Source organism: Streptomyces sp. NPDC002698 (assembly GCF_042888945.1).
Taxonomy (GTDB): domain Bacteria; phylum Actinomycetota; class Actinomycetes; order Streptomycetales; family Streptomycetaceae; genus Streptomyces.
Genome location: NZ_JBIAQM010000006.1, coordinates 10,695 through 67,514, shown reverse-complemented (window position 1 = coordinate 67,514; position 56,820 = coordinate 10,695). Strand labels below are relative to the sequence as shown.

Here is a 56,820-nt window from a genome sequence, read left to right as displayed (position 1 = left end):
GACGAGGCGATCGACCGCGTGGTCGCGGGCCCGCAGAAGCGGACCCGGATCATGTCGGACAAGGAGAAGAAGATCACCGCGTACCACGAGGGCGGACACGCCCTGGTCGCGGCGGCTTCCCCGAACTCCGACCCGGTGCACAAGATCACGATCCTGTCGCGCGGCCGTGCCCTCGGCTACACGATGGTCCTGCCGGACGAGGACAAGTACTCCACCACGCGCAACGAGATGCTGGACCAGCTCGCGTACATGCTGGGCGGCCGCGCGGCGGAGGAGCTCGTCTTCCACGACCCGACCACCGGTGCCGCGAACGACATCGAGAAGGCCACGGCCACCGCTCGCGCGATGGTCACGCAGTACGGCATGACCGAGCGTCTCGGCGCGATCAAGTTCGGCGGCGACAACACCGAGCCCTTCCTGGGCCGGGAGATGTCGCACCCGCGTGACTACTCGGAAGAGGTCGCCGCGCTCGTCGACGAAGAGGTCAAGAAGCTCATCGAGAACGCGCACAACGAGGCCTGGGAGATCCTGGTCGAGAACCGCGACGTCCTCGACGCGCTGGTGCTCCAGCTGCTGGAGAAGGAGACGCTGAGCAAGGAGCAGATCGCCGAGGTCTTCGCTCCCATCGTGAAGCGCCCGGCCCGCCCCGCGTGGACCGGCTCCTCCCGTCGTACCCCGTCCACCCGCCCGCCGGTGCTCTCCCCCAAGGAGCTGTCGCTGACGAACGGGGCGAACGGATCGACGGCGGCCATCGCCACCGCCACGGAGCCCGTCCCGGTCACGGAGACGGCCCCGGAGGACCGCACCGACAGCTGAGTCCGCTCGGCTCCGGGCGGCCTCACCAGGCCCGGAATGGATGCCGCTCCCCCCAGGTTCTAGCCTGGGGGGCGCGGCATTTTCGTGTGCCCGCACCTTTTGGACGCGTCGAGGCACGCGCAGGATCCCCAGGAACGAGGACCAGATGACCGACCCCGTGACGCTGGACGGCGAGGCCACGATCGGCGAGTTCGACGAGAAGCGCGCCGAGAACGCCGTACGGGAGCTTCTGCTCGCGGTCGGCGAGGACCCGGACCGCGAGGGCCTGCGAGAGACACCCGGGCGGGTCGCGCGGGCGTACAAGGAGATATTCGCGGGCCTGCTGCAGCGGCCGGAGGACGTGCTGACGACGACGTTCGACCTGGGCCACGACGAGATGGTCCTGGTGAAGGACATCGAGGTGTTCAGCACCTGTGAGCACCACCTGGTCCCGTTCCGGGGTGTCGCGCACGTCGGCTACATCCCGTCCACCAGCGGCAAGATCACCGGCCTGTCCAAGCTGGCCCGTCTCGTCGACGTCTACGCCCGCCGTCCCCAGGTCCAGGAACGGCTGACGACGCAGGTCGCCGACTCCCTGATGGAGATCCTGGAGCCGCGCGGTGTGATCGTGGTCATCGAGTGCGAGCACATGTGCATGTCCATGCGCGGCATCCGCAAGCCCGGTGCGAAGACCATCACGTCGGCGGTGCGCGGACAGCTGCGGGACGCCGCGACCCGCAACGAGGCGATGAGCCTCATCATGGCCCGCTAGACCCCGGGCAGACCCGGCAGACCCCGGTCCGCTCCGGGCGATCCACCGAACCGATCCGAACGACACCCGCGGGGACTGGGGGACTGCGCGCCCGGCGCCGGACTACGCCACCGGGGCCGTCCCACCGTGGTGCTGGTCGTCGTCCTCCGGGAGTCTGCAGACGCGTTCCAGGAAGAAGGCGGCCGCTATCACGCCGATTCCGGCGAGGACGGAGAGGCCGGCGTAGATGGCCTGGTCGCGGCGGGCGGGGTCCTCCAGCCATCCCAGGAGGAAGACGCCGGTGCCGCCGTACATGCCCGCCACCAGGGCGGCCACCAGGGCGCTCGCCTGACCGAAGACGACCGCGCGGGCGGCCATCAGCGGATCGACGCCCTTGGCGCCGGGGCGGCGCTCGCGCTGGGCCTTGAGGCGGGCGCGCAGCGACAGGGCCGTGGCGAGGAGGACGATCGCGATCAGGGCGAGGACGATGGGGGCGGCCAGCGGGACCCGGGGAAGTGTGCCCACCGCGTTCCACAGGCGGGCGCCCGCCCAGGACAGCACTCCGGCCACCACGAACACGGCAGCCAGTGTCCTGATCCGCAGCTGTTTCACGTTGCCCCTTCGGTAGCCCGCGTGCGGCCGGGGCCCGTATCGGGGCCGGCCAGTGGTCGTCTTGACCTTAACGACTACTCGGGCAGCCGGAGTTCCAGGTCGGCGCGGGCCGTGACACCGTCCCGGGTGATGGTGTCGAGGAGCCGGGCGACGGCGCCGTGGCCGGCGAGCTGCGCCTCGGGATCCACGTCGTGCCAGGGGGCGAGGACGAAGGCCCTCTCGTGGGCGCGGGGGTGAGGGAGGGTCAGCACCGGGTCGTCGGAGACGGTATCGGCGTACGCCACGATGTCCACGTCGATCGTGCGCGGGCCCCAGCGCTCGTCCCGCACGCGGTGGAAGGCCTCCTCGACCGCGTGGGCCCGCTCCAGGAGCGAGGACGGCGGGAGGGTGGTCCTGAGCACCACGACCGCGTTGAAGTACGAGGGCTGGCTGCCCGGTTCGACGCCCCACGGCTCGGTCTCGTAGACGGGGGAGACCGCTTTGACCCGGACGCCCGGGGTGTCCTCCAGGGCGTCGACGGCTCCCTGGAGGTTCTCCAGGCGGTTGCCCAGGTTCGAGCCGAGGGAGATCACCGCGAGCTTGGGGTTGCTCAGGGTCGTGTCGGCGGCGTCGACCTGCTCGACCACGGAGGCGGGCACCGGCTGGACGGTCGGGTCGCTCTGACCCTCGGTGAAGGACGTGGTCATACTCGGCTCCGGATGATCGTGACGGTCACGTCGTCGAAGGGGACCGTGATGGGCGCGTCCGGTTTGTGGACGCAGACCTCGACCTCCTGGACCCCGTCGTGCTTGAGACACGTCTGGGCGATGCGCTCGGCGAGCGTCTCGATGAGATCGACCGGCTCGCCCTCGACCACGGCGACGACCTCTTCCGCCACGATGCCGTAGTGCACGGTCTTCGCCAGGTCGTCGTCGGCCGCGGCCGGGCGGGTGTCCAGGCCCAGCGTCAGGTCCACGATGAAGGTCTGGCCCTCCTCGCGCTCCTTCTGGAAGACGCCGTGGTGCCCGCGGGCCTTGAGGCCGCGCAGCGCGACACGATCCACGCGAATCACTCCTGCAATTGTCGGGGAAGGCCGTCGTACGCCGAATGCGGTCGGCACACCGGCCCCGAACGAATCTACCTGCGGGCACTGACAACGCTCGCCCGCGAGGACGGCGCCCCGGTGAAGGACATAAGCCTTCACCGGGCGTTTCCCCCGGGGAACGCTGCGGCTCACGGGCTGGTAGCCGCCCCTACCCCGGACCGGAGATTCCAATCACCTTTTGGTCTCCCTGGCCGCATACCCACTCAACCGGCGGTGTCCTCGTCTTCTTCCTCACCGGACTCGGCCAGCACGGGGGAGGCGTGGTGGGACCAGAGTTTCCAGCCCTCGGGAGTGCGGCGGAACACGTTCGTGGCGACGACCAGCTGGCCGACGAGCGGGCCGAGCTCTTCCCCCTCGTCGGGGGCGGGACCGCCGCTGAGGATGTTCTCGGTGCAGGTCACCAGGGCCGTGTCGCCGGACACGGAGACGCGCACGTCGGTGAGGAAGAACTGGATGTACTCCGTGTTCGCCATGATCAGCGCGTACGAGCGGAGCACCTCGCCGCGGCCGTTGAGGACGGGCCAGCCGGGGTGGACGCAGGACACGACCGCGCCCTCGCCCTCGAAGTCGTCGTCGGAGGTGTCCAGCGGGGCCAGCCACAGCGAGGTCAGTTCCTCGAAGTCACCTCGTTCCATCGCCTCGTAGTACGCGGTGTTGGCGAGTTCTACCTGCTCGATGTCGGTACGGGGTGTGCTCACCGGGCGCCCTCGACGGCCGGACCGCCGGCGGCGTCGGGTGCCCCGCCGGTGCGGGCTCCCTCGACGGCGCGGGCGACCCGTACGGCGTCGGCGGTGGCCCGTACCTCGTGCACGCGGACCGCCCAGGCGCCCTGCCGGGCGGCGATCGCCGAGACGGCGGCGGTGGCGGCGTCGCGCTCGCGCGCGGGAGGCGGGGCGCCTTCGGGGCCGGCCAGGACGCGGCCGAGGAAACGCTTGCGGGAGGCGGCGACCAGCAGGGGGTGGCCGAGGCCGCGCAGGCGGTCGAGGTGGGCCAGGAGGGCCAGGTCGTGCTCGGGGTCCTTGGAGAAGCCGAGCCCGGGGTCGACGACGACGCGGTCGGGGGCGATGCCGCCCTCCAGGACGGCCTCCACGCGCGCGTGGAGTTCGTCGAGGACCTCGGAGACGACGTCCTCGTACGTCCCCTGGATGTTGCCGCCCGCCAGGAGGCCGCGCCAGTGCATGACCACGAAGGGGGCGCCCGCGGCCGCCACGGCCGGGATCATCGCGGGGTCGGCGAGGCCGCCGCTGACGTCGTTGACGAGGGCGGCGCCCGCGGCGAGCGACCGCTCGGCCACGGAGGCGCGCATCGTGTCCACGGAGACGGTGACGCCCTCGGAGGCGAGGCCGCGGACGACGGGGATGACGCGCTTGAGCTCCTCGGCCTCGTCGACGCGGGTGGCTCCGGGACGGGTGGACTCGCCGCCCACGTCCACGAGGTCGGCGCCCTCGGCGACCAGGCCGAGGCCGTGCTTGACCGCGGCCGTCGTGTCGAACCAGCGGCCGCCGTCGGAGAAGGAATCGGGGGTGACGTTCACGACCCCCATGACCGCGCAGCGGTCCCACGTCGGCAGTCCCGCGACTCGGCCGCGCCCGCGCTCAATACTCATACGTCCAGCCTAGGCCCCTTACGGGAGGCCTCATCGCCCCTTGACGGGCTCCGTGGCCTCCGCCGGTCCCGGGGGCGGGGACCGGCGGAGCCCGCCTGGCTACGCCGCCCTGATCCCTCGTTCCGTCGCCGCGTGGGCGCAGGGACGCGGGGCCGGTGCCCGGCGGCGCAGGATCCGGGGCAGGGCGAGGTTCACGAAGCCCTCGGCCTGCATGGCGGCGAGGCCGATGCGGGGGAGGTCGCGGGAGGCGGCGTAGACCACGAAGCGCGGCTCCCAGCGCGGGCGGAACTTGGCGTTGAACTTGTACAGCGACTCGATCTGGAACCAGCGGGACAGGAACACGAGCAGTCCGCGCCAGGCGCGCAGCACCGGCCCCGCGCCGATCTTCTCGCCGCGCGCGAGCGCCGAGCGGAACATCGCGAAGTTGAGCGAGATCCGGTCGATGCCGAGGCGGGGTGCGGCCTGGAGCGCCGCCACGATGAGGAGTTCGTTCATACCGGGGTCGGCGGCGCGGTCGCGGCGCATGAGGTCGAGCGACACGCCGTCCGTGCCCCACGGGACGAAGTGCAGGACGGCCTTCAGATCGCCGTACGGGCCGGGCGGATCGTCGGCCTTGTGCGCCGTGGCGATCAGACAGTCGCCGTCGGACGGGTCACCGATCCGGCCGAGCGCCATGGAGAAACCTCGCTCGGTGTCGGTGCCGCGCCAGTCCTCCGCCGCGCGCCGTATCCGCTCCAGTTCGCCTTCGCCGAGGTCACGGATGCGCCGTACCCGGGTCTCGTAGCCGGCGCGCTCGATGCGCTTGACCATCTGGCGCACGTTGCGCATCGCGCGCCCGGACAGGGAGAAATCCGCGACGTCCACCACCGCCTCGTCGCCGAGTTCGAGGGCGTCGAGGCCGGTCTCACGCGTCCACACCTCGCCGCCGGTCTCGGAGCAGCCCATGACGGCGGGTGTCCAGGAGTGTGCCCTGGCCTCGTCCATGAAGCGCTCGATCGCGCCGGGCCAGGCCTCCACGTCGCCGATGGGGTCACCGCTGGCGAGCATCACCCCGGAGACGACCCGGTAGGTGACCGCCGCCTTGCCGCTGGGCGAGAAGACGACCGCCTTGTCGCGGCGGAGCGCGAAGTGGCCGAGGGAGTCGCGGCCGCCGTGCCGGTCCAGGAGGCCGCGCAGCCGGGCCTCGTCGTCCTCCGTGAGGCGGGCGGCGGGGTGTTCGGGCCGGAAGGCGAGGTAGACGGTGGTGACGGCGGTGAGCCAGCCGAGCGCGCCCAGGGAGAAGGCGACGGTCCAGGACGTGGGCCCCGCGTAGTCGACGGGTCCCTCGAAGCCGATCAGGCCGTACAGGACGTGACTGAGGCGGTCGGCCAGGCTCGGGTCGCCGATCATGCGGTCCTCGTGGACGCTGACGATGACGAGTCCGAGGACGAGGGAACCGGCGCCCATGAGAACGAAGTTGGCGAGCGCGCGCCAGCGGCTGCGTGGATCGGGCAGCGCGGCGAACTCGTCGCGGTGGCGCAGCAGCGGCAGGAGCAGCGCGGCCGAGATGACGACGCCGATCACCGAGTGGCGGTACGCGAACTGCGCGGCGGCGCCCGCGGGCAGCAGCAGCACCGCGGCGCGCCATGCCCGGCGCTTGCGGCGCCGCAGCCCGTGGGCGAGCAGCAGCAGGAGCACGCCGGCGCTGAGCGACAGCGCCGCGGCGAAGGGCCCGAACGAGCCGGGCAGCACCTCGGCCAGGGCGTGCATACGGCTGTGACGGAAGCGCGGGAAGACGCCCGCGGCGACGTCCAGGAGACCCACGAGTGTGCAGGCCCTGGCGATCAGGGCGGGGACGGCCTCCGGGCTCGGACCGCGCAGTACGCGCCGCGTCCGGCCTGTGCGGCCTGGAACCCCACCCGACAATTCCCCATCTATCCTGACAGACATCGCATCCCGTGGTTCCGCGAGAGACCGTGAATCCGGCGCCATTCCGGCATCCGGCGACATTGCGCCCTCTAGGACGGTGTCTTGGGGAGACAGGTTCACTCCCTTCAGGAAAGCCGGTTCAAAAGGCAAGGAAAGTCCAGGGCAAGTGCTCGCCAATGGGCGGGACGGCCGGGACGGAAAGCGCAGGCGGAGCAGCCCATGGGTCTCACGAGCAACAAGGTGCTGGTACTGGTGGTCCTGCTCGCCGTGCTGCTCTTCGTCGGCACGGTGTGGTGGTGGCCGCGGCTCGCCAGGCGTACCTGGCGGTCCGTCAGCGGGCGTGTCGGGCTGCTGCTGGCGACCCAGGTGATGCTGTTCGCGTCGATCGGGCTGTCGGCCAACCAGGCGTTCGGGTTCTACGCCAGCTGGGCGGATCTTCTCGGCCGGGAGAGAGGCGAGGGCGTGGTCGTCGACCACGACGGCGCGAGCGGTCCGGGCGGCGGCCCCCTCCAGGTCGTGGACACCGAGCAGGTGGCCGTCTCGGGCGGGGCCCGGCCGCGGAGCGGCGGCCAGATCCAGAAGATCGACATCGTCGGCCGTACGACCCGCATCGCCACACCGGCGTACGTGTATCTGCCGCCGGAGTACTTCCAGCCGCGGTACCGGACCCGTACGTTCCCGGCGGTGACCGTGCTGACGGGCTATCCCGGCACGGCCCGGGCACTCATCAAGGCCCTGCATTTCCCGCAGACGGAGAATCGTTTGGTCAGGAGCGGCAGGAGCCAGCCGATGGTCCTGGTGATGCTGCGGCCGACCGTCGCTCCGCCGCGGGACACCGAGTGCGTGGACGTCCCCGGCGGCCCGCAGACGGAGTCCTTCTTCGCCAAGGACCTCCCCGACGCCGTGTCGGCCCATTACCGGGTGGGCCCGAAGCCCCGGAGCTGGGGCATCATCGGCGACTCGACGGGCGGGTACTGCGCGCTCAAACTCGCCGTCCACCACCCCGGGACGTACGCGGCCGGCGCCGGCCTGTCGCCGTACTACAAGGCGCCGGTCGACCGCACGACGGGCGACCTCTTCCGGGGCGACAAGGCCTTGCGCGACAGCGCCGATCTGCGCTGGTACCTGAGGAACAAGCCCGCCCCGGACACCTCGCTCCTCGTCACCAGCAGCAAGGTGGGCGAATCCAACTACAGGGCCACGCTCGACTTCATAGAGCTGGTGAAATCGAAGAAGCCCACCAGGATCTCGTCGATCATCCTCGACAGGGGCGGCCACAACTTCAACACCTGGCGGCGGGAGATTCCGGGTGCCCTTCAGTGGCTCAGCGGACGCCTGAGCGACCGCTGACGCGTGCCGCGCCGGGGTCGCGCGGCCCGGACGCCGTACGGTCCCGCGCGGTCCGCGGCGTGCCCCGCCGGGCCGTGTCCGCCCCGCGGACGAATTGAGCTGTCCGGTACGGAGATAAGGCGCTCCCCGGGGGAATGCCGCACCCGAAGATGACGATTCGGAAACCGTTCGGAGGCGGCGGAATTGACCGGGGAGCCGGTGCGATCGGGGGCGTGACGGGCTTTGTGGGACAAGCGGTGTGCCCTGTAGGCGCTTGGTACAGGACAAAGCCTCCGGGAAGACTGTGTTTTTACCGTGCGGGGCACCAAGATTCGCCTACGCGCGGTAAGTTTCTGGCCATGCCACGTGGACGCCACCGCCATTCCCCGCCCTTGCACAGGGTGCTGCCTTCTTCGGCGATCGCCGGCGTGTCGCTCGTCTGCGCCATAGGACCCTGGCTGTTCACGGACGCGTTCGCGCTCCGTGTCCTGGCCGCGGGTGCCGCGGCGACGGCGGTCGTCAGCGCGGTCGTCCTGCGCCAATGGGACACCGCGGCGGGCAAACGCGTCGCGGACCTCACGCGCGCGCGTGCGAGCGACGAGTGGCGTTATGAGGAACGCGTCGCCGAGCTGGAGACGGACCTCGAGGAGTCGCGCGAACTGCGCGCCAAGCTGGAGCAGAAGCTGCGCGCCAAGCGCACCGAGCTGGCCGGCCTGCGCAACGAGCACGCGGCGCTGCTGCGGCGGTACGCCACGGCCGAGACGGAGCGGGCCACCGCCCTGGAGGGGCGCCGGCAGCTCGCCATAGAGGCTTCGGTACCGGCCCGTGCCCTGCCGGCCGCGCGGACGGCTCCGGACGAGGCCGGGATCGAGGACCCCTCCGGCACGCCGGAGTCCCACGACACGGACCTCACGGACCCCATGGACTCCGTGGACTCCTTCGAAGCGCCCGAGGCGGGCGAGACGGACGAGACGCCCGGAGGACCGGACGCGTCCGAGGAGTCCGAGGAGTCCGGAGAGACCGCACGGTCCGAGGGTTCCGGGGACGGGGTGTCCGCGCCCGCGAGCGGGGTGGATGCCATCGAGGCCTTCATGGCGCCGGACGAGGACACGGTCGTCCCGGACGCGGAGGACGACGAGGACGCGAGGGCGGAGGCCGGAGGCGGGACCGGGACCGACGAGTCCCCCGAGGTCTTCTCCCCGGCCGGGTCGTCGCTCTTCCTGCGGGCCGGAGCGTCGTCGAGCCGGGTCGCGGGCGACGGCCGGGAGGCCGAGGGCGCCGAGGCCCGGACGGCCTCGACGTCCGTGGCCCTCGCGCTGCCGGACACGGACCCCGGCACCGACCCGGTCCAGGCCCCCGACGCCCGCTCGTCGACGGCCAGGTCCCTGAACGACGTGCCCGCGCCGGGCGGGTCCGCGCTGGACGCGGCCGTCAGGAGGGACGCGGCGGCCAAGCAGCGCGCGGCGCTGCGGAAGGGCGCGGCCGCCACGAAGGACCTGGTCGCGACCAGGGACCCGGCGGCCGAGCGGGACGCGGTCACGCACGGCGCGGCCGCCCCGCACAGAGCTCCGGCCACCGAGACGGGTCCGTCCGCGGATTCCGTCGCGGAGGCGGGTGGGGCGCAGGGGAAGCCCGAGGCGGCCCGCGAGCACCAGCGCGCGGCCGCCGAGGCAGGGTCTCCGACCGCCGTCACATCCGAGACGTCCCGCCGGGCCGTGACGGCACCGCCGGCGCGGGCGGCGCTTCCGCCCGCCAAGCCGGCCCAGCGCTCGGGGCACTTCACCGTGCCGACCGCGGTGGCCGTCGTCCCGCACGCCGCGCCCGTGCGGCGTCCCTCGGTCGAGGGAGGGTTCGACTTCTTCGGTACGCAGGCGGAGCAGTCCGACGCCGCCGCGATGGAGGCCGTGCAGAACGAGGACCTCGCCGACGTGGTCGGCCAGGAGGCGCTCGCCGTGCACAAGGCCGAGTCCGAGTCCGGGTTCAAGCCCGCGGGCGAGGCCACGGACGGTGCCGACCGCCAGGTCATCGACCTGACCGAGCACGACGAGACCGAGCACATCGACATGACCGGGCTGCGGAGCGCGGCTTCCTGAGCCGCACGCTCCCGCCGGGCAGGCGTGACGAAGTGAGGGCAGTGGCGTGACGCCACTGCCCTCACCCGTTTCCACTGCCCTCACCCGTGTCCCGCTCCCTCACCCGTCCCCGCTTCCTCGGCGGAGGCCCGCGTCACCCGGCCCGTCCCCACCGGACGTCCGCGGCACCCGCGCCGGCCCCGCCCCGGCGGTCCTCAGGCCATCCACCGGTCCGGCCGGGCCTCCCGCCGTCCCGTGCGGGACCGGTCCGCCTGTGCCTGGAGGAGCTCCGCCGCCTCGGCGGCATCCCGCAGCCGCGCGGTGACCGTCCTGCCGGCACCGGCGTCGATGTGGACGTCGGCGAGCCCCTTGAAGCGCTCCCAGGGCCCCTGGGTCAGCCGGACGCTCTGCGCCTTGGCGTGCGGGACGAGGAAGAGGCGGCGCCGCAACAGCCCGCGGCGCGCGGCGAACACGGTGCCGGTGACGGCGAGTCCGTACCCGCGCCACCAGAACGGCACGCACCAGCCGGCCCGCCGCGGCGGCCGGTCCAGCGACGCGGGAACGGTCACACCGGGCAGTACGGCGGCGATCACGGCCTCGGCGACCTCGCGCGGAGCGACGGGCACGAGGACCGAGTTCGAGGACCCGGCCACGTCCAGCTCGACCCGCACCCATCTGCCGCGCCACAACAGGGGTTCGACGATCCGTACGGTCTGCACGCGTCCGGGCGGCACCGTCTCGTGCGTCCGGTCCAGGAGCCCGTGATCGATGCGCAGGCCGTCGGGCGACTCGCCCACCGTCCAGTCGTACTCACCGACGAACCGCCCGACGCTGCTCGCGCCCGCCGCGCCGAGCAGGGGCAGTCCGGTCGCGAGGACCGTCCAGACGCTGTGCGTGGCGAACCACAGCAGCGTGGGCACGACGAACGCGGCGACCAGGGAGGCCCAGGTGGCACCGGTGAGCAGCAGGGAGGCGGCGAGGACGCCGGGCGGGACGTGCAGCAGCAGCCGGACCGGTGCCTCGCCGACCTCGTGGGCGGACTCGGGCGCGAACCCGGCCGCCCGGGCGAGGAGTTCGGCACGCAGCCTGCGGGCCTCGCCCTCGCCCAGATAGGCCAGCTCGTCCTTCTTGTCGGTCCCGACGACATCGAGCTTCAGTTTGGCGACGCCCGCGACGCGGGCCAGCAGCGGCTGGGTGATGTCGACGGCCTGGAGCCGTTCGAGCCGGATGTGCGCGGTGCGGCGGAACAACAGGCCGGTGCGGATGCGCAGTTCGGTGTCGGTCACCGCGAAATGCGTGAACCACCAGCTCATGAAGCCGTAGAGGGCGGCGCCCGGGACGATCACGGCGAGCCCCAGGAGCAGCACGGTCGTCGTGAGCCGGGCGAGCTGTTCCTGTGCCTGGCCCGGGTCGTGGACGGCCCAGCCCGCGAGGACGGCCACCGGCGCCCAGGCCCGCCGGAACGGGGTCACGGGGTGCAACCGCCGCTCGGACAGCGGCTTCAGCGGCTTCAGCGGATTCTCCTCCGGTACGGATCCCTCGGCGTCCGGCACGGCCGTCGCGCCGGGGAGGGCGCCGGGCGCGGGCGCGGCGGACGGGTGCCCCGAGGAGTCCGGGGAGGCCGTGCTCACAGGCCGGCCGATCGTGCCTCGCCCAGTTCGGTCAGCCGGTCCCGCAGCCGTTCGGCCTCGGCCGGGTCGAGACCCGGGATGCACGCGTCGGTGGCCGCGGCGGCCGTGTGGAGCTGCACGCTGGCGAGCCCGAAGTGACGTTCCAGCGGCCCGGAGGTCACCTCGACGAGCTGCATGCGCCCGTACGGCACCACGGTCTCCTCACGCCACAGCACCCCCCGGCTGATCAGCAGGTCGTCCGCGCGCTCCGCGTACCGCCAGGAGCGCCAGTTGCGCCCCAGCATGCGCCAGCCCCACGCGATCAGGGCGAGCGGCAGCAGGGCGAACGCCGCCCAGCCCGGACCGGCGAACAGGGCGAGGAGCAGCCCGACGGCGATCGTCAGGAGCCCCAGCCACACCACCAGCAACAGCCGTCGCATACGCAGCAGCCCCGGAGGCAGTCCGGCCCAGACCGGCTCCTCCGGGGCGCTCTCCTCGGTCCGCGCGCTCCCCGTCTCCATGCGGCAAGCGTACGTACGAGAGACTGTGGCCATGACTCCCACGACGGAGACCATGGTCGGCATCGGCGGCGCCGCCGAGAGCACCGACATGGTGCTCAACATCGGCCCCCAGCACCCCTCGACCCATGGCGTGCTGCGCCTGCGGCTCGTACTCGACGGTGAGCGGATCCAGCACGCGGAGCCGGTCATCGGCTATATGCACCGCGGCGCCGAGAAGCTCTTCGAGGCGCGCGACTACCGCCAGATCATCATGCTCGCCAACCGCCACGACTGGCTGTCGGCCTTCTCGAACGAGCTGGGCGTCGTCCTCGCCGTGGAGCGGATGCTCGGCATGGAGGTCCCCCCGCGCGCGGTGTGGACACGCACGCTGCTCGCGGAACTCAACCGGGTCCTCAACCACCTGATGTTCCTCGGCTCCTATCCCCTGGAGCTGGGCGGGATCACCCCGATCTTCTACGCCTTCACGGAGCGCGAGGAGCTCCAGCACGTCATGGAGGAGATCTCCGGCGGGCGCATGCACTACATGTTCAACCGCGTCGGCGGTCTCAAGGAGGACCTTCCGGCCGGATGGGCCGCCCGCGCGCGTGCCTGCGTCGCCGCGCTGCGCGCGCGGATGGGCGTGTACGACGACCTGGTGCTCGGCAACGAGATCTTCCGGGGGCGTACGCGCGACGTGGGCGTCCTCTCTCCGGAGGCCGTGCACGCGTACGGCGTGAGCGGTCCCATCGCGCGGGCCTCCGGCGTCGACTTCGACCTGCGCCGCGACGAGCCCTACCTCGCGTACGGGGAGCTCCAGGACACCCTGAAGATCGTCACGCGCGAGGAGGGCGACTGCCTGGCCCGCTTCGAGTGTCTCCTGGAGCAGACGCACAACTCCCTGGACCTCGCGGACGCCTGTCTCGACCGGCTGGCCGAGCTGGCGCCCGGCCCGGTCAACCAGCGTCTGCCGAAGGTCCTGAAGGCGCCCGAGGGACACACGTACGCCTGGACCGAGAACCCCCTCGGCATCAACGGCTACTACCTCGTCAGCAAGGGCGAGAAGACCCCGTACCGGCTGAAGCTGCGCTCCGCCTCCTTCAACAACATCCAGGCGCTCACCGAACTGCTGCCCGGGACGCTGGTCGCCGACATGGTGGCGATCCTGGGGTCACTGTTCTTCGTGGTCGGAGACATCGACAAGTAGCGCTTCACGCAGGACGGCGTCGGCGTCGGCTTCGGCGTCGGGGGAGTCCCGGGGCCCGTCGGGGAAGCCGACGGGCTGGAGCAGCCAGCCGAAGTCGCCCAGCCCGCCCGGCGCGGTGAGTTCCGCCGCCTGCCCGGCACCCGCGAGGGCGCGCACGTAGGCCGCCGGGTCCGTCGTCGCCAGGGCGAGCGGGGGGCGGGCGCCGCTCACGCCCAGCGCGCGCAGTGCCGCGCGCTGGGTCACCACGCGGCCCCCGGGCAGCGCGCACGCGTCGAGCGCCACATGCGCGGTGATGTCGCACGAGCCGTCCGGTACCGGCGCCGTCTCGCGTCCCTCCCGGAAGCCGGTGAGTGTCCCGAAGGGCGGCCGCCCGCCCGCGACGTGCGCGTAGTCGACGGCGACGGCGAGGCCCCGGTCGAGCGTGGCCACGGCGGAGGCCCAGGCGAGGTCCCGGGGGAGCCCGATCTCGGCACGGGCTCCCCCGACGGGCGCGAGGGGCGCTTCGGGAGAGCCGTCCGCCCCCGGTGTTCGGGGTGCTTCCTGTGCGGATCCGGGGTCCGGCCGCGCTCCCGGTGCGGGCCGGTCGCCGGCCGGCGGCCACCACCAGGTCCGCAGCCACCGGGCGTCCTCCCCGGTGACGGGCTCCCCGAGACGTTCGGTTCCGTCGCCGCGGACGAGGACCCGTCGCGGCACCCGGTCCGGGCCGGCCTCGGCGACGTCCACGGGCACGTTGTCCAGCCACTCGTTGGCGAACAGCAGCCCGGTGATCCCGCGCGGCGGCTCGGTGAGCCACGAGATCCGCCGGTCGAGGCCGGCCGGCCTCTCCGCCCGCTCGACGGCGTACCCGCGCACACGGCCGGCCACGTCGGCGGGGAGAGCGGCGAGGACCCCGGTCACCAGCTCGCCGCGGCCGGCGGCCATGTCGACGAAGGCCAGCGGATCCGGGTGGCCGAGGGCCGCGTCGAGGCGGCACAGCAGGCGCGCCACGGCCCCCGCGAACAGCGGGGAGGCGTGCACCGAGGTCCGGAAATGCCCGGCCGGTCCCTCGGGCCGGCGATAGAAGCCCCCCGGGCCGTACAGCGCCGTTTCCGTCGCCTCGCGCCACCCACGCCACTCACCCGCCGCCGCACGTTCCACGGGGCCAGGCTAAGGGCCGTCATGCCGTTCCGGGCCGGGCCGTCCGGTCCGGATCGGTGCGGAAGGCACCTTTTGAGCGTCCCGGAGGGAGGGGCATCCACCTTGGGGAGTACGAGGGGCGGCCCCGGATCGGTCCTCCGGTTGACCCGGGCACACCGCGCGCCTCCCTACTCTGGGTTACGTGCAGCGCCTCTATGACCTTCTCCGCAGGTACCCGACATGGGTCGACAGCTTCTGGGCCGTCGCCCTGCTCGGGATCTCCCTGGTGAGCATCAGCAATGGCGACGGCGCCGCGGAGGGGCCGCCGTCGACCGCCACAGTGCTCCCGATCGCCGTCGCGCTGAGCGCGGTCGTCGCGCTGCGCCGCCGCATGCCGGAGAAGATGCTGGTCCTGGCCGTGGCGGCGGGCCTCGCACAACTGGTCCTGGACGTCCCGTCGGCGCCCGAGGACTTCGCGATGCTGGTGATCATCTACACGGTCGCCGCGGACGGTGCCCGCTGGGCCTCCCGGCTCGCGCTGATCGGCGGCCTGTGCGCGGGCACGCTCGCGCAGCTCCGCTGGCCCACCGAGGCCAGCGGGCCGGGCGGTGTCTTCATAGCGATCTTCCAGACCGTCCCGTTCGCGCTCGCCTGGGTGCTCGGCGACTCGATCCGCACCCGCCGCGCCTACCTCGCGCAGCTGGAGGAGCGGGCCGCCCGTCTGGAGAAGGAGCGCGAGGCGCAGGCCAAGGTCGCGGTCGCCGCCGAGCGCGCCCGGATCGCGCGCGAGCTGCACGACGTCGTCGCGCACAACGTCTCGGTGATGGTGGTTCAGGCCGACGGCGCCGCGTACGTCATGGACACGGCCCCCGACCAGGCCAGGAAGGCGCTGGAGACCATCTCGGGGACCGGCAGGCAGGCCCTCGCCGAGATGCGCCGGCTGCTCGGCGTGCTGCGCACCGGCGAGCACCAGGAGGGCGGCGAGTACGTTCCGCAGCCCGATGTCGAGCAGCTCGACGACCTCATCGAGCAGTGCCGCACCTCGGGCCTGCCCGTCGACTTCAAGGTGGAGGGCACCCCGCGCCCGCTGCCCAGCGGCGTGGAGCTCACGGCGTACCGCATCGTCCAGGAGGCGCTGACCAACACCCGCAAGCACGGAGGCCCGAACGCGGGCGCCAGCGTCCGTCTGGTGTACTTCGACGACGGCCTCGGCCTGCTCGTCGAGGACGACGGCAAGGGCGCCCCCCACGAGCTGTACGAGGAGGGCGGCGCCGACGGGCAGGGCCACGGCCTGATCGGCATGCGGGAGCGCGTCGGCATGGTCGGCGGCACCCTGGACGCGGGGCCGCGGCCCGGCGGGGGTTTCCGCATCAGCGCCCTGCTGCCGCTCAAAGCGGCCCACTGACACCTGTACACACCGGTCCCGACGACCGGCCCCGACGAAGTGAAAGGCCCCCGATGGCGATCCGCGTGATGCTCGTCGACGACCAGGTGCTGCTGCGCACCGGCTTCCGGATGGTGCTCGCCGCCCAGCCGGACATGGAGGTCGTGGCCGAGGCGGGCGACGGCGTCGAGGCCCTGCAGGTGCTGAGCGCCACCGAGGTCGACGTGGTCCTGATGGACGTACGCATGCCGAAGCTCGACGGTGTGGAGACCACCCGCCGCATCTGCTCGGACCCGAACCCGCCGAAGGTCCTGATCCTCACCACCTTCGACCTCGACGAGTACGCGTTCTCCGGTCTGAAGGCGGGCGCCTCCGGCTTCATGCTCAAGGACGTGCCCCCGGGGGAGCTGCTCGCCGCCATCCGTTCCGTGCACAGCGGCGACGCCGTGGTCGCGCCGTCCACCACCCGGCGCCTGCTCGACCGGTTCGCGCCGCTGCTGCCCAACGCCGGCAAGGAGCCCCGGCACAAGGGTCTGGAGCGGCTCACCGAGCGCGAGCGCGAGGTCATGATCCTGGTCGCGCAGGGCCTGTCCAACGGGGAGATCGCGGCCCGTCTCGTCCTCTCGGAGGCCACCGTGAAGACCCACGTCGGGCGCATCCTCACCAAGCTCGGCCTGCGCGACCGGGTCCAGGTGGTCGTCCTCGCCTACGAGACGGGGCTCGTCCGGGCGGGCGGGCTCGGCTGACGCCGAAGGCACACCCCGCGGCCGGTGCCGTACGAGCGGCTGCCGGGGCGGGGCGCGGTTTCCCGGTGGCGCCGGCCTTCGCGTGACCGGGACGTGACCGGCGCGCACTAGGGTCGGCGCATGCTCCTGTGGATCAACGGGCCCTTCGGGGGCGGCAAGACACAGACCGCACACGAGATCCAGCGCAGGCTGCCGGGCGGCGTCATCTGCGATCCGGAACACGCCGGTTTCGGCCTGCGCCGCATGCTTCCGCCCGAACTACGCGGCGATTTCCAGGACTTGGTGTCCTGGCGGCAGGGCGTGGTCGAGGTGCTCGACCTCGCGCTCCGCGAACGGGACGGTGTGGTCATCGCCCCCATGACGGTCACGAACCCCGTGCACTTCGCGGAGACGGTCGGGCGGCTGCGTGAACTGGGCCACGACGTAAGGCACTTCACCTTGCTGGCCGAGCGCGAGACCGTCCTTCGGCGGCTGCGTGAACGCGGCTTCGGGCACTTTGTGGGCCACGTCGCCGGGAAAGACACCCCGCTGCGGCGCGAGAGCTGGGCCGTGGGGCAGCTCGACCACTGTCTGGAGCGGCTGCGCGAGCCGGAGTTCGCCGAGCATCTGTGGACCGACGAGACGTCGGTCGCCAGGACCGCCGACCGCATAGCGGTCCTCGCCGGGCTGACCCTCACGCCGAACCGCGACGGTGCCCTGCGCGGACGCCTGCGGCGGGCACGGACGAGCGCGCGCCACATCCGCTTCGACTGACCCGCCCAGGGCTTCGGCCCGAGTCGGCCGCGGATTTCCGCCCCCTCCGCCCCTACCCGTCCCACCCTGGGGCTCCGCCCCAGCCCCGCTCCTCAAACGCCGGAGGGGCTGGATCTTCCCGGCCGGAGCTGAAACTGCTGCCCCGCCGGGACTGAATCGTTCTGGACGGACACACCCGCAGCCGGGATCCGACGCGAGGGGCCGTGCCGGTACATCGATGCCCGTCGCCACCGACGCCCACCCCTCACCCAACGGCGACGGGCTGATGCACCGGCACGGCCCCGACCCACCCACCAGCCGGGCCGCTCATGGGCTCAGCGCAGGATCCCCTCCAGGAAGTCGCTGCCCAGCCGGGCCACCACGCCGACGTCGAGCTGGTGCAGCACATAGCGGCCGCGCCGCCGGGTGGTGATCAGACCCGCCTTCTTGAGCACGCTCAGGTGCCGGGATATCTCCGGCGCGGTCATCCCGTGCACCTGGGCGAGCTCGCCGGTGGTGTACGCGCTGCGTGCCAGATGGCGGCAGATGCGCATCCGGACCGGGTGGGACAGGGCGGTCATCCGCAGGGTCAGCTGCTCGACGGAGGGCGGGGCGGTGAGCTCGGGGGAGCTGACGGGGTAGTGCAGCACCGGCTGCCACCGATAGCGGTGCAGCACCATCAGGTGCGGACGGCCGAGGCTGGTGGGGACCAGCAGCAGACCGCCGTCCGCCGTGACCATCGTGCTCCCCTCGGTCAGCTTGTCGACGGTGATGATCCGAGCCGTCTCGTCCAGGGACAGGGCGGAGGAGACGGAGGCCAGCGCCTCGGGCAGGCCCTTGTGCCGGAGCAGATCCGTCTTGTGACGGGCCTCCGCGGCCAGCGGGTGGCGCAGCCGGGACCAGGTCTCGGCGAAGAAGGCCTCGTCGCAGTCCTCCAGGAACTGCCGCAGCCAGGCCCGCACCCCCGGCGGATCCACCAGCAGCCGCTCGGTGAACCGCGTCTGCTGCGGCCCGCGCGAGGCGGCCAGATCGACGGCACGCCGCTGCACCTCGGGATCGGAGAGGGCGTGCGGCCCCTCGGAGCCGTACGCGAGCGCGCAGGTGAACTCCAGGGCCGCGTCCACGAACTGCTCGTCGGTGAGCTTGTCCAGCAGGTCCAGGTCCTCGGCGAGCGTCGCGCCCGGCACCGAGGCCCCGCCCGGGATGCCCGCGCACGGCAGGAACAGGTCCGAGAACGTCGTACGCCACAGGAAGTCCGCCTCGCACATCCGGTCCGCGAGATGGGGATCGAGTCCGGCGGTCACCCCCGTCGCCCAGCCCTGGAGCCCGGGGTGGTGCCCCGGCTCCGCCAGCGCGTGCAGCGCCATCCCCAGCTCGGCCAGCGGCGACGGCACGACGGCGACCCGCTCCGGCCGCAGGCCGCGGATGTCGATGTGCACGCTCATGTCCCCATGGTGCACCTCGCCGCCGACAGCGGCCGCCGCCGATTGACGACGGCCGTCAATCGAGGCGACAGCCGCTGTGATCAGGCGCAGCCTGGGACGACCGGGGCAGTTCGCGCGGGGCCTTCGGATCCCATCCCTCGTTCCCGAGAGGCGATCGGTCATGAGCATCACCCAGCAGTACCTCCTGGACAGCTACCGGGCCTCGCAGCACGGGGAGGCGGCTCCGCCGGCACCCGGCAGCCACGACCGGGAGGTCGCGCGGGAGCTGCGCGACTACCGGCGGTTCCGGGCCGTCGTGGCCGGGCATCCGGCCCGTGGCCGTCTGCGCGGGGCCCTGGGCCGGTGGCTGCACGGCGGACCCGGCCGGCCGGCCCGCTGAGACCCGCCCCGCCCGGACCCCACGCCGTGACCGCTCGGGCCTCCGTCCCACGAGGGACCGCGCGGACTCCTGTCCCACGCGGGACCGCGCGGGCTCCTGCCTTACGCGGGACCGCGCAGGCCCCCGTCCCACGAGGGACCGTGCGCGCCCCCGGACTACGAGGCGTTCCGGTCCGGCAGCCTCTCCACGAACGCCCGGACCGCCGCCTTCACGTCGTCCGCCGTCCACTCCAGACCCGGTCCGGCCACCGTGATCTCGGTGTACGCGAGTCCCGGGCCGCCCCGGTTCCAGCCCTGGGCGAACAGGCCCGTCCCCGTCTCCTCGACCTGCCGCAGCGCCGCGTCCCCGAGGACGTCCGGTTCGTACGGCAGCCAGACCTGGAACTGGTGGGTGTGCGGCTCCTCCGGGTGGACCCGGGCCCAGGGGACCCCGGCCTCGGTGAAGCCCTCGCGCAGCGCGCCGGCCACCACGCGCGCGTGGGCGACGTACTCCGGCAGCCGGGGCAGCTCCCGCTCCAGGCCGATCAGTGCCGACAGGACGGTCGGGAACTGCTGGATGATCATGCCGCCGTACCGGTGCCGCCAGGTCTTCGCCTCGTCCACGAGCGTCTTCGGCCCCGCGACGGCGGCACCGCCGAAACCGCCGAGCGACTTGTAGAACGAGACGTACACGCTGTCCGCGAGGCCGGCGATCTCCTCCAGGGGGCGGCCGAAGTGCGGGGCGCACTCCCACAGCCGGGCCCCGTCGATGTGGACGACCGCGTCACGCTCCCGGGCCGCCTCCACGACCTCGGTGAGCTCCTCCCAGGTGGGCAGGACGAACCCGGCGTCCCGGAGCGGCAGTTCCAGCAGCAGCGCGCCGAACGGCTCGGGGAAGTCCCGCACCTCCTCGGCGGTCGGCAGCCGGGGCTCGTTCGTCACACGGACCGGGCGAAGGCCGCTGACCTGGCTGAACGCCTGCCGTTCATGGACTTCGGGGTGACTGAGCCCGTGCAGGGCCACGGTCGCGTTCCCGGTCCGGCCCGCCCAGCAGCGCAGCACGACCTGCTGGGCCATGGTCCCGGTCGGGAAGAACACCGCCGCCTCCGTGCCCAGCAGTTCGGCGACCCGCTCCTCCAGGGTCTCGACGAGGCCGCCGCCGTACATGTCGACCCGCCCGTCGAGGTCGCACACGTCACCGGCGCCCTCGTTCAGCCAGGCCAGGCGCTCGCGGAGCGACAACTGGTAGCCGGGCCGCCACAGCACCCGCCCGGCCGCCTTCCAGGCGACCGCGCGCCGCTCGAACCGCTCCTCGGGAGACAGCCCCGCCGTCCCCTCCCCTCCCCGCCCCGCGGGCTCCGTACCGACCCGCTCCGCGGGTTCCCCACCGTTTCGTGCCGCCGTATCGCTCATCCCAGGATCATGTCCCGGGCGGGCCCGGCCGGGCACCTCGAATTCCACACCCCGGTGACCTGTGGATATCCCGTTCACCCGGCCAGGGCCCTCACCGGTGTCGCGGCGCGCGGAAACCCACAGCCTGTGGACGGCCGGACTCCCGTCGGACCAATCGCGTTAACATGACGAGAAATCGTCCGGTACCCCGAGCGGACTGGAACGGAAGGCCGCCGTCGCGTGAGTACGTATCCCCAGCCAGAGCCCAAGGACCGCCCCGCGCGGCTGACCGTCGGCGTCGTCGGCGCCGGCCGGGTCGGACCCGCGCTCGCCGCCGCGCTCCAGCTCGCCGGACACCGCCCGGTGGCCGTCTCCGGCGTCTCCGACGCCTCCAGGCGGCGTGCCGCGCAGCTCCTGCCCGACGTTCCGCTGGTGTCCCCGGCCGAGGTCCTGGAGCGCGCCGACCTCGTGCTGCTGACGGTCCCCGACGACGCGCTCCCCGGGCTCGTCGAAGGACTCGCCGAGACGGGCGCCGTCCGGCCCGGACAGCTCCTGGTGCACACCTCCGGGCGGTACGGCGCGCGCGTGCTCGACCCGGCCCTCCGGGCGGGCGCCCTGCCGCTCGCCCTGCACCCCGCGATGACGTTCACGGGCACCGCCGTGGACGTCCAGCGGCTCGCCGGATGCTCCTTCGGGGTCACCGCCCCCGAGCAGCTCCGGCTGGCCGCCGAGGCCCTCGTGATCGAGATGGGCGGCGAGCCCGAGTGGATCGCCGAGGAGTCCCGGCCGCTCTACCACGCGGCCCTCGCGCTCGGAGCCAACCACCTGGTGACCCTGGTCGCCGAGTCGATGGAACTGCTGCGCACCGCCGGTGTCGCGGCCCCCGACCGCATGCTCGGCCCGCTCCTCGGCGCCGCCCTGGACAACGCGCTCAGGTCGGGCGACGCGGCCCTGACCGGACCCGTCGCGCGCGGGGACGCGGGCACGGTCGCCGCGCACGTCGCCGAACTGCGCCGGCACGCCCCGGGGACCGTCGCCGGCTATCTGGCGATGGCCCGCGCGACCGCCGACCGCGCGCTCGCCCACGGACTGCTCAAGCCGGAACTCGCCGAGGACCTCCTGGGGGTACTCGCCGCCGGGACGGACGCGACCCAGGGGACCGAGGGAGACACCCGATGACCACCGCCCTGCTGCGCACCGCCGGCGAACTGTCCGCGCGGGCCCGGACCGGCCGCAGAGCCGTCGTGATGACCATGGGCGCCCTCCACGAGGGCCACGCCACCTTGATCCGCACCGCCCGCGAGGTCGCGGGAGACGCGGGCGAGGTGGTCGTCACCGTCTTCGTCAACCCCCTCCAGTTCGGGCAGGGCGAGGACCTCGACCGCTACCCGCGCACCCTCGACGCCGACCTGAAGATCGCCGAACAGGCGGGCGCGGACGTCGTGTTCGCGCCCTCCGTCGACGAGGTCTATCCCGGTGGCGAGCCCCAGGTCCGGATCTCCGCGGGACCGATGGGCGAGCGCCTGGAGGGCTCCGTGCGGCCCGGTCACTTCGACGGCATGCTCACCGTCGTCGCCAAACTGCTGCACCTGACCCGGCCCGACGTGGCCCTGTTCGGCCAGAAGGACGCCCAGCAGCTCGCCCTGATCCGGCGCATGGCACGCGACCTGAACTTCGGCGTGGAGATCACCGGCGTCCCCACCGTGCGCGAGGAGGACGGACTCGCCCTCTCCAGCCGCAACCGCTTCCTCTCGGCCGAGGAGCGGCGCACCGCGCTCGCCCTCTCCCAGGCACTGTTCGCGGGCCGTGACCGGCACGCCGCCCAGGAGGCGCTGCGCGCGCGGGCGCTGGAGGTGCCCGCCACGCGCGAGCGTGCCGAGGCCCTCAGCGCCCTGGGCGAGTCCCGGGCCGCCGCCGACGCGCACGCCGTCGCCAAGGCCGTCCCCGGATGGCCCGGCGGGGTCCGCTCGGCCGCCCGGCTGGTCCTCGACGAGGCCGCCCGTCTGCGGCCGCCGCTGGCCCTGGACTATCTCGCACTCGTCGACCCCGACGACTTCACGGAGATCCCGGACGACTTCACCGGCGAGGCGGTCCTCGCCGTCGCCGCCCGGGTCGGCACGACCCGGCTGATCGACAACATTCCCCTCACCTTCGGAGCCGCCTCGTGACCGGCAAAGGCACAGGTTCAGACACCGCCACTGGCACCGGTATACGCCTGCACGCGCCCGCCCCGGGCTGGGCCCTGACCGCGGACGTCGTCGTCGTCGGCTCCGGCGTGGCCGGGCTCACCGCGGCCCTGCGCTGCGAGGCCGCGGGGCTGCGGACCGTCGTCGTCACCAAGGCCCGCCTGGACGACGGCTCCACGCGCTGGGCGCAGGGCGGCATAGCCGCCGCCCTCGGCGAGGGCGACACCCCCGAACAGCACCTCGACGACACCCTCGTCGCGGGCGCGGGCCTGTGCGACGAGGAGGCCGTCCGCATCCTCGTCACCGAGGGCCCCGACGCGGTGCGCCGGCTCATCGCGACCGGCGCCCACTTCGACGAGTCCTCCGAGGGCCGCCTCGAACTCACCCGCGAGGGCGGCCACCACCGCCGCCGCATCGCGCACGCCGGCGGCGACGCGACGGGCGCCGAGATCTCCCGGGCCCTCGTCGAGGCGGTCCGCGCGCGCGGCCTGCGCACGGTCGAGAACGCGCTCGTCCTGGACCTCCTGACGGACGCCGGGGGCCGCACCGCGGGCGTGACCCTGCACGTCATGGGAGAGGGCCAGCACGACGGTGTCGGCGCCGTCCACGCCCCCGCCGTGGTCCTCGCGACCGGCGGCATGGGCCAGGTCTACTCCGCGACCACCAACCCGTCCGTCTCCACGGGCGACGGCGTGGCCCTCGCCCTGCGCGCGGGCGCCGAGGTCTCCGACCTCGAGTTCGTCCAGTTCCACCCGACCGTGCTCTTCCTCGGCGCCGACGCGGAGGGCCAGCAGCCGCTGGTCTCCGAGGCGGTACGGGGCGAGGGCGCCCACCTGGTCGACGCGGACGGCGTGCGCTTCATGGTCGGCCAGCACGAGCTGGCCGAACTGGCCCCCCGGGACATCGTCGCCAAGGGCATCATGCGCCGCATGCAGGAGCAGGACGCCGAGCACATGTTCCTCGACGCCCGGCACTTCGGCGCCGCCATGTGGGAGCACCGCTTCCCCACGATCCTCGCCGCCTGCCGCGCCAACGGCATCGACCCGGTGACCGAGCCCGTCCCGGTCGCCCCGGCCGCCCACTACGCCTCCGGCGGCGTACGCACCGACGCCCGGGGCCGCACCACGGTCCCCGGTCTGTACGCGTGCGGAGAGGTCGCCTGCACGGGTGTCCACGGCGCCAACCGGCTCGCCTCCAACTCCCTGCTGGAGGGCCTCGTCTACGCGGAGCGGATCGCCGCCGACATCGCGGCGAGCCACGCCGAGGACGGTCTGCACGCGCGCGTGCCCCAGCCGGTCCCGCACCCCGAGACGCCCGCGCACCCGCTGCTCGCCCCCGAGACCCGCTTCGCGATCCAGCGGATCATGACGGGCGGCGCCGGTGTGCTGCGCTCCGCCGAGTCCCTCGCGACCGCGGCCGAGCAGCTCCAGCGCCTGCACACCGACGCGCGGGACGCCCTGGACGAGGACGGCAAGACCTCCGAGCCGGGCGTCGACACCTGGGAGGCCACCAACCTGCTGTGCGTGGCCCGTGTCCTGGTCGCCGCCGCCCTGCTGCGCGAGGAGACCCGGGGCTGCCACTGGCGGGAGGACCACGCCGACCGCGACGACGAACAGTGGCGCCGTCACATCGTCGTACGGCTGAATCCCGACCGGACGCTCGCCGTCGGCACCACCGATACCGCAGACTTCCCCCCGACATCCCGGCAGCCCCACCCGGCGCCCCCGTCCCTTCCCCAGGAGCAGTGACCGAAGTGAGCACCCACGACCTTCCCCTCGCCGAGAGCGGCGGCTGCGGCGACGGCTGCGGCTGCGGCGCAGACATGGACGAGGCGTACATGGAGTGCGGCCTCGATCCCGCTCTGGCCCAGCTCCTCGCCGACGCCGGCCTCGACCCCCTGGAGGTCGAGGACATCGCGAACGTGGCGATCCAGGAGGACCTCGACCACGGCGTGGACGTGACGACGGTCGCGACCATCCCCGAGGACGCCGTCTCCACCGCGGACTTCACCGCCCGGGACGCGGGCGTCGTCGCGGGCCTGCGCGTCGCCGAGGCCGTCCTGTCCGTGGTCTGCACGGACGAGTTCGAGGTCGAGCGGCACGTCGAGGACGGCGACAGCGTCGAGGCCGGCCAGAAGCTGCTGAGCGTCACCACGCGCACCCGCGACCTGCTGACGGCCGAACGCAGCGCCCTCAACCTCCTGTGCCGCCTGTCCGGCATCGCGACCGCCACGCGCGCGTGGGCAAACGCCCTGGAGGGCACCGAGGCGAGGGTGCGGGACACCCGCAAGACCACGCCGGGCCTGCGCTCCCTGGAGAAGTTCGCGGTGCGCTGCGGCGGCGGCGTCAACCACCGCATGTCGCTGTCCGACGCGGCACTGGTCAAGGACAACCACGTGGTCGCCGCCGGCGGCGTGGCCGAGGCCTTCAAGGCCGTACGGGAGATGTTCCCGGAGGTCCCCGTCGAGGTCGAGGTCGACACCCTGCACCAGCTCCGCGACGTCGTCGACGCGGGCGCCGACCTGATCCTGCTGGACAACTTCACGCCCGTCGAGTGCGAGGAGGCGGTCGCCCTCGTCGCGGGCCGTGCCCTGCTGGAGGCGTCCGGCCGGCTCACCCTCGCCAACGCCGGGGCCTACGCGAAGACGGGCGTCGACTTCCTCGCGGTGGGCGCGCTCACGCACTCCTCCCCGATCCTCGACATCGGCCTCGACCTGCGAGCGGCGGAGTAACCCCGGCCATGCTGCTGACCATCGACGTAGGCAACACCCATACGGTCCTCGGCCTCTTCGACGGGGAGGAGATCGTCGAGCACTGGCGGATCTCCACCGACTCGCGCCGCACCGCCGACGAACTCGCCGTGCTGCTCCAGGGCCTCATGGGCATGCACCCGCTGCTCGGCGAGGAACTCGGCGACGGCATCGACGGCATCGCGATCTGCGCGACCGTGCCGTCCGTGCTGCACGAGCTGCGCGAGGTGACGCGGCGCTACTACGGCGATGTCCCCGCCGTTCTCGTCGAACCCGGCGTCAAGACGGGCGTGCCGATCCTCACGGACAACCCCAAGGAGGTCGGCGCCGACCGGATCATCAACGCCGTGGCGGCCGTCGAGCTGTACGGGGGACCGGCGATCGTGGTCGACTTCGGCACCGCTACCACCTTCGACGCGGTCAGCGCCCGGGGCGAGTACGTCGGCGGCGTCATCGCCCCCGGCATCGAGATCTCCGTCGAGGCGCTCGGCGTCAAGGGCGCGCAGCTCCGCAAGATCGAGGTGGCCCGGCCGCGCGCGGTGATCGGCAAGAACACCGTCGAGGCGATGCAGTCCGGCATCATCTACGGGTTCGCCGGCCAGGTCGACGGGGTCGTGAACCGGATGGCGCGCGAGCTCGCCGACGACCCCGAGGACGTCACCGTCATCGCCACCGGCGGACTGGCTCCGATGGTCCTCGGAGAGTCCTCGGTGATCGACGAGCACGAGCCGTGGCTCACGCTGATCGGGCTGCGTCTGGTGTACGAGCGGAACGTCTCGCGCATGTGAACTCCGCCCGCGTGACGCGGGCAGCCGGTACCGGAGGGGCCCCGCGTTCGCGGGGCCCCTCCGGCTTTGCTTCCGGGGCGGGCCGGCGGCCGGATTCCCTTCCGGAGGGGCGGCGGCCGGCTTTTGGAGGGATGGCGGCAGGGCGCTCTTCCGGAAGCCGGGACGCGATTCCGCTCTCGCCGGGACAGGACGCGCCATATTTCTTCCGCTATGCGGATTTTGTCTGATTAGCACGTATCGTCGGCCCATGCCCACGCCCTACGGATCCCACGGCGGCATGGCGTTCGGTGCGGAGGAGCTGCGTGTGCTCCGCCGTGCCCTCGCCCTCGCCCTGCACCCCAGCCCCGTCTCGGCCGAGGACGTCCAGGACTGCCTCCGCCTCGCCGAGTCCCTCGACGAGGCGGCCCACGAGGGGGCCAGGCTCCGGGCCTTCCTGCTGGCCGACCTCGCCCGCTACCGGGCCGCCCTGCCGGGCACCGTCACCGGCTACCTCCCCCTCCTGGAGGAGGCCCTCGCCTCCGGATACCGGCCGAACCCCGACGACCTCGCCGCGCTCCGCGCGCTGCGCGGCAACCCCGCCGCCGCGGCCCTCCTGGAGCGCTGCCGGGTCCTCGCCGAGCAGGACGTGCGGACCCGGCTCTCGGGGCGCGCGCTCGCCACGGTCCCGCAGTCCCGCACCCGTCTGCTGGCCCTGCCCGGCGGCCGCGCCGCCGAGGAGCCCGACAGGAGGCCCGAGCCGGAACCGAGGCCCCGGCCGCCTGCCGGGTCGCCCCGCCCGGACCGGCCCGTCCCCACCCCGGGCGAGGTCTTCCCGCCGCGGCGCAAGCCCGGCCCGCCCCCGGCCGACCCGCCGCAGCAGCTCGCGGCGGGCTAGCTACCCTGGGGGCATGGACTATGTCTCCGCGCTCGTGCCCCCGGTAGTGATGGCCGTGTTCTTCATCGGGCTCATCGTGACGATCGTGAAGAGTCAGGGCGGGGCCAACAAGGCCAAGGAGGACGGGGCCGTCGACGCCGCCCTCGCGCGCGTGGAGGCCGCTCAGCAGGCCCCGGCCCGCAAGGACGCCGGGGCCTGAGCCCCGGGCGGCCCCGCGCGGCTCCGGGCGAGCCCTCTTCGGCGCCCGCCCGCCCCGTGCCCGGCCGCGCCGTCACCGGCGTACGACTCGGACGTTTCCCACGTCCTTCGAGTCGTACGCCCTTTTTGTTGGCCATCTCCCACTATTGTTCTGAACTGTGCCTCGCCCATTGGGAGAACTCGAAGACGCGGTCATGACGCGGGTGTGGAAGTGGAACCGCCCGGTGACCGTTCGGGAAGTCCTGGAAGACCTTCAACAGGAACGGTCCATCGCCTACACCACGGTGATGACCGTTTTGGACAATCTCCATCAGAAGGGCTGGGTCCGCCGGGAGGCGGAAGGCCGGGCCTATCGATATGAGGCGGTCTCCACACGGGCCGCGTACTCGGCGGCACTGATGAACGACGCCTGGTCGCAGAGCGACAACCCCGCGGCCGCTCTCGTCGCCTTCTTCGGGATGATGAGCGAGGAACAGCGGGTGGCCCTCAGTGATGCCGTACGCATGGTGCAAGGGCCGGAACCGCGAGCCCCCGAAGCCGTCGAAAGGCCGCCGGCGCCCGGGCCCTCGGGGGAGAACCCCGCCGCTGACGGGGACGCCTCCGGGCGATAGCGTCCGCTCATGTCAGCAGAGCATCCCGCGGAGGTTCCGGCAGGGCTTCCGGCGGAGCATCCCGAAGTCACCGCAAAAGCCGTCACCGTCCGGCGGGCCAGGACCAGCGATGTCGCGGCCGTACGAGGACTCCTCGACGCGAACGTGCGCCGCCGTATCCTGCTCGACAAAGCCACCGTCACCCTTTACGAGGACATCCAGGAGTTCTGGGTCGCGGAACGCGACGACAACGCCGAGGTGGTCGGCTGCGGCGCCCTGCACGTGATGTGGGAAGACCTCGCGGAAGTCCGCACTCTCGCGGTGAACCCCACGGTCAAGGGCCTGGGCGTCGGTCATCAGTTGCTGGAGAAGTTGCTCCAGACCGCCCGCTGGCTCGGTGTTCGACGGGTTTTCTGTCTGACCTTCGAAGTCGGCTTCTTCGCGAAGCACGGCTTCGTGGAGATCGGTGAGACACCCGTCGACACCGATGTGTACGCCGAGCTCCTGCGTTCCTATGACGAGGGCGTCGCGGAGTTCCTCGGTCTCGAACGAGTGAAACCGAACACCTTGGGCAACAGCCGGATGCTTCTGCATCTGTGATCGCGACCGGCTATTCCGGCGGAGTGCGCTGCCCACGTTCCCTATGTCCGAAACGCGCACGTTTCCGGGCGGGCGGAGTCCAGTGAGTCTCTGCCAGGGGTTTGTGTTTTTCCGGCAAAAGCGGTTTGCTTTCCGACGTACTGCAGTACTGCATATAACAAGGGACGGCGAAACGGCGGACGCCGCGGGGCCCTCCTTGCCCTGAAGTTATCGATGAAAGGAAATCCGGTGGCACAGAAGGTTCAGGTCCTTCTTGTCGACGACCTCGACGGTGGCGAGGCGGACGAGACCGTGACGTTCGCGTTGGACGGCAAGACGTACGAAATCGATCTCACGACCGCCAATGCGGACAAGCTCCGTGGCCTTCTCGACCCGTACGTGAAGGGTGGCCGTCGTACCGGAGGCCGTGCTTCGGGCGGACGCGGAAAGGCCCGCGTCGCTTCCGGCGGCAGCCAGGACACCGCGCAGGTCCGTGCCTGGGCGAAGGAGAACGGCCTGGAGGTCAACGACCGCGGCCGTGTTCCCGCGTCCATTCGCGAGGCCTACGAGAAGGCCAACGGCTGAGCGGGCGCTCGCCGCAGCCTTGCGCGGTGGCACTGTGTCGCCATCGTCTGCACCAGTCGTACGAGATCGGGGGCGCCCCCAACGCCCCCGCCGACGGTCCCGCCGCCCAGCGCCGACAGTGTCGGCAACGCCGGCTCCACGGCGCGGCCGGGCATCGGGGGCCGCAGCCAGTGGGCGGCCCCTCGTGGGCCTCTCCGCGTTTCCGGACCGGCCGGTCGCCGGTCGCCGGGACGGGCTCGCGGACCGTCGTCGGGCCGGCCTTCGGGCCGGGCCCCGAACACAGCCGGCGGAGCGAGGGGACCCGGCGACGCCGGAGCCCCGGGATCCGGTGCCACCGCGACGCCGGGATCCGGCGGCGGGGGAGCCTCGACGCTTCCGTCCGCGCCGATCGCCGTGAGATCCAGCGCGAGGGTTCCCCACTCCAGCCAGTCGAGCAGCCCCGGCAGCTCCTCCGCGCTCCCCGCGGCCACCAGCAGCCGCATCCGCTCCCCGTGCAGGGCCACCGGAGAAGCCGGGCCCAGATGCCGCAGGGCGGGGAATCCCGCCTCCGCCGGGACCTCCAGGACGTCGAAGCGCAGCCCCGTGACCAGCCGTACCGGCGACCCGGGCACTGTCGCCCAGCCCAGTTCGTTCTCGTACCACTGACGTACCGGATCGACCGGATCACCCGGATCGGACGGCCGACGGGGGACAGGGACGGTGGGAACCATGCAAGGAGCAACCGCCAAAAGACCCCCGGAGTTACGCTGGGTGTTTACGTGAACGCGCAAAGTGCCGGGAAAAGGGGCGTGCGGGAGCGTTCGTCCGGGCATGGATGTTCGCCCGTAGCGGAGGGAACCGGTGCGCGCGGCATGGACTGTCAGTGAGCACGGGTAAGACATGCCTAGTGGGAGGGGCGACACGCAGGGCTCGGGCATCTCACGTTCGCCATCGGCGTACAGCGGGAGAGGGTATCTGCCTGGCCTGCGGGAACATCGTCTCGCACCATCAGGTTGGAGCAGATGTCGGCGTTCGGGGTCAGGAGGCCAAGGACGGTGTCGGCAGTTGGAATGAGCGGTCCCCGCTTGCGGGACTAAGCTGCGGAAGGACAGCGAGGGGAGCGTCCCCTTACTGCCTGACCGCTCTGAGGAGCGATTAACGATGTTCGAGAGGTTCACCGACCGCGCGCGGCGGGTTGTCGTCCTGGCTCAGGAAGAAGCCCGGATGCTCAACCACAACTACATCGGCACCGAGCACATCCTCCTGGGCCTGATCCACGAGGGTGAGGGTGTCGCCGCTAAGGCCCTGGAGAGCCTCGGGATTTCGCTCGAGGCGGTCCGCCAGCAGGTGGAGGAGATCATCGGGCAGGGCCAGCAGGCCCCCTCCGGTCACATCCCCTTCACCCCCCGTGCCAAGAAGGTCCTGGAGCTGTCGCTCCGCGAGGCCCTTCAGCTGGGCCACAACTACATCGGCACGGAGCACATCCTGCTCGGCCTGATCCGCGAGGGCGAGGGCGTCGCCGCCCAGGTCCTGGTCAAGCTGGGCGCAGACCTCAACCGGGTGCGGCAGCAGGTGATCCAGCTGCTCTCCGGCTACCAGGGCAAGGAGACCGCCACCGCCGGCGGTCCTGCCGAGGGCACCCCCTCCACGTCCCTGGTCCTCGACCAGTTCGGCCGGAACCTCACCCAGGCCGCTCGTGAGTCCAAGCTCGACCCGGTCATCGGGCGCGAGAAGGAGATCGAGCGGGTCATGCAGGTGCTGTCCCGCCGTACGAAGAACAACCCGGTGCTCATCGGTGAGCCCGGCGTCGGCAAGACCGCCGTCGTCGAGGGCCTCGCCCAGGCCATCGTCAAGGGCGAGGTGCCCGAGACCCTCAAGGACAAGCACCTCTACACCCTCGACCTCGGCGCGCTGGTCGCCGGCTCCCGCTACCGCGGTGACTTCGAGGAGCGCCTGAAGAAGGTCCTCAAGGAGATCCGCACCCGCGGCGACATCATCCTGTTCATCGACGAGCTGCACACGCTGGTCGGTGCGGGTGCCGCCGAGGGCGCCATCGACGCCGCTTCGATCCTGAAGCCCATGCTGGCCCGCGGTGAGCTCCAGACCATCGGTGCGACGACCCTGGACGAGTACCGCAAGCACCTCGAGAAGGACGCGGCCCTCGAGCGCCGCTTCCAGCCGATCCAGGTGGCGGAGCCTTCCCTCCCCCACACGATCGAGATCCTCAAGGGTCTGCGCGACCGGTACGAGGCCCACCACCGCGTGTCCATCACGGACGAGGCCCTGGTGCAGGCGGCGACGCTCGCCGACCGGTACATCTCGGACCGCTTCCTGCCCGACAAGGCGATCGACCTGATCGACGAGGCCGGCTCCCGGATGCGCATCCGCCGGATGACCGCGCCGCCGGACCTCCGCGAGTTCGACGAGAAGATCGCGGGCGTGCGCCGCGACAAGGAGTCGGCCATCGACTCCCAGGACTTCGAGAAGGCGGCCTCTCTCCGCGACAAGGAGAAGCAGCTGCTGGCGGCGAAGGCCAAGCGCGAGAAGGAGTGGAAGGCCGGCGACATGGACGTCGTGGCCGAGGTCGACGGTGAGCTGATCGCCGAGGTCCTGGCCACCGCCACCGGCATCCCGGTCTTCAAGCTGACCGAGGAGGAGTCCTCGCGTCTGCTGCGCATGGAGGACGAGCTCCACAAGCGGGTCATCGGCCAGAAGGACGCCATCAAGGCGCTCTCGCAGGCGATCCGCCGTACGCGAGCGGGTCTGAAGGACCCGAAGCGTCCCGGTGGTTCCTTCATCTTCGCCGGCCCCTCGGGTGTCGGTAAGACGGAGCTGTCGAAGACCCTCGCGGAGTTCCTCTTCGGTGACGAGGACGCGCTGATCTCCCTCGACATGTCGGAGTTCAGCGAGAAGCACACGGTCTCGCGTCTCTTCGGTTCGCCCCCCGGATACGTGGGCTACGAAGAGGGCGGCCAGCTCACCGAGAAGGTCCGCCGCAAGCCGTTCTCCGTCGTCCTCTTCGACGAGGTCGAGAAGGCCCACCCGGACATTTTCAACTCGCTGCTGCAGATCCTGGAGGACGGTCGTCTGACCGACTCCCAGGGCCGGGTCGTGGACTTCAAGAACACGGTCATCATCATGACGACCAACCTCGGCACCCGGGACATCTCCAAGGGCTTCAACCTCGGCTTCGCGGCCGTGGGCGACGTCAAGTCCAACTACGACCGGATGAAGGCCAAGGTCAACGAGGAGCTGAAGCAGCACTTCCGCCCCGAGTTCCTGAACCGTGTCGACGACACGGTGGTCTTCCACCAGCTGACCGAGGAAGACATCATCCAGATCGTCGACCTCATGGTCGCGAAGGTGGACGAGCGTCTGAAGGACCGGGACATGGGCATCGAGCTCAGCCCGAGCGCCAAGTCCCTCCTCGCGAAGAAGGGCTACGACCCCGTGCTGGGCGCCCGGCCGCTGCGCCGGACCATCCAGCGCGAGATCGAGGACGTCCTCTCCGAGAAGATCCTCTTCGGCGAGCTCCGTCCCGGCCACATCGTGGTCGTCGACACCGAGGGAGAGGGCGAGGCCAAGGCCTTCACCTTCCGCGGTGAGGAGAAGTCGGCACTCCCCGACGTCCCGCCGATCGAGCAGGCCGCCGGCGGCGCCGGTCCCAACCTGAGCAAGGAGGCGTGACCTCCGGGTCCGCCTGAAAAGGGGCTGCCCCGGGACCTCGGTCCCGGGGCAGCCCCTTTTTCAGGTCCCGGAGCAGCCCTTTCGGCCGGCGGGAATCACAGGACGTTGTGGGTCGTGGTCGTCGTGTGTTCGCCCGGCAATTGACCCGCGAGCTGTTCCGGCACGGTTCCGGTGTCCGAAGAGAGGGCGAAATTGACCGTCCGCAGATTCGGCAGCAGGGCCCGCAGTCCGGAAAGGTCCTCGTTCCCCGCCGGTTTTCTCAGTTCCAGGTGTTCGACGGACGGCAGCGGCGGCGCCGACCCGAGGGATCCCAGGGCGGCCCGGTGGATCCGCAGTTCCCTGAGCGCGGGCAGCGCGGCGACCTCGGACCAGTCGTCGGGGGTGAGCTCGCCGGGCTCCCGGCTCAGCCACAGGGTGTGCAGGGACCGCCAGTGGCGCAGCCCCCGCATCCCGGTGCCGCGGAGCACGTCCAGCCCGAAGCAGAGGACTTCCAGCGGCGCGTCCAGGGGGAGGGTCTCGCTCAGCGACCGGCCCGTGAGCCGGTGTCCGATGTTCAGTTCCCGCAGCGAGGCCAGCCCCGCCAGACCGTCGGGGACCGGGGGCCGTCCCGAGTCGGACATCAGGTACAGCCCCCGCAGCGGCAGTTCCGCGAGCGGCGCGAGGTCACCGATCCCCGTGCACCCGTCGAGGTTGAGCTGCTCCAGTCGCCGCTGTGCCGTCAGGAAGCCCAGATCCCCGAGACGGCTGTTGTGCCGCAGCATCAGCCGGGTCACCTGGTCCGGGAGCAGGCAGGCGCGCAGTTCCGCCGGGTCGATGTCTCCTACGATCTGCAGCCGGGGCCGGCCGCCCAGGTCGCGCAGCACGTGGAGCTGGGCGGCCGAGTGCGCGGAGAAGTACAGGCCGGCCGGGTCCAGCCGGGCGATGATCTCGGACGCGTACCGCTCGGTGTCGAACCTGTGCCATCCCCAGGCGAGTTGGGCCCGTACGGACCGGGCCGGGTGCGAGCGGAAGCGCGCCAGTACGGGGATGGCCGCGTCGGTGCCGATCAGGGAGGCGGTGACCACGACCCCGTGGGCCTCGTCCTCGGTGAGACCCTCCGGGCCGGGCAGCAGCTCCAGGACGAGGGGGCCCGCCTCGGCCAGGGCGCGGGCCTGCGCCGACGTTCTCGGCGGGATGAGCGCGGCCGCGTCGCCCTCCACGGCGGCCCGTACCTCGGGCGCGAGCTGGGTGGCGTGTTCCAGCGAGGCGAGGGCGAGCAGCCGTACACGGGTCGCCGCCGCCGCGTCGAGGCGTGCCGCCGCGCCGGTCAGGGAGCCCAGCAGCTCGGCCCGTTCCCGCGGCCGGGCGTGGGCGACGGCCATCCGGACCACATCCGCCCACTGGGACTCCCCGGCGTTGCGCACCAGCAGCCCGAAGTCCCCGTCCTCCACGGCGGCCTTGGCGCCCAGGTGGTCCTGGAAGGTGCGGTGGACGAACTCGACGGTCCCCGGGGCGGGTTCACGGAGAAGGCCGCTGCGGACGAGGAGGTGGCGCAGGATCCGCGCGGCGTCGCCCTGCCGGGCGGCGGCCGGGAGGGAGGGCAGGACGCCGGCGACGATGCGTTCGGCGCGGTCCCGGTCCATCTCCGAGCGGTTGTTGCGGATCAGCCAGTAGGCGAGCCGTTGCAGGAGCTGGATCTGCGGAAGTTCCGTGAGGTGGATGCCGTCGTGACCGCTGCCCCGTACGAACATGTCGCGTTCCTCGTCGCGGCGCGACAGCAGCATGGAGAGCGCGGCGTCGTACAACTCCTGTCTGCCGTGCGGCAGATAGCCCCGCCGGTCCCGGTGCAGCGCGCAGATCAGACCGCACATCAGGGGGTTGGTGGCGAGGCGGCCGAGGTCCGGCTTGGTGCGTACGGCGTCGAGGAGGGAACGCTCGTAGCCGTCGAGGCGGTCCGTGTCGGAGGCGTCGAGGCGTGCCGCGGCGTGCCAGCGGCGGATGAAGGCGGCCACGTCGTCGCCGGTCATCGGCGAGAGGACGAGTTCGGTGAACCCGTCGGGAGCGAGCCAGTCCTCCCGTACGGCCGAGGGGCGGGACGTGACCAGCCACTGGTTGCCGGGGTAGGCGTCGAGGAGTTCGCGCAGCCAGCGGCGGGTGTGTTCGCGGTCACGCTCGGGGATCTCGTCGAGGCCGTCGACGAGCAGCAGTCCGCGGCCGTGGCCGAGCACCCTGTCGGTCCAGCCGTCCGGCTGGGTCGCGTGGAAGGGGAGCCGCACGGCGGACAGGAACGCGTCGGGGGCCGGAAGGCCCTCGGAGCGGCGGACGAGGGTGCGCAGCGGGAGGACGAAGGGGATGCGGTCCCCCCGCTCGCCGCGCGCCGCGGTCACCGCCAGCCACTGCACCAGCGTGGTCTTGCCGGAACCGGCCACACCGCGCAACAGGACGAGGTCCTGTTCCGACAGGGCCTGTTCGGCGGGCAGGGAAGCGGCCGCGGGGGCGATGCGCACACCGTCCGAGGAGGCGGTCTCCTCGTCCTCCACGGGGCGTAAGGCCTGGAGGCTGAGGTAGGCGGCGTCCAGCGGCCAGCGTTCCGGGGAGTTGACGAGGTCGATGCCGTAGATGGTGAGGTGGCTGTGTCTGGTGGCGAGATGGGCGAGATAGCGCTGCTCGAAGGCATGGTCCGTGCCGCCCGTCATGGGGGTGCGGGCGATCAGTTCGTCCACCTTGGCGATGAGCTCGCGCTGTCTGCGGCTCTGCTCCACGAGGGTGCGGGGGACGAACGCCGAGCGCTGGGTGAAGAAGTGCAGGATGTGGAGGCAGGCGGTGTCGAGCAGCCCCTCGTAGAACACGGTCGCGTCGAGGGACAGGTCCCGGTCGGGGTTCTCGGCGGCCGCGCGCAGCCGCAGGGCGAGCGCCCGGTGACCGAGCTCGACCGCCTGGACGTCCGTCATGGTGAGGTCGCCCAGGGCGTGCAGCGTGGTGCCGAGGGCGTGGACGACGGCCTGTTCCTCGTCGGCGGGGAAGGGGCGCTCCCCACCACGCAGTGACCGCCCGACCAGGGCGGCCGATAGACGGGTCAGTTCCTTCTCTCCGACGGCCCGTTTCTCGCCCTTGAAGGAGACGAGCGCCGAGATCCGTACGGGCTTGTCCACGAGGCCCGCTCCCGGGCCCTCGGCCACGAAGAGCTTCCTGACCAGCGGCGCGGCCACGCTGGAGGCCAGGCGCGTGCCGACGGTTACTGGGTCCATGACGATCCCCCGGGAGAGCGTTGAGCCAGGAGGACAACCGTATGTTCTGACAGCCGTTCGGCACAGAGGCGCCGGAGGCACCCGCGAAGGGTCGGCGAACGTCCCCAAGACCCTTGAAAACAGGGGCCGGCGGCGTAGCCCGCGTCACATTCCGGGGGTCCCGGATCCGGCCCCCCGGTGACATGAGGCACAGGCGTTTCATCCGGTACTAGAGCGAGTAGTAGCTACGCGAAAACGGACAAAAAGGACCTTTGGCCCGGGGTGGAGGGGACTGTCGGCGGGCTGTCCCGAAGGGTGGGTCGAGAGCAGGTTTAGCAAGGGATGTGCGGGCCTGAAGTGGGGTTAAACCCTGTTTTCCGGGCCAAAGGGACAAGATCCCTTGCCGAATGTCCGGGGTGTCAAGGTTCGGGAAGTTTGGGGATGAAGTACTACTTCACACCGTAGATGGGGGGTTTGAGTGCGGCCGGGGGCGCGGGTTACCAATGAATGGCCAACACGGCGGCAGGCAGTTCGCCGGAGTGGTTGCTCAGTCCCTTGTCCCCGTCTCCACGAGGTATTCATGTCGAAGCGCGTCACGTCCCGCAAGTCCCTTACGTCCATGGTCCGCACTCGGGCGGCCGTTCTGACCGTCGGTCTGGGAGCCTCGGTCGTGCTGGGCGCAGGGGTCGCGACCGCCGCCGAAACGGGCGTCAGCACCAGCGCCAACGTCACCGCGGCCAACGCCGTTCACACCCAGGCCGCCGCTCAGGCCAAGGCCGCCGCCGCGAAGAAGACGGCCGCCACCAAGGCGGCTGTCGCCAAGAAGGCCGCGGCGAAGAAGAAGGCCGCCTCCTGGGTCGACCCGGTCGCGAAGTACTCCCTGTCCGCCAGCTTCAACCAGGCCGGCGGCATGTGGGCCCACAAGCACTCCGGCCAGGACTTCGCCGTGCCGACGGGCACCAACGTCATGGCCGCCCACGGCGGCACCGTCGTCAAGGCGGGCGGCAACGGCGCCGGTGACGGTCCGGCGTACGGCAACGCCGTCGTCATCAAGCACGCCAACGGCACGTACTCGCAGTACGCCCACCTGTCGCGCGTCGACGTGCACGTCGGTCAGGTCGTCTCCACCGGTCAGCACATAGCCCTTTCCGGCAACACCGGTAACTCCAGCGGCCCGCACCTGCACTTCGAGATCCGTACGACCCCCAACTACGGTTCGGCCGTCAACCCCGTGGCGTTCCTTCACACCATGGGCGTCAAGGTCTGACCCGCCCGCGCCGGTGATCCGGCGCGCGGCCCCGGCGTGCGGTGCCGGAGAGCGGAACCAGAAGCGGAGCCCCGCTGCCGGAGACGGCAGCGGGGCTCCGCTCGCGTGCGAGGGGGGCGGCACCAGGAAACTCCGCGCGCCGGAACCGCCCTGGGCGGCCTGTCGTTCGGATCGCGCGGCGGGACGCGGGCCGCCTGATCCGCACGGCGGACCCTAGGAGGTTCCGGCTCCGCCCCCGTGGGCCCGGGTCACCAGGTCGATCGCGACCTCCAGGACGGCCTTGCGCTTGTCCTCGGGGTCGCCTTCGACCTCCTTGAGCACGAACATTCCGGCGTGCATCGTGAAGAGCGCGCTGATGCAGCGGACCTGGTCGGTCAGCGGTGCCTCGGGCTCCTTGATGATCTCCAGCATGCTGATCATGCGGTCCTTGAAGGTCTCGCCGATGCTCAGCTCGCGGACCGTCGCCTGGTTCTCCTGCATGAAGCGGAAGAGCGGGGACGCGCCGCCGAGTGCCTCGCTGTAGCGGCGCAGCACCTCCTGCTTGGTCTCCAGACTGTGCGGCTGCTGCCTGCCCCACTCGATCAGTTCGTCGAGCGGTCGCGTCAGATCCTGGAAGAGGCTGATCAGGATCTCTTCCTTGGTCTTGAAGTGGTAGTACAGCGCGGCTTTGGTGACATCGAGGTGCTCGGCGATCTCACGCAGCGAGGTCTTCTCGTAGCCGTGCTCGGAGAAGAGTTCGAGAGCTACGTCCTGGATGCGCTGCCGGGTGTCGCCCCGGCGCTGCCGCTTGATGCCGTCCATGGTGCCGCCCATCCTCGTACTCCTCGCGCTCCCTGGAAACTTACCTGTCGACCGGCTGGTAAAACTAGTGTTGCTTACTTGACGCCCGGCTAGTTGCGAAGCTATTTTCCTGAGTGTAGTTAACTTGCCGGTCGGCAAGTAAGTAGCCGGACGGCGGCAGAAGTACTCAGGGGAGTGGAAGCGATGGCGGACAGGACGAAAGCGGCCGAACCGGCCGTGGAACAGACCGGGAAACCGGCCGAGGGCGAGAAGCGGCAGCGCAGCGTGCGCGTGGTCCTGCTCGCGCTGATGCTCACGATGATGCTGGCGATGCTCGACAACATGATCGTCGGCACGGCCATGCCGACCATCGTGGGTGAGCTCGGCGGACTCGAACACCTTTCCTGGGTCGTGACGGCGTACACCCTCGCCACCGCGGCCTCCACCCCGATCTGGGGCAAGGTCGGCGACATGTACGGGCGCAAGGGCGCCTTCATGTCGTCGATCGTGATCTTCCTGATCGGCTCCGCGCTGAGCGGCATGGCCCAGAACATGGGCGAGCTGATCGGATTCCGGGCCGTCCAGGGTCTCGGCGCCGGCGGTCTCATGGTCGGCGTCATGGCGATCATCGGTGACCTGATCCCGCCCCGTGAGCGCGGCAAGTACCAGGGCATGATGGCCGGCATCATGGCGCTGGCGATGATCGGCGGTCCGCTGATCGGCGGCACCATCACCGACAACTGGGGCTGGCGCTGGTCCTTCTACATCAACCTGCCGCTCGGCGCGATCGCGCTCGCCGCGATCAGCATCGTCCTGCACCTGCCGAAGAAGCGGTCCGAGACGCGCATCGACTACCTCGGTGCCGTGCTGCTGACCATCGGCATCACCTCCATCGTCCTCGTCACCACCTGGGGCGGCACGGAGTACGCCTGGTCGTCCGCGCGGATCATGGAGCTCATCGGCCTCGGTGTCGCCGCGCTGGTCGGGTTCGTCTTCTGGCAGACCAAGGCCGCCGAGCCGATCCTGCCGCTGCACATCTTCCGCAGCCGCAACTTCACCCTGATGTCGATCATCGGCTTCGTCACCGGCTTCGCCATGTTCGGCGCCACGCTGTTCCTGCCGCTGTACCAGCAGGCGGTGCAGGGCGCGTCCGCGACCAACTCCGGTCTGCTGCTGCTGCCCATGCTGGGCGCGATGCTCGTGACGTCGATGGTCGCCGGCCGGGTCACCACCGCCACCGGCCGCTACAAGATCTTCCCCGTCCTCGGCGGTGTGCTGATGGTGATCGGCCTCTACCTGCTGTCGACGATGGACACGGACACCACCCGTTTCATGTCCGGCGTCTACATGGCCGTCCTCGGCCTGGGCATGGGCTGCCTGATGCAGGTCACCATGCTGGTGGCGCAGAACAGCGTGGAGATGAAGGACATGGGCGTCGCGTCCTCCTCCTCCACCCTGTTCCGTACGCTCGGCTCGTCGTTCGGTGTCGCCGTCATGGGCGCGCTGTTCAACAACCGCGTCAAGGACGTCATGGCCGAGAAGGCCGGCGCACTGGGCTCGAAGATCACCGAGCAGTCCCCGCAGCTGGACGCGGCGAGCCTGGCGAAGCTGCCGGCGGCGGCGCGCGAGGCCTACCAGCACGCGGTGTCGGCCGGTACGCACTCGGCCTTCCTGCTGGGCGCGTCGGTGGCCGTGATCGTGATGATCTCGTCGGTGTTCGTCAAGGAGGTCGCCCTCAAGGGAGCGGGCGCGCCCAAGCCCGGCGAGGGCGGCGCGCCGGACGAGGCACCCCAGGTCCAGCTCGCCGAGCCGGTCTGACCTGATCGCGGGGCCGGCCCTCCCGGCCCCTGGACTCCTCGCACCGAAGGCCCCCGGCGTTGTCCGCCCCGGGGGCCTTCCGCTGTGCCCGGTGACGGCCGGACCGAGGCGGCGAGGACAGACCCGGCCGGGGCCGCCTACTTCCCGGACGCCGGCAGCATCGGATAGCTCCCCGTGTTCGTCGGCGCGTGCTCCGGCAGCCACAGCACCGCGACCGCGCCCTCGGCGGGCACGCCCTCCGGGGCCCCGGCGGGCCGTACGTTGCGGAAGGTCAGCCGTGCGCCGAGCACCCGGGCCTGGCCGGCGGCGATGGTGAGGCCCAGTCCGTGGCCGTCGCCCGCACGGTCGGTGCTGCCGGTGCGGAAGCGGCTCGGCCCCTCGGCGAGGAGCTTCTCGGGGAAACCGGGGCCGTGGTCGCGGACGCGGATGACCCGGCCCTCGACGGTGACCTCGATCGGCGGCCTGCCGTGCCGGGCCGCGTTCGCCAGGAGGTTGAGCAGGACGCGCTCCAGACGGCGCGGGTCCGTCGTGACCTCCGACTCGTGCACCACCCGCACCTCGACGTCCGCGCCCTTGGCGGCGATCCGCCGGGCCACGAACTCGCCGAGCATGAGGTCCTGCAACTCGGCCCGCTCGGAGGCCCCGTCGAGCCGGGCGACCTCCAGGACGTCCTCGACGAGCGTGCGCATGGCCTGCGCGCGGTCCCGTACGAGCTCGGTGGGGCGGCCGGGCGGCAGGAGCTCGGCCGCCGTGAGCAGCCCGGTCACCGGGGTGCGCAGTTCATGGGCGATGTCGGCCGTCACCCGGCGCTCGGCCTCGATGCGCTGCTGGAGCGCGTCGGCCATGGCGTCCACGGCCCGTGCCAGGTCGTCGGTCTCGTCGAGCACGACACCGCCGATCGCGTCCCGCACCCGGACGTCCGGTTCCCCCTTGGCGACCCGGTTCGCCGCGGCCGCCGCCTTGCGCAGCCGGCGCGACAACTGGCCGCCGATCAGCACACCGAGCGCGCTGCCGCCGAAGACGACCGCGATGGAGCCGATGATCAGCGCCTGGTCGAGGTCCTTCATCACGTCCGCGTTGCGGTCCGTGAACCGCTCGTGCCAGGACAGCACCTGGCCGTTCCTGAGCGGTACGGCGGCCCAGATGTCCGGCGCGCCGTTCGAGCTGTCCGAGACGTAGGTCGCCCGCCGTCCCTCCGAGACCTTCACCAGCAGGTCCGACGGAATGGAGGGATCGTCTATCTTCGCCCCGAACGGCGGCGGCCGGCCCGGCCCGTACATGCGCTCGGCGAGCTGGATGCGCTCGTCGGCGAGGTCGCGCGAGTTGTCCAGCATCGAGACGCGGGCCGCGTTGTGGACGACCAGGCTCAGCGCCACGGCGACCAGCGCGCCGACCAGGGCGATCGCGGTGCTGAGCTTCCAGCGGATGCCCGTACGGATGCTCGTACCCGAATCCGTGCCCCGGTCTATCCCGATGCCGATGCCCCGGCCCCGGCCGGCGACCGCGCCGGGCCTCCCGCCCCCGCCCCCGCCGAGAACCTCTCCCCGGCCGGCACCTGACCCGGCACCGGCCTTCTCGCGTGAACCCGTGCCCACTCCGACCCCCGCCTCCGCACGTCCGCCCGGAACCGGTCCCCGCCCCGCGGCCGGAGGGTTCCCCGCAGCAGCGGAACGCTGAAATATCCCCCGCATGGTGTGCTCAGGCCTTCAACTTGTAGCCGAAGCCGCGGACCGTCTCGATACGGTCCTGGCCGATCTTCGTACGCAGCCGCTGCACATGGACGTCGACCACCCGGGTGTCCCCGCCCCAGCCGTAGTCCCACACCCGCTCCAGCAGCTTGTCGCGGCTCAGCACCGTCCCCGGCGCGGACGAGAACTCCAGGAGCAGCCGCATCTCGGTGGGCGTCAGCGCCACCGGCGTACCGCCCCGGGTCACCTCCATGCCCTCGGTGTCGACCTCCAGCTCACCGAAGACGAGCACCCCGCCCTCCACCGGAGCGGTCCCCTCGCCCGCGCCGCCGCTCGCGTGCCCGAAGCGGCGCAGCACCGCGCGGATACGGGCGACCAGCACGGCACCGTCGAAGGGCTTGGTCACGTAGTCGTCGGCGCCGGCCTCCAGGCCGAGCACGATGTCGATCGAGTCGGCGCGCGCCGACAGCATGATGACCGGAACGGTCGACTCGTCGCGGATACGGCGGCACAGCGACACACCGTCGAGCCCGGGGACCATCACGTCCAGCAGGGCGATGTCGGGACGGTCGGCGCGGAACGCCTCCAGACCCGAGAGCCCGTCGGGCATGGCCGTGACCGCGAAGCCGTCGCGCTCCAGGGCGAGTTGTGTGGCCTCGCGGATGACGTCGTCGTCCTCGACGAACAGGACGTGGGTCTGCTCTGCCATCCGGCTGCTCCGCCCGCTCTCAGTTCGCGTCCGGGGCGGGCGAAACGGAGCCGCCCACCGCGTTGCTGTAGTCGTTGTGGATCCTGGACTGTTCGACGAAGCGTGTCGAGGACCAGCCGTAGGTGATCACTTCCTCGCTGGACGGGTACGACACCGGGTCGCCCTTCTCGTACAGCTGCTGGGTGACCACCAGATCGCCCCGGTCGATCTCGGCGTAGACCGGAGGCTCTTCGGCCATGAAGACGTTCTGGTACCGGCCGTTCTGCTCGTGATAGACGTAGCTGCCGACACCCACGGCGTCGGCGCAGGTCATCACGTTGATCACTATGTCGTTCGCGGAGCCGCCGGTCAGGTCCCCGTACGACACGTCGACCGGGTACTCGTCGGCGACGCACGGCTTCAGGTCGCGCTTGACCGCCGCGCTGACCGCCGGATCGTCCTTGACGAGCTTGACCGCGTCCACGCGCCGGGGGGCGGCCTTGGCCGGCGAGCCGGAGACGACCGGCTTGATACCGCCCTTGGCGACCGTGTCGCTGCCCGCCGGACCCTCGTCGCGCGCACCGGTGCCGCCGGTCGCGCACGCGGTCACGAAAAGGCCGAGGGCGGCGAGCCCGGCCGCCGCCGAACTCCCCGCCTTCAGGGCCGTTCTGCCCCGGACTCCTAGGCCGCGCAACGCTCCCGCTCCTCACGTTCGAGCGCGCGGGCGTCCAGGTCGCGGCTCTCCAGCTCCTCGCGGAGCCGGGCCAGCGCCCGGTGCAGCGTGCTCTTGACCGTTCCGGCCGACATGCCGAGCGCGGCGGCCGTCTCCTCCGTGGACATCTGCTCCCAGTGTCGCAGCACCACGACACTGCGCTGCTTGGGTGCCAGCACCTTCATGATGTCCATCAGCAGCGCACGGTCCGCGTGCTGTTCGGTGGCGTCCTCCACGCACGCGTCCGGCAGTTGCTCGGTGGGCACCTCCTCGAGCTTGCGGGCCCGCCACCACTCGGTACGCGTATTGATCATCACGCGGCGCAGATAGGCGTCGGCGAGACGCTTGTCCGCGATGCCGTCCCAGCGGCCGTACGTCCGCACGAGCGCGGTCTGGAGCAGGTCCTGGGCGTCGACCGGGTCGGGGACCAGACGGCGGGCACTGCGCAGCAGCGCGTCCTGCCGGGTTCGGACGTACTCCTCGAATTCGAGCACCTCACCCTGCGCCATGATCAACCGCCTCCGTCCCCGTTTCCGGCCCGCGTGCTGCCGGTTCTCCGTCGCCTGCGAACCGCCGCTGCCGTGCCGCCGGTCGGGCGGCACTCGCTGCGGTACGGCACTGAAGCTACGGAGCCGTTGTCACGGGGTTGTCCGAGACAGCCTGCGGCCAGCACTCGGCTGTCCGTCGGTTGTGTAACGGCTATGGAAACGGGGTAGGAGAATGGGGCCCTATTGCCCGGTTGATCCGGTTGTGGCGTCTGTTCTAGGTGAGGGGCAACCGATACAGACCGCCGGGGAGCGGCTCGACCAGTCCGTCGGCGACGAGTCCGTCGAGCGCGCGGCCCCGCTGCACCGGCTCGTCCCACACCCGGTCCAGCGCGGTCTGGGGAACCGGCACATGCGCCTCCCGCAGGACGGCCAGCAGCTTGCCGCGCACCTGGCGGTCGGTGCCCGCGTACGTCTGCCCCTTGCGCGGCGGTCCGTCGTGCTCCGGCTTGCCGGCCAGCCGCCAGGCGCACTGCGCGGCGATCGGGCAGCGGTGGCACGCCTCGTTCCGCGCCGTGCAGATCAGCGCGCCGAGTTCCATGGAGGCGGCGGCCCAGCGCGCCGCCGTGCTCTCGCTCTCGGGCAGCAGGGCGCGGGCGAGCTTGCGCTCGGCGGCCGTGGTGGCGTTCGGCGGGTACTGCACGCCGGTGACGGCTCGGGCGAAGACCCTGCGGACGTTCGTGTCCAGGACGGGATGGCGCTGGCCGTACGCGAACGACGCGACCGCCGCCGCCGTGTACTCCCCGATGCCGGGCAGCGCCAGCAACTGCGCGTGATCGGTCGGTACGTCGCCGCCGTGCCGTTCCGCTATGGCCACCGCGGCGCCGTGCAGACGCAGGGCGCGGCGCGGATAGCCGAGCCGTCCCCAGGCCCGGACCGCCTCTCCGGGCGCGTCCTTCGCCAGGTCGGCGGGGCGCGGCCAGCGGGCCAGCCACTGCTCGTAGACGGGCAGGACACGGTTGACGGGGGTCTGCTGGAGCATGAACTCGCTGACCATCACCGCCCAGGGGCCGACATCGGGATGCCGCCAGGGCAGATCGCGGGCGTGCTCGTCGAACCAGGCGATGACGGGGGTGTGGAGGTCCTCGCCGGTGGCGTTCCGGGTGGGCCCGGTGGGCTTGGTGGGTGCAGTCATGGCAATGTCGATCCTGCCATGCGGCGGTGAGGATGCGGGGACGACGCCGGGGCGGGCGGTGGTGAAAGACCGCACCCGGCGGCCGTCACGGCGCCGGGACGGATGTCCGCCGGGATGATGATCCGGAAAAGTTGGTACCGGGGCGGCGGGTGGGGCCTGTGGCGCGGCCGATCTCTCGTAGAGTTTGCGCCGTGGGATCTCTGCGCAATCCGGTCGGGCCGCTACCCTCCACCATCTACTGGCGTCGGAGGGCCGTTCTGCTGTCCGTACTAGGGCTGTTGGCGCTTCTGACGGTCTGGGTGGTCGGCACCGGAGGCGGGGGCGGCAACAACACCGCCGGCGGGTCCAACGGCAAGAATCCCGCTTCCTCGATCACGCCGGGACCCTCCGGTTCGGGCCCCGCGATCAGCCAACACCCGGGCGGCCGCGACGAGTCGAGCGGTAGCGGTGACGGCGGCGGGAGCGGGAGCGGTGACGGCGGCGCGTCGGGCGGCGGTTCCGGGGGCGGCTCGGGCGACGGTTCGGGCGACGGCTCCACGGGATCCGGCGAGAGTGCCGGCGGCGGTTCCGGCGGCGGGTCCGAGAACGGCGGCGAGGCGGCCGACCGGCTTCCGGCCGGTTCCACCGTCCCCAACTGCACCCCGGGCAACGTCAAGTTGACGCTCAAGAGCGTGCGCAACACCTACGCGCCCGGAGAGCAGCCCGAGATCGAGCTCATCGCCAAGAACACCTCGGGCAGCGACTGCAAGGTCGATCTCGGCCCGAAGAGCGCGGTTCTGACGATCACTCAGGCGGGTGGCGACGAGGACATCTGGGCCTCGGACGACTGCCCGAAGGACGCCGCGGGCATCCTCTTCCGCGTGCCGGCCGGCGGCCAGACCGTCCACACGGTGAAGTGGGACCGCAGGCCCGGCGCCCCCGAGTGCGCCACGCCCCCTTCGGGTTCGGCTCCCGCGGGCACCTACCTCGTCGAGGCGAAGGCACCGGGGCTGGCGAAGGCGCAGACGTCGTTCGTCCTGTCCAAGGACTGAGCACCCTCGGTCCCGAGCGGAGTGCACCCCGGCGGCCCCGGGGTCACGGATTCCCCGACGAGCACTCCTGGTGCCCCGACAGGCGAAGCCCGCCCCGTTGTGCGGGGCGCGGATGCGCGTGCCCTGCCCCGCGTCCCGCCGCATGATCCAGACGACAAGCCCTAGACGTAGCGCTCCAGGATCGACGACTCCGCGAGACGGGACAGGCCCTCGCGGACACTGCGGGCCCGGGCCTCGCCCACGCCGTCGACCGTCTGGAGGTCGTCCACGCTCGCGGCGAGCAGCTTCTGGAGACCGCCGAAGTGCTCCACGAGCCGGTCGATGATCGCGCCGGGCAGCCGCGGCACCTTGGCGAGGAGACGGAACCCGCGCGGAGAGACCGCGGAGTCGAGCGCCTCGGGGGAGCCGGTGTAGCCCAACGCCTTGGCCACCGTGGACAGTTCGAGGAGTTCGGCATGGCTGAGCGCGTCCAGCTCGGACAGCGCCTCGTCGACCGTGCGGGAACGCTTGGCGGTCGGCTCGGGCACGTAGTCCCGGACGACCAGCTCACGGTCGGGCTCGACGCCGGCGATCAGCTCGTCGAGCTGGAGGGTCAGCAGCCGCCCGTCCGTGCCCAGTTCCACCACGTACTCGGCGATCTCGGTGGCGATACGGCGCACCATCTCCAGACGCTGGGCGACCGCGGAGACGTCCCGGACCGTGACGAGGTCCTCGATCTCCAGCGCCGACAGCGTGCCCGCGACCTCGTCGAGGCGGAGCTTGTAGCGCTCCAGGGTGGCGAGGGCCTGGTTCGCACGGGAGAGGATCGCGGCGGAGTCCTCCAGGACGCGGCGCTGACCGCCGACGTACAGGGCGATCAGACGCATCGACTGGGAGACCGACACGATGGGGTAGCCGACCTGCTTGCTCACCCGGTCCGCGGTGCGGTGCCGCGTGCCCGTCTCCTCCGTGGGGATCGTCGGGTCGGGCACCAGCTGCACGCCCGCCCGAAGGATCTTGGTGATGTCCTTGTCGAGCACGATGCCGCCGTCGAGCTTGCACAGTTCACGCAGACGGGTCGCGGTGAACTCGACGTCCAGGACGAAACCGCCCGTGCACATGGCTTCGACGGTCTTGTCGGAGCCGAGCACGATGAGTCCGCCCGTGTTGCCGCGGAGGATCCGTTCAAGCCCGTCGCGCAGTGCCGTACCGGGTGCCACGGCGCTGAGTGCGGCGCGCATCAGGCCATCGGCGCCGGAGCTCCCGCCGGACTTTCCGGGAGCTGCTGCCCGGTCGTTGGCTGCCACTGCACTCCTCCGGTCGCGGGTTTCCGGTCGCGCTCGGTTCGTACGGACGGGCGAGACCAGGGCAAAGTCTACCGGCGCTGCTCCTCGTCCCGTGGGGCCTCTCTGCGACGCGAGCGCGGAAGGACACTCAGAGCCGCGCCGATGTCGGCCACTTCCAGGACCTTCATGCCGGCGGGAACCTTGCCCGGATCGGTCGGTACGAGGGCGTGGGTGAAGCCCAGACGGTGGGCCTCGGCCAGCCGTCGCTGGACGCCCGTGACCCGTCTGACCTCGCCCGCGAGCCCCACCTCGCCGATCGCCACGAGGTTCTTCGGCAGCGGGACGTCACTGGCGGCGGACGCCAGGGCGAGCGCGACGGCGAGGTCCGCGGCGGGCTCGGTGAGCTTCACACCGCCGACCGTCGCCGAGTAGATGTCCCGCTTCCCGAGAGCGCTGATCCGGCCGCGCTGCTCCAGGACGGCGAGCATCATCGAGACGCGGGAGGTCTCCAGACCGGAGGTCGTACGGCGCGGGGAGGGGATCTGGGAGTCCACGGTGAGCGCCTGGACCTCGGCGACCAGCGGACGGCGGCCTTCGAGGGTGACGGTCAGACAGGTGCCCGGGACGGGCTCGGCACGGCGCGTCAGGAAGAGCCCCGACGGGTCGGTGAGCCCCGTGATGCCCTCGTCGTGCAGCTCGAAGCAGCCGACCTCGTCCGTCGTGCCGTAGCGGTTCTTGACCCCTCGGACGAGCCTCAGGCGCGCGTGCCGGTCGCCCTCGAAGGACAGGACGACGTCCACGAGGTGTTCGAGCAGCCGGGGGCCGGCGATCGCGCCGTCCTTGGTGACATGGCCCACGAGCAGGGTGGACATGCCGCGCTCCTTGGAGGCGCGGATGAGCGCGCCCGCCACCTCCCGGACCTGGGCCATGCCGCCGGGCGCGCCGTCGATCTCCGGGGAGGCGATGGTCTGGACGGAGTCCAGGATGAGCAGCGACGGCTTCACCGCGTCCAGATGACCGAGGACGGCCGACAGATCGGTCTCCGCGGCGAGATAGAGGTGGTCGTCGATCGCCTTGATGCGGTCCGCGCGCAGCCGCACCTGGCTGGCCGACTCCTCGCCCGTCACATACAGGGTGCGGTGTTCGTCACTCGCCGACTTCGCCGCCACGTCCAGCAGGAGGGTGGACTTGCCGACGCCGGGCTCGCCCGCGACGAGGACGACGGCTCCGGGCACGAGACCGCCGCCGAGGACACGGTCCAGCTCGGGCACGCCGGTGCTGCGGGCGGTGGCCTGACGGCCGTCGACCTGCCCGATGGGCACCGCGGACGTGGTGACCCGGCCCGGTGCCGTCGTACGGACAGCGGGCGCTCCGTACTCCTCGACCGTCCCCCATGCCTGGCATTCGGCGCAGCGGCCGAGCCATTTGGCCGTCTGCCAGCCGCACTCGGTGCAGCGGTAGGACGGCCGGTCCTTCGCGGATTTCGTACGGGCAGCCATGACCGAACCGTAGCCGTAGCCACTGACAACGCGGCACGCGACGGTACGACCGCACCCGCGCCCGGGCTCGGACCCCCGCTTCCGGACCTTCGTGACAGGGCCCCGTTCCTCGGGGAAAGCGCGGCGCGGGCCCCCGTTCCCACCCCCGTGCCCCGTTCCCACCCCCGCGCGACCGGGCCCGCGAGGGCCCGTGGCCGTCCCATCTGCCATGGACTGCCATAGCCGCCGGTGACGGCCCAGGCCAGGGGTCGAGGGTTCCTGTCCCCTTATGAGGGATCGTTTCACCCGTACGGATTAAATGTGCTCAAGGGGGAGGAAGGGGCCGGGCCCGGGCACCTACGGTCGCACGGGTGATGAGCAGCAGTCCGGAGACCTCCACGCACACCACCGGCGCACACCGGGCGCACGGAGCCGCGCGCAAGCGGGCGGCCGTGCCCCGTGGCGCGACCCCCCACACCCTGGTCCGGCGTCCCCCCGCGCGTTACGAGCCCTACCTGGACGGCCTGTTCACCTACTGCCTGTCCGTCCTGTGCGACCACGACGCGGCCACCGCCGCCCTGGGGGACGCCCTGGCGCTCGCCGAGCGGCGCGGCCCGCGCGGACCGGAGGCGGCCGGCGACCGCAGGGCCTGGCTCTACGCGCTCGCCCGCTGGTCCTGTCTGCGCAAGCTCACCGAAGCCCGGCGCAAGCGCCAGGCCGCGCACGCCTCCGGGCGGCAGGCGCTTCGCAGGGGCGGCCTCCAAGGACCCGCGGGCGGACCCCGTGACGGGGCCGTCCTCGACGCGGCGCACAAGGCCGCCGCCGACCGGCGCGCGGCCGAGGCGGTGAGTGCCGCTCCGGTGTCCGAGGAGGTCCAGGACCACCGCCGTCGCGAACTCTCCCTGCTGGCCTGGCCGGAGGCCGCCGGGACCACCCCCGAACAGCGCGAGGCGCTCGAACTCGCGGTGCGCCACCAGCTCGCCGCCCGCGAGGTCGCCGCCGTCCTCGGCATGGACCTGGTCGTGGCGCGCGAACTGCTCGCCTCCGCCGCCTGCGAGGTCGAACGCACCCGGGCGGCCCTGGCCGTCGTGGAGACCGGCGCCTGCCCGAGCGTCGCCCGGCTCACCGGAGACAGCCGGCTGGTGCTGAGCACCACCCTGCGCGGCGAGCTCGTCCGGCACGTCGACGACTGCCCGCGCTGCCGCCGCACCGCCGAACGCGCCGCCCCCGGCGCCTGGCCCGGCACGAGCGTCACGCCCGCGGCGCTTCCCGTGCTCCAGGCCCCGCACGCGGCCCTGCGCACCGCGATGGCGCACGCCCCCCGCGCGCGGAGCAGCGCCCCGCGCTTCGACCGGCGCGGCTTTCCGATGGACCCCAAGGACCACGCCGCCCGAAGAGACCGCCTCCGCGCGCGGGCCGTCACGACGACGATCGTCGCCACCGTCGTCGCCGCGCCCGTTCTCGCCCTCTGGGCCGCCTACCGGGGCGCGCCCCTGACCGGTGAGGGCGTGGACGGCCGTCCGGCCAGCACGAGCGAGGCCCAGGACCCCGAGGGTCTGGACGGCGGGCGGGCGGGCGGCTACGAGAACGCCGGGAACGCCAGCGCGGGACCCGGCTCCCGCGTCACCAAGGGCGACTCCTCGGACGTCTCCGTCGAGGTCGTCAGCGCCCGCGGAACGGCTCCCGGACACCTGGCGGTGACGGCCGGAACCAGCGGGGACACGACGCTGGTCACGCTGACCGCGTCCGGCAGCTCCCCCGTCCGCTGGTCCGCGCGCACCGGCGCTGCCTGGCTCTACCTCAGCCGTTCCTCGGGGACGCTCGAACCGGGCGAGTCGATGACGGTCAAGGTGTACGTCGACCACCTCCGCGAGCCGGCGGGCCACTGGACCGCGCGGGTGGCGATCGCCCCGGCGGGCGCGGTGGTCACGATCACCGGGTACGGGAAGGCGGGCTCGTCCGCCCACCCCGGCGGGAAACCGGACCCCACCGCGAGCACCCCGACCCCCTCGGGACCGGGTTCCACCCCGGCCGCGACCCCCAGCCAGGACCCGTCCCCGACCCCGGCGGACCCGACGCCGACGGCCACCGCCACCGAGACGTCCTCCCCGGACCCGGGAACCTCTTCGGCGCCGCCGGGGGAGGGCGGCGACCCGGGAACGGGCACGCCGTAGCGCCCGGACCCGCCGGTCGTACGGCCCGGCGGACACAGCCCACCGGATCCGCGGGATGCCCGGCCCGCCGGATCCGCGGGTCGGTCAGTCCACCGGATCCGCGGGATGCGGTGCCAGCAGCGGAAGCTGCGAGGCCAGCCGCTCCTCGCAGAGCTGGACCAGGCGGTCGTACCCCGCCTCGCCCATCAGCTCGATCAGCTCCGGACGGTACGAGACGTACACCGGGTCGCCGGCGCCGTGTGCCGAGGTCGCCGACGTGCACCACCAGTGCAGGTCGTGGCCGCCCGGTCCCCAGCCACGGCGGTCGTACTCGCCGATGGACACCTGGAGCACCCGGGTGTCGTCGGGCCGGTCGATCCACTCGTACGTGCGACGCACCGGGAGCTGCCAGCAGACGTCCGGCTTGGTCTCCAGCGGCTCGCGCCCCTCCTTGACGGCCAGGATGTGCAGCGAGCAGCCCGCGCCGCCGGCGAAGCCGGGACGGTTCTGGAAGATGCAGGAGCCCTCGTACGGGCGGGTCTGGCGGTCGCCGTCCTCGTCCTTGGACACCCAGCCCGTCTCCGTGCCCACGTCATGGTGCTGCCAGATCTCCGGCGTGAGCCGGGCCACGTGCCCGGCCACCCGCTTCTCGTCGTCCTCGTCGGAGAAGTGGGCGCCCAGCGTGCAGCAGCCGTCGTCGGCGCGGCCCGCCTGGATGCCCTGGCAGCCGCTCCCGAAGATGCAGTTCCACCGCGAGGTCAGCCAGGTCAGATCGCACCGGAAGACCTGCTCGTCATCGGCGGGGTCGGGGAACTCCACCCACGCGCGAGCGAAGTCGAGCCCCTTCTCGTCGCCCTTCTTCACGGGCTTCCTGGACTTGGCGGCCTTCGCTTGCGCGGAGCCCGTGGCCGATTTGTCGGACTTCGCCTTTTTCGTCTTTGGCACGGGTCCAGGGTAAGTCGCTCACGCCCGCTCCGGGGACGCCCCGGCCGCCGCCCGGAGATCACCGTTCGACGTGGGCTTACGCCCCGCCCCTCGTGTTTCGCCGTGTGGGCAGTAGCGTTCCGCACATGAGACTCGGTGTCCTCGACGTGGGATCGAACACGGTGCATCTGCTGGTGGTGGACGCGCACCCCGGCGCCCGGCCGCTGCCCGCCCACTCGCACAAGGCGGATTTGCGGCTTGCCCAACTGCTCGACGAGAGCGGGGCGATCGGCCCCGAAGGTGTCGACAAGCTGATCGAGACGGTCCAGGACGCCCTGGAGGCCGCCGAGGACAAGGGCGTCGAGGCTCTGCTGCCCTTCGCGACGTCGGCCGTGCGCGAGGCCAGCAACGCCGACGAGGTTCTCGCCCGGGTGCAGGCCGAGACCGATGTCGAGCTCCAGGTCCTCACCGGCGCCGAGGAGGCGCGGCTCACCTTCCTGGCGGCCCGCCGCTGGTTCGGCTGGTCCGCGGGCAAGCTGCTCGGTCTCGACATCGGCGGCGGCTCCCTGGAGATCGCGTACGGCATGGACGAGGAGCCGGACGCGGCGGTGTCGCTGCCGCTCGGTGCCGGCCGGCTGACCGCGGGCTGGCTGCCCACCGACCCGGCGGACCCGGCGGCCGTGCGGGCGCTGCGCCGGCATGTGCGGGCCCAGATCGCCCGGACGGTCGGGGAGTTCAGCCGCTTCGGAGCCCCGGACCACGTGGTCGCCACCTCCAAGACGTTCAAGCAGCTCGCCCGCATCGCCGGTGCCGCCCGCTCCACCGACGGCCTGTACGTCCAGCGCGAGCTCAAGCGCCGCTCGCTGGAGGACTGGGTCCCCCGCCTCGCGTCCATGACGGCCGACGAACGGGCCGAGCTGCCGGGCGTCTCTCCGGGCCGCTCCGGCCAGCTCCTCGCCGGCGCCCTGGTCGCCGAGGCCGCCATGGACCTCTTCGGCGTCGAAACCCTGGAGATCTGCCCCTGGGCCCTGCGCGAGGGCGTCATCCTGCGCCGCCTGGACCAGATGGCCTCGGAGTGACAAGGAGGGCCGCGCCCGCCCGGCGCCGTGGAACGCCCTGAGGGCCAGGCGCCCTGAAGGGGCGCGGGGAACGGCGCGCCCAGCCCGGCACGAGGGGCGGCCGCCGACGGCCCCGCCCCCACGGCGATGGGGCGCCCAAGCGCGGTGCCGTGGAACGCCCTGAGGGCCAGTCGCCCTGAAGGGGCGCGGGGAACGGCGCGCCCAGCCCCCCCCCCGCAAGGGGAGCCCGCCCACCGGCACAGACCCCGACGGCGACGAGGCACCCCCCAGAACGCCCGGCAAGGGCCGTGGCATCGATCACAAGCACGCCCCGCCCAGAGCCCCCACCCCCACCCGCCGGGAGCCGAACCCCACCCCCGGCCGGAGGCCGCAGCGTCCCAGGCCGGCAGGGACGTACGCCCCCGGGCGGCAGGCCCGGGAAAGCCCCACCGGGGCCGAACAGGTGCCCCTCGGCCAAGCCCGCCACCCCCGCCCAACCGCCGGAGGCACCCCGTACGCTGTCCCTCGTGGCAGAACCAGTCGTGCGGATCCCGGATGCGAAGGTCGCGCTGTCCACGGCGTCCGTGTACCCGGAGTCGACGGCGACGGCCTTCGAGATCGCCGCGCGCCTCGGCTACGACGGCGTCGAGGTCATGGTGTGGACCGACCCCGTCAGTCAGGACATCGACGCGCTGCGCCGCCTCAGCGACTACCACCGGATGCCGATCCTCGCCGTCCACGCACCCTGTCTGCTGATCACCCAGCGCGTCTGGTCCACCGACCCGTGGACCAAGCTCCAGCGCGCGAAGGCGGCCGCCGAGAAGCTCGGCGCGAGCACCGTCGTGGTCCACCCCCCGTTCCGCTGGCAGCGTCAGTACTCCCGTGACTTCGTCACCGGAATCTGGCGCATGGCCGACGAGACGGACGTGCGATTCGCCGTCGAGAACATGTACCCGTGGCGCTACCGCGACCGCGAGATGCTCGCGTACGCCCCCGACTGGGACGTGACGAAGGACGACTACCGGCACTTCACGATCGACCTCAGCCACACGGCGACCGCCCGCACCGACGCCCTCCAGATGATCGACCGGATGGGCGACCGCCTCGGACACGTCCACCTCGCCGACGGCAACGGGTCCAACAAGGACGAGCACCTGGTCCCCGGCCGCGGCACGCAGCCCTGCGCCGAACTCCTGGACCGCCTCGCGCTCTCCGGCTTCGACGGCCATGTGGTCATCGAGGTCAACACCCGCCGCGCGATGTCCAGCGCCGAACGCGAGGCCGACCTCGCCGAGGCCCTCGCCTTCACCCGGCTCCACCTCGCCTCGGCCGTGAAGGTGCCCCGCGGATGACGGACGCCGCCCCGCGCCGCGGCCGGGGACGCCCCACCCGTACACAGACCGAGGCGGGCCCCGCCACCCGTGACCGCATCCTGGAGGCGGCCCGCGAGGAGTTCTCCGAGCGCGGGTACGAGAAGACGTCGATCCGCGGCATCGCCAGGTCCGCCGGCGTGGACTCGGCCCTCGTGCACCACTACTTCGGCACCAAGGAACAGGTCTTCGAGGCGGCCGTCGAGGGAGCCATGGCCCCCGCGCTCGGCGCCCCCGACATGATCGTCGAGGGCCCTCTCGACGGCGTCGGGGAACGCCTGACCCGCTTCTTCCTCGGTGTCTGGGAGAACCCCACGAGCCGCACCCCGCTGCTGGCGATCGTCCGCTCGGCGGTGAACAACGACACCGCGGCCGCCGTCTTCCGCCGCCTCGTCGCAGCCCAGCTGCTGCGCCGCGTCGCGGCCCGGCTCGACGTCCCGGACGCGGAGCTGCGCGTGGAGCTGGCGGCGGCCCAGCTGGTCGGGGTCGCCATGCTCCGCCATGTGATCAAGGTGGAGCCGCTGGCCTCGGTGGACCTGGAGCGCATCGTGGACAGAGTGGCGCCCGTGGTGCAGGGACACCTGACGAACCCATGAGCGAGCGGAACCGCCGACGAGGCGGCTCCACCCCGTCGGTACGTCGCTGACGTGCTGGTACGCCATGCGAAGGTGGCCGCTGTTCGAGACGTACGTTCCGGGATACGGACGGCCTGTCCGGATCCTGGAGCACCGGCGTACGCTCGACTTCAGTCATAACCCTCCTCATGCCTCCCCGAAGGAGCGAGCGACGATGCCCGAGCTGAGGTCCCGCACAGTCACCCACGGCCGCAACATGGCGGGCGCACGCGCCCTTATGCGCGCCTCCGGTGTACCCGGCGCGGACATCGGACGGAAGCCGATCATCGCGGTCGCCAACTCCTTCACGGAGTTCGTGCCGGGGCACACCCACCTCCAGCCCGTCGGCCGGATCGTCAGCGAGGCCATCACGGCCGCCGGCGGCATCGCCCGCGAGTTCAACACGATCGCCGTCGACGACGGCATCGCGATGGGCCACGGCGGCATGCTGTACTCGCTGCCCTCCCGCGACCTGATCGCCGACTCGGTGGAGTACATGGTCGAGGCGCACTGCGCCGACGCCCTGATCTGCATCTCGAACTGCGACAAGATCACGCCCGGCATGCTCATGGCCGCCCTGCGCCTGAACATCCCGACGGTCTTCGTCTCCGGCGGTCCCATGGAGTCCGGCCGCGCCACCCTGGTCGACGGCACGGTCCGCACCCTCGACCTGGTCGACGCGATCTCCGACGCCGTGAACGACAAGATCTCGGACGAGGACATCCTCCGTATCGAGGAGAACGCCTGTCCGACCTGCGGCTCCTGTTCCGGCATGTTCACCGCCAACTCGATGAACTGCCTGACCGAGGCCATCGGCCTGAGCCTGCCCGGCAACGGCTCGGTCCTCGCCACCCACACCGCCCGCAAGGGCCTGTACGAGGACGCGGCCCGCACGGTCGTCGACATCACGCGCCGCTACTACGACCAGGACGACGAGTCGGTCCTGCCGCGCAACATCGCCACCCACGCGGCCTTCGAGAACGCCATGGCCCTCGACATCGCCATGGGCGGCTCCACCAACACGATCCTGCACCTGCTGGCCGCCGCCCAGGAGGCGGGCGTCCCCTTCGGCCTGGACGAGATCAACGAGGTCTCGCGCCGGGTGCCGTGCCTCGCCAAGGTCGCCCCGAACGTCGCCAAGGACCGCACGTACTACATGGAGGACGTGCACCGCGCCGGCGGCATCCCCGCCCTCCTCGGCGAACTGCACCGCGCGGGCCTGCTCAACGAGGACGTCCACTCCGTCCACAGCCCGTCCCTGTCCGACTGGCTGAAGACCTGGGACGTGCGCGCCGGCTCCCCGTCCCCCGAGGCGGTCGAGCTCTGGTACGCCGCCCCCGGCGGCGTCCGCTCCTCCGAGGCCTTCTCGCAGTCCGAGCGCTGGGCGGCCCTCGACGAGGACGCCGAGGGCGGCTGCATCCGCTCCGCCGAGCACGCCTACTCCCAGGACGGCGGCCTCGCGGTCCTCAAGGGCAACCTCGCCGTCGACGGCTGCGTCGTGAAGACGGCCGGCGTCGACGAGTCCATCTGGACCTTCGAGGGTCCCGCGGTCGTCTGCGAGTCCCAGGACGAGGCCGTCGACAAGATCCTCAAGAAGGAGATCACGCACGGCGACGTCGTGGTCATCCGCTACGAGGGTCCCAAGGGTGGCCCCGGTATGCAGGAGATGCTCTACCCGACCTCGTTCCTCAAGGGCCGCGGCCTCGGCAAGACCTGCGCACTGATCACCGACGGCCGCTTCTCCGGCGGGACTTCGGGCCTGTCGATCGGTCACGCGTCCCCGGAGGCGGCGTCCGGCGGCACCATCGCGCTCGTCCGCGACGGCGACCGCATCCGCATCGACATCCCGAACCGCTCGATCGAACTGCTCGTGTCCGACGAGGAGTTGGCCACCCGCCGCGACGCCCTGAACGGCGTCTACGCCCCCGCGAACCGCGAGCGCAAGGTCTCGGCCGCCCTGCGCGCGTACGCCGCGATGGCGACGAGCGCGGACAAGGGCGCGGTGCGCGACGTCTCGAAGCTGGGCTGACCTCGACGGAGGCCGGGCCGGCTCCGAAGCCGGGCCGGCTTGCGACGAGCCGGGCCGTTTTCGAGCCGGGCAGGGCTTCGAAGCCCTGCCTCGGCAGCCCGTGACCGGCAGCCCGTGACCGGCAGCCCGTGACCGGCAGCCCGTGACCGGCAGCCCGTGACCGGCAGCCCGTGACCGGCAGCCCGTGACCGGCAGCCCGTG

Annotated in this window: 50 protein-coding genes (1 of these 50 cut by a window edge); 28 read left to right on the top strand and 22 right to left on the bottom strand. The window is 72.1% G+C overall.

Translation table 11 applies throughout. From position 1 onward, the window contains the following. A protein-coding gene (gene ftsH, locus ACFYW9_RS11275) for an ATP-dependent zinc metalloprotease FtsH (RefSeq protein ID WP_389147765.1) crosses the window boundary here: on the top strand, positions 1-816 show its 3' portion. It extends 1,212 nt beyond the left edge of the window; the window shows 816 of its 2,028 coding nt (coding positions 1,213-2,028); the start codon falls outside the window, past its left edge; the stop codon is at positions 814-816. A 145-nt stretch (positions 817-961) separates the two neighbouring features. Beyond that, positions 962-1,567, top strand: coding sequence for a GTP cyclohydrolase I FolE (gene folE / locus ACFYW9_RS11270; RefSeq protein ID WP_351866236.1), 606 nt, complete (start codon positions 962-964; stop codon positions 1,565-1,567). 102 nt (positions 1,568-1,669) lie between these two features. On the opposite strand, the gene ACFYW9_RS11265 is transcribed toward folE, so the two are convergent. From ACFYW9_RS11265 to ACFYW9_RS11240, 6 genes are all read right to left on the bottom strand, one after another. After that, on the bottom strand, positions 1,670-2,158 hold the full coding sequence (locus ACFYW9_RS11265; RefSeq protein WP_351866233.1) for a DUF3180 domain-containing protein: 489 nt from the start codon (positions 2,156-2,158) through the stop codon (positions 1,670-1,672). Between the two features lie 74 nt (positions 2,159-2,232). Continuing rightward, complete coding sequence (gene folK, locus ACFYW9_RS11260) at positions 2,233-2,844, bottom strand: 2-amino-4-hydroxy-6-hydroxymethyldihydropteridine diphosphokinase (RefSeq protein ID WP_389147760.1); 612 nt, start codon at positions 2,842-2,844, stop codon at positions 2,233-2,235. After that, a complete protein-coding gene (folB, locus tag ACFYW9_RS11255) occupies positions 2,841-3,200 on the bottom strand; it encodes a dihydroneopterin aldolase (protein WP_037625942.1) in 360 nt (119 codons plus the stop codon). The genes folK and folB overlap by 4 nt, the downstream gene beginning before the upstream one ends. Before the next feature lie 245 nt (positions 3,201-3,445). Next, positions 3,446-3,940, bottom strand: coding sequence for a nuclear transport factor 2 family protein (locus ACFYW9_RS11250; RefSeq protein WP_328670666.1), 495 nt, complete (start codon positions 3,938-3,940; stop codon positions 3,446-3,448). Next, on the bottom strand, positions 3,937-4,848 hold the full coding sequence (gene folP / locus ACFYW9_RS11245; protein WP_389147755.1) for a dihydropteroate synthase: 912 nt from the start codon (positions 4,846-4,848) through the stop codon (positions 3,937-3,939). The genes ACFYW9_RS11250 and folP overlap by 4 nt, the downstream gene beginning before the upstream one ends. 99 nt (positions 4,849-4,947) lie before the next feature. Further along, the gene (locus ACFYW9_RS11240) at positions 4,948-6,777 is read right to left on the bottom strand and encodes a phosphatidylglycerol lysyltransferase domain-containing protein (RefSeq protein ID WP_389147751.1); all 1,830 of its coding nucleotides are present in this window, start codon (positions 6,775-6,777) and stop codon (positions 4,948-4,950) included. A gap of 198 nt (positions 6,778-6,975) precedes the next feature. Between ACFYW9_RS11240 and ACFYW9_RS11235 the strand changes: the two genes are divergently transcribed. Beyond that, complete coding sequence (locus ACFYW9_RS11235) at positions 6,976-8,106, top strand: alpha/beta hydrolase (protein WP_389147748.1); 1,131 nt, start codon at positions 6,976-6,978, stop codon at positions 8,104-8,106. Positions 8,107-8,444: 338 nt separating this feature from the next. Further along, entirely contained in the window at positions 8,445-10,178 is a 1,734-nt protein-coding gene (locus tag ACFYW9_RS11230) for a hypothetical protein (protein ID WP_389147745.1), read from the top strand. A 194-nt stretch (positions 10,179-10,372) separates the two neighbouring features. On the opposite strand, the gene ACFYW9_RS11225 is transcribed toward ACFYW9_RS11230, so the two are convergent. Next, positions 10,373-11,710 (bottom strand): PH domain-containing protein, encoded by a 1,338-nt coding sequence (locus ACFYW9_RS11225; RefSeq protein ID WP_389148309.1) that lies wholly within the window; start codon positions 11,708-11,710, stop codon positions 10,373-10,375. Positions 11,711-11,784: 74 nt separating this feature from the next. After that, a complete protein-coding gene (locus tag ACFYW9_RS11220; RefSeq protein ID WP_389147742.1) occupies positions 11,785-12,288 on the bottom strand; it encodes a PH domain-containing protein in 504 nt (167 codons plus the stop codon). Between the two features lie 31 nt (positions 12,289-12,319). Here ACFYW9_RS11220 and ACFYW9_RS11215 point away from each other — a divergent pair, with 31 nt between their 5' ends. Continuing rightward, positions 12,320-13,471 carry an NADH-quinone oxidoreductase subunit D gene (locus ACFYW9_RS11215; RefSeq protein WP_389147740.1) on the top strand — a complete coding sequence of 384 codons (1,152 nt, stop codon included), beginning with the start codon at positions 12,320-12,322 and terminating at the stop codon, positions 13,469-13,471. On the opposite strand, the gene ACFYW9_RS11210 is transcribed toward ACFYW9_RS11215, so the two are convergent. Further along, the gene (locus ACFYW9_RS11210) at positions 13,436-14,608 is read right to left on the bottom strand and encodes an SAM-dependent methyltransferase (RefSeq protein ID WP_389147737.1); all 1,173 of its coding nucleotides are present in this window, start codon (positions 14,606-14,608) and stop codon (positions 13,436-13,438) included. The two genes, ACFYW9_RS11215 and ACFYW9_RS11210, sit on opposite strands and share 36 nt — an antisense overlap. 181 nt (positions 14,609-14,789) lie before the next feature. Between ACFYW9_RS11210 and ACFYW9_RS11205 the strand changes: the two genes are divergently transcribed. The 3 genes from ACFYW9_RS11205 to ACFYW9_RS11195 all read left to right on the top strand — a co-directional run bounded on the left by ACFYW9_RS11205 (position 14,790) and on the right by ACFYW9_RS11195 (position 17,470). Beyond that, the gene (locus ACFYW9_RS11205) at positions 14,790-15,992 is read left to right on the top strand and encodes a sensor histidine kinase (RefSeq protein ID WP_351866208.1); all 1,203 of its coding nucleotides are present in this window, start codon (positions 14,790-14,792) and stop codon (positions 15,990-15,992) included. Between the two features lie 53 nt (positions 15,993-16,045). Continuing rightward, entirely contained in the window at positions 16,046-16,717 is a 672-nt protein-coding gene (locus ACFYW9_RS11200; RefSeq protein ID WP_351866206.1) for a response regulator transcription factor, read from the top strand. Between the two features lie 120 nt (positions 16,718-16,837). Next, complete coding sequence (locus ACFYW9_RS11195; protein ID WP_389147732.1) at positions 16,838-17,470, top strand: AAA family ATPase; 633 nt, start codon at positions 16,838-16,840, stop codon at positions 17,468-17,470. A gap of 314 nt (positions 17,471-17,784) precedes the next feature. Here the strand turns inward: ACFYW9_RS11195 and ACFYW9_RS11190 are convergent, their stop codons facing one another. Continuing rightward, complete coding sequence (locus tag ACFYW9_RS11190) at positions 17,785-18,894, bottom strand: DUF5937 family protein (protein WP_389147729.1); 1,110 nt, start codon at positions 18,892-18,894, stop codon at positions 17,785-17,787. A 160-nt stretch (positions 18,895-19,054) separates the two neighbouring features. Between ACFYW9_RS11190 and ACFYW9_RS11185 the strand changes: the two genes are divergently transcribed. Next, complete coding sequence (locus ACFYW9_RS11185; protein ID WP_351866197.1) at positions 19,055-19,273, top strand: hypothetical protein; 219 nt, start codon at positions 19,055-19,057, stop codon at positions 19,271-19,273. Between the two features lie 155 nt (positions 19,274-19,428). Here the strand turns inward: ACFYW9_RS11185 and ACFYW9_RS11180 are convergent, their stop codons facing one another. Continuing rightward, positions 19,429-20,664 (bottom strand): threonine aldolase family protein, encoded by a 1,236-nt coding sequence (locus tag ACFYW9_RS11180; protein WP_389147724.1) that lies wholly within the window; start codon positions 20,662-20,664, stop codon positions 19,429-19,431. A gap of 219 nt (positions 20,665-20,883) precedes the next feature. On the opposite strand from ACFYW9_RS11180, the gene ACFYW9_RS11175 reads away from it, so the two are divergent. The 10 genes from ACFYW9_RS11175 (at position 20,884) to ACFYW9_RS11130 (ending at position 29,192) form a co-directional block, all read left to right on the top strand. Then, positions 20,884-21,822 carry a Rossmann-like and DUF2520 domain-containing protein gene (locus ACFYW9_RS11175; RefSeq protein ID WP_389147721.1) on the top strand — a complete coding sequence of 313 codons (939 nt, stop codon included), beginning with the start codon at positions 20,884-20,886 and terminating at the stop codon, positions 21,820-21,822. Next, positions 21,819-22,811, top strand: a complete 993-nt coding sequence (gene panC, locus ACFYW9_RS11170; RefSeq protein ID WP_351866189.1) for a pantoate--beta-alanine ligase — start codon at positions 21,819-21,821, stop codon at positions 22,809-22,811. Before ACFYW9_RS11175 ends, panC begins: the two co-directional genes overlap by 4 nt. Further along, positions 22,808-24,577, top strand: a complete 1,770-nt coding sequence (locus ACFYW9_RS11165; protein ID WP_389147717.1) for an L-aspartate oxidase — start codon at positions 22,808-22,810, stop codon at positions 24,575-24,577. The genes panC and ACFYW9_RS11165 overlap by 4 nt, the downstream gene beginning before the upstream one ends. Before the next feature lie 5 nt (positions 24,578-24,582). After that, positions 24,583-25,560 (top strand): carboxylating nicotinate-nucleotide diphosphorylase, encoded by a 978-nt coding sequence (gene nadC / locus ACFYW9_RS11160; protein ID WP_351866183.1) that lies wholly within the window; start codon positions 24,583-24,585, stop codon positions 25,558-25,560. 8 nt (positions 25,561-25,568) lie between these two features. Continuing rightward, positions 25,569-26,366 (top strand): type III pantothenate kinase, encoded by a 798-nt coding sequence (locus ACFYW9_RS11155; protein WP_326786315.1) that lies wholly within the window; start codon positions 25,569-25,571, stop codon positions 26,364-26,366. A gap of 247 nt (positions 26,367-26,613) precedes the next feature. Continuing rightward, the gene (locus ACFYW9_RS11150; protein ID WP_351866179.1) at positions 26,614-27,240 is read left to right on the top strand and encodes a hypothetical protein; all 627 of its coding nucleotides are present in this window, start codon (positions 26,614-26,616) and stop codon (positions 27,238-27,240) included. 13 nt (positions 27,241-27,253) lie between these two features. After that, positions 27,254-27,439 carry a hypothetical protein gene (locus ACFYW9_RS11145; RefSeq protein WP_351866176.1) on the top strand — a complete coding sequence of 62 codons (186 nt, stop codon included), beginning with the start codon at positions 27,254-27,256 and terminating at the stop codon, positions 27,437-27,439. A 157-nt stretch (positions 27,440-27,596) separates the two neighbouring features. Further along, a complete protein-coding gene (locus ACFYW9_RS11140; RefSeq protein WP_389147710.1) occupies positions 27,597-28,049 on the top strand; it encodes a BlaI/MecI/CopY family transcriptional regulator in 453 nt (150 codons plus the stop codon). A gap of 9 nt (positions 28,050-28,058) precedes the next feature. Continuing rightward, entirely contained in the window at positions 28,059-28,628 is a 570-nt protein-coding gene (locus ACFYW9_RS11135; protein ID WP_328449725.1) for an amino-acid N-acetyltransferase, read from the top strand. Positions 28,629-28,856: 228 nt separating this feature from the next. Beyond that, the gene (locus tag ACFYW9_RS11130; protein WP_351866171.1) at positions 28,857-29,192 is read left to right on the top strand and encodes an Lsr2 family protein; all 336 of its coding nucleotides are present in this window, start codon (positions 28,857-28,859) and stop codon (positions 29,190-29,192) included. Here ACFYW9_RS11130 and ACFYW9_RS11125 read toward each other — a convergent pair. Next, positions 29,171-29,902 (bottom strand): SCO3374 family protein, encoded by a 732-nt coding sequence (locus ACFYW9_RS11125; protein WP_389147704.1) that lies wholly within the window; start codon positions 29,900-29,902, stop codon positions 29,171-29,173. The two genes, ACFYW9_RS11130 and ACFYW9_RS11125, sit on opposite strands and share 22 nt — an antisense overlap. A gap of 430 nt (positions 29,903-30,332) precedes the next feature. Between ACFYW9_RS11125 and ACFYW9_RS11120 the strand changes: the two genes are divergently transcribed. Next, positions 30,333-32,858 (top strand): ATP-dependent Clp protease ATP-binding subunit, encoded by a 2,526-nt coding sequence (locus ACFYW9_RS11120; RefSeq protein WP_351126244.1) that lies wholly within the window; start codon positions 30,333-30,335, stop codon positions 32,856-32,858. A gap of 95 nt (positions 32,859-32,953) precedes the next feature. Here the strand turns inward: ACFYW9_RS11120 and ACFYW9_RS11115 are convergent, their stop codons facing one another. After that, complete coding sequence (locus tag ACFYW9_RS11115) at positions 32,954-36,085, bottom strand: NACHT domain-containing protein (RefSeq protein WP_389147700.1); 3,132 nt, start codon at positions 36,083-36,085, stop codon at positions 32,954-32,956. 559 nt (positions 36,086-36,644) lie between these two features. On the opposite strand from ACFYW9_RS11115, the gene ACFYW9_RS11110 reads away from it, so the two are divergent. Then, positions 36,645-37,331, top strand: coding sequence for a M23 family metallopeptidase (locus ACFYW9_RS11110; protein ID WP_389147697.1), 687 nt, complete (start codon positions 36,645-36,647; stop codon positions 37,329-37,331). 213 nt (positions 37,332-37,544) lie between these two features. Here the strand turns inward: ACFYW9_RS11110 and ACFYW9_RS11105 are convergent, their stop codons facing one another. Next, positions 37,545-38,144 (bottom strand): TetR/AcrR family transcriptional regulator, encoded by a 600-nt coding sequence (locus ACFYW9_RS11105; protein WP_389147694.1) that lies wholly within the window; start codon positions 38,142-38,144, stop codon positions 37,545-37,547. Between the two features lie 171 nt (positions 38,145-38,315). Between ACFYW9_RS11105 and ACFYW9_RS11100 the strand changes: the two genes are divergently transcribed. After that, entirely contained in the window at positions 38,316-39,929 is a 1,614-nt protein-coding gene (locus ACFYW9_RS11100) for an MDR family MFS transporter (protein ID WP_389147691.1), read from the top strand. A 137-nt stretch (positions 39,930-40,066) separates the two neighbouring features. On the opposite strand, the gene cseC is transcribed toward ACFYW9_RS11100, so the two are convergent. The 5 genes from cseC to ACFYW9_RS11075 all read right to left on the bottom strand — a co-directional run bounded on the left by cseC (position 40,067) and on the right by ACFYW9_RS11075 (position 44,697). Then, positions 40,067-41,620, bottom strand: coding sequence for a two-component system sensor histidine kinase CseC (cseC, locus tag ACFYW9_RS11095; RefSeq protein ID WP_389147686.1), 1,554 nt, complete (start codon positions 41,618-41,620; stop codon positions 40,067-40,069). A gap of 7 nt (positions 41,621-41,627) precedes the next feature. After that, on the bottom strand, positions 41,628-42,326 hold the full coding sequence (cseB, locus tag ACFYW9_RS11090) for a two-component system response regulator CseB (protein ID WP_389147683.1): 699 nt from the start codon (positions 42,324-42,326) through the stop codon (positions 41,628-41,630). A 19-nt stretch (positions 42,327-42,345) separates the two neighbouring features. Further along, a complete protein-coding gene (locus tag ACFYW9_RS11085) occupies positions 42,346-42,999 on the bottom strand; it encodes a hypothetical protein (RefSeq protein ID WP_351866151.1) in 654 nt (217 codons plus the stop codon). Beyond that, positions 42,987-43,526, bottom strand: a complete 540-nt coding sequence (locus ACFYW9_RS11080) for a SigE family RNA polymerase sigma factor (protein ID WP_328449706.1) — start codon at positions 43,524-43,526, stop codon at positions 42,987-42,989. Before ACFYW9_RS11080 ends, ACFYW9_RS11085 begins: the two co-directional genes overlap by 13 nt. 253 nt (positions 43,527-43,779) lie before the next feature. Continuing rightward, complete coding sequence (locus tag ACFYW9_RS11075) at positions 43,780-44,697, bottom strand: A/G-specific adenine glycosylase (protein ID WP_389147678.1); 918 nt, start codon at positions 44,695-44,697, stop codon at positions 43,780-43,782. A 191-nt stretch (positions 44,698-44,888) separates the two neighbouring features. On the opposite strand from ACFYW9_RS11075, the gene ACFYW9_RS11070 reads away from it, so the two are divergent. Then, positions 44,889-45,728: a hypothetical protein gene (locus ACFYW9_RS11070; RefSeq protein ID WP_389147675.1), complete on the top strand. Its 840-nt coding sequence runs from the start codon at positions 44,889-44,891 to the stop codon at positions 45,726-45,728. A gap of 161 nt (positions 45,729-45,889) precedes the next feature. Here the strand turns inward: ACFYW9_RS11070 and disA are convergent, their stop codons facing one another. Together disA and radA are read right to left on the bottom strand one after the other, a co-directional pair. Continuing rightward, complete coding sequence (disA, locus tag ACFYW9_RS11065; protein ID WP_328670696.1) at positions 45,890-47,014, bottom strand: DNA integrity scanning diadenylate cyclase DisA; 1,125 nt, start codon at positions 47,012-47,014, stop codon at positions 45,890-45,892. A gap of 68 nt (positions 47,015-47,082) precedes the next feature. After that, positions 47,083-48,492 carry a DNA repair protein RadA gene (gene radA, locus ACFYW9_RS11060; protein WP_351866145.1) on the bottom strand — a complete coding sequence of 470 codons (1,410 nt, stop codon included), beginning with the start codon at positions 48,490-48,492 and terminating at the stop codon, positions 47,083-47,085. Positions 48,493-48,845: 353 nt separating this feature from the next. On the opposite strand from radA, the gene ACFYW9_RS11055 reads away from it, so the two are divergent. Continuing rightward, positions 48,846-50,645: a hypothetical protein gene (locus ACFYW9_RS11055; protein WP_389147670.1), complete on the top strand. Its 1,800-nt coding sequence runs from the start codon at positions 48,846-48,848 to the stop codon at positions 50,643-50,645. A gap of 84 nt (positions 50,646-50,729) precedes the next feature. On the opposite strand, the gene ACFYW9_RS11050 is transcribed toward ACFYW9_RS11055, so the two are convergent. Continuing rightward, a complete protein-coding gene (locus tag ACFYW9_RS11050; protein ID WP_351866139.1) occupies positions 50,730-51,569 on the bottom strand; it encodes a hypothetical protein in 840 nt (279 codons plus the stop codon). Positions 51,570-51,694: 125 nt separating this feature from the next. On the opposite strand from ACFYW9_RS11050, the gene ACFYW9_RS11045 reads away from it, so the two are divergent. From ACFYW9_RS11045 to ilvD, 4 genes are all read left to right on the top strand, one after another. Further along, positions 51,695-52,627 (top strand): Ppx/GppA phosphatase family protein, encoded by a 933-nt coding sequence (locus ACFYW9_RS11045; protein ID WP_328449698.1) that lies wholly within the window; start codon positions 51,695-51,697, stop codon positions 52,625-52,627. A 506-nt stretch (positions 52,628-53,133) separates the two neighbouring features. Continuing rightward, positions 53,134-53,958 (top strand): sugar phosphate isomerase/epimerase, encoded by an 825-nt coding sequence (locus tag ACFYW9_RS11040; RefSeq protein WP_261704640.1) that lies wholly within the window; start codon positions 53,134-53,136, stop codon positions 53,956-53,958. Next, positions 53,955-54,572 carry a TetR family transcriptional regulator gene (locus tag ACFYW9_RS11035; RefSeq protein WP_351866136.1) on the top strand — a complete coding sequence of 206 codons (618 nt, stop codon included), beginning with the start codon at positions 53,955-53,957 and terminating at the stop codon, positions 54,570-54,572. The genes ACFYW9_RS11040 and ACFYW9_RS11035 overlap by 4 nt, the downstream gene beginning before the upstream one ends. Positions 54,573-54,765: 193 nt before the next feature. After that, positions 54,766-56,619 carry a dihydroxy-acid dehydratase gene (gene ilvD / locus ACFYW9_RS11030; RefSeq protein ID WP_389147664.1) on the top strand — a complete coding sequence of 618 codons (1,854 nt, stop codon included), beginning with the start codon at positions 54,766-54,768 and terminating at the stop codon, positions 56,617-56,619. Positions 56,620-56,820 lie beyond the last annotated feature (201 nt).

What these genes read in the sequence shown, in the direction of transcription:
- folE (WP_351866236.1), top strand. Translation starts at nt 962, where the DNA reads ATGACCGACCCCGTGACGCTGGACGGCGAGGCCACGATCGGCGAGTTC.
- folK (WP_389147760.1), bottom strand. Translation starts at nt 2,844, where the DNA reads ATGACCACGTCCTTCACCGAGGGTCAGAGCGACCCGACCGTCCAGCCG.
- folP (WP_389147755.1), bottom strand. Translation starts at nt 4,848, where the DNA reads ATGAGTATTGAGCGCGGGCGCGGCCGAGTCGCGGGACTGCCGACGTGG.
- ACFYW9_RS11240 (WP_389147751.1), bottom strand. Translation starts at nt 6,777, where the DNA reads ATGTCTGTCAGGATAGATGGGGAATTGTCGGGTGGGGTTCCAGGCCGC.
- ACFYW9_RS11235 (WP_389147748.1), top strand. Translation starts at nt 6,976, where the DNA reads ATGGGTCTCACGAGCAACAAGGTGCTGGTACTGGTGGTCCTGCTCGCC.
- ACFYW9_RS11230 (WP_389147745.1), top strand. Translation starts at nt 8,445, where the DNA reads ATGCCACGTGGACGCCACCGCCATTCCCCGCCCTTGCACAGGGTGCTG.
- ACFYW9_RS11220 (WP_389147742.1), bottom strand. Translation starts at nt 12,288, where the DNA reads ATGGAGACGGGGAGCGCGCGGACCGAGGAGAGCGCCCCGGAGGAGCCG.
- ACFYW9_RS11215 (WP_389147740.1), top strand. Translation starts at nt 12,320, where the DNA reads ATGACTCCCACGACGGAGACCATGGTCGGCATCGGCGGCGCCGCCGAG.
- ACFYW9_RS11200 (WP_351866206.1), top strand. Translation starts at nt 16,046, where the DNA reads ATGGCGATCCGCGTGATGCTCGTCGACGACCAGGTGCTGCTGCGCACC.
- ACFYW9_RS11195 (WP_389147732.1), top strand. Translation starts at nt 16,838, where the DNA reads ATGCTCCTGTGGATCAACGGGCCCTTCGGGGGCGGCAAGACACAGACC.
- ACFYW9_RS11190 (WP_389147729.1), bottom strand. Translation starts at nt 18,894, where the DNA reads ATGAGCGTGCACATCGACATCCGCGGCCTGCGGCCGGAGCGGGTCGCC.
- ACFYW9_RS11185 (WP_351866197.1), top strand. Translation starts at nt 19,055, where the DNA reads ATGAGCATCACCCAGCAGTACCTCCTGGACAGCTACCGGGCCTCGCAG.
- ACFYW9_RS11180 (WP_389147724.1), bottom strand. Translation starts at nt 20,664, where the DNA reads ATGAGCGATACGGCGGCACGAAACGGTGGGGAACCCGCGGAGCGGGTC.
- panC (WP_351866189.1), top strand. Translation starts at nt 21,819, where the DNA reads ATGACCACCGCCCTGCTGCGCACCGCCGGCGAACTGTCCGCGCGGGCC.
- ACFYW9_RS11155 (WP_326786315.1), top strand. Translation starts at nt 25,569, where the DNA reads ATGCTGCTGACCATCGACGTAGGCAACACCCATACGGTCCTCGGCCTC.
- ACFYW9_RS11150 (WP_351866179.1), top strand. Translation starts at nt 26,614, where the DNA reads ATGCCCACGCCCTACGGATCCCACGGCGGCATGGCGTTCGGTGCGGAG.
- ACFYW9_RS11145 (WP_351866176.1), top strand. Translation starts at nt 27,254, where the DNA reads ATGGACTATGTCTCCGCGCTCGTGCCCCCGGTAGTGATGGCCGTGTTC.
- ACFYW9_RS11135 (WP_328449725.1), top strand. Translation starts at nt 28,059, where the DNA reads ATGTCAGCAGAGCATCCCGCGGAGGTTCCGGCAGGGCTTCCGGCGGAG.
- ACFYW9_RS11125 (WP_389147704.1), bottom strand. Translation starts at nt 29,902, where the DNA reads ATGGTTCCCACCGTCCCTGTCCCCCGTCGGCCGTCCGATCCGGGTGAT.
- ACFYW9_RS11120 (WP_351126244.1), top strand. Translation starts at nt 30,333, where the DNA reads ATGTTCGAGAGGTTCACCGACCGCGCGCGGCGGGTTGTCGTCCTGGCT.
- ACFYW9_RS11115 (WP_389147700.1), bottom strand. Translation starts at nt 36,085, where the DNA reads ATGGACCCAGTAACCGTCGGCACGCGCCTGGCCTCCAGCGTGGCCGCG.
- ACFYW9_RS11110 (WP_389147697.1), top strand. Translation starts at nt 36,645, where the DNA reads ATGTCGAAGCGCGTCACGTCCCGCAAGTCCCTTACGTCCATGGTCCGC.
- ACFYW9_RS11105 (WP_389147694.1), bottom strand. Translation starts at nt 38,144, where the DNA reads ATGGGCGGCACCATGGACGGCATCAAGCGGCAGCGCCGGGGCGACACC.
- ACFYW9_RS11100 (WP_389147691.1), top strand. Translation starts at nt 38,316, where the DNA reads ATGGCGGACAGGACGAAAGCGGCCGAACCGGCCGTGGAACAGACCGGG.
- cseC (WP_389147686.1), bottom strand. Translation starts at nt 41,620, where the DNA reads ATGCGGGGGATATTTCAGCGTTCCGCTGCTGCGGGGAACCCTCCGGCC.
- cseB (WP_389147683.1), bottom strand. Translation starts at nt 42,326, where the DNA reads ATGGCAGAGCAGACCCACGTCCTGTTCGTCGAGGACGACGACGTCATC.
- ACFYW9_RS11080 (WP_328449706.1), bottom strand. Translation starts at nt 43,526, where the DNA reads ATGGCGCAGGGTGAGGTGCTCGAATTCGAGGAGTACGTCCGAACCCGG.
- ACFYW9_RS11075 (WP_389147678.1), bottom strand. Translation starts at nt 44,697, where the DNA reads ATGACTGCACCCACCAAGCCCACCGGGCCCACCCGGAACGCCACCGGC.
- radA (WP_351866145.1), bottom strand. Translation starts at nt 48,492, where the DNA reads ATGGCTGCCCGTACGAAATCCGCGAAGGACCGGCCGTCCTACCGCTGC.
- ACFYW9_RS11055 (WP_389147670.1), top strand. Translation starts at nt 48,846, where the DNA reads ATGAGCAGCAGTCCGGAGACCTCCACGCACACCACCGGCGCACACCGG.
- ACFYW9_RS11045 (WP_328449698.1), top strand. Translation starts at nt 51,695, where the DNA reads ATGAGACTCGGTGTCCTCGACGTGGGATCGAACACGGTGCATCTGCTG.
- ACFYW9_RS11035 (WP_351866136.1), top strand. Translation starts at nt 53,955, where the DNA reads ATGACGGACGCCGCCCCGCGCCGCGGCCGGGGACGCCCCACCCGTACA.
- ilvD (WP_389147664.1), top strand. Translation starts at nt 54,766, where the DNA reads ATGCCCGAGCTGAGGTCCCGCACAGTCACCCACGGCCGCAACATGGCG.